Origin of the sequence: Serratia sp. ME47, from assembly GCF_903970925.1 — a bacterium.
GTDB lineage: Bacteria > Pseudomonadota > Gammaproteobacteria > Enterobacterales > Enterobacteriaceae > Serratia > Serratia ureilytica.
Window position 1 is genome coordinate 1 of sequence record NZ_CAJCKE010000025.1, and the last position, 56,248, is coordinate 56,248.

A 56,248-nucleotide genomic window follows, 5' to 3' on the forward strand; every position below is an offset into this window, starting at 1 on the left:
CCCTTCTCCATCTCGCACTTGTTCACTCCTTTCACTTTATGTTACCGCCGTCCACCCTCACACACACTCTCCCCCCCTCTCTTCCCCTACACGACCCTCTCCCGATCTCTATGGAGCGGGCGGGTGTGGCCTTGCTGGCCGGTTCGCTGACCGCCGGTCTGTGGCACCAGCCGTTGCAGGATCGGGTGCAGTGGCAACCGCTGAGCGAACAGGCGATCGCCGAGGCGCTGGCGCAACATAAACGGGTGTTCGTCGACGTCACCGCCGACTGGTGCGTGACCTGTAAAGCCAACAAATTCAATGTGCTGCTGCGCGATGACGTACAGCGGGCGTTGAGCGCCGATGACGTGGTCGCGCTGCGCGGCGACTGGAGCCGCCCGTCGGCCGACATCAGCGCCTTCCTGCAAAAGCGCGGCAGCGTCGCCGTGCCTTTCAACCAAATCTATGGCCCCGGCAGCCCGGACGGCGTGGTGCTATCCCCGCTGTTGACCCGTGACGCCGTGCTGCAAACGCTTTCCTATGCCAAAGGAACCGAACAATGAAAAAGTTACTGATTTTACTGATGATCATCGCCGCCCCGGTGTGGGCCGCCGAGCCTTTCACCCCGGCGCAAGAGGCGCGTATCAAAGAGATGATCCGCGAAACGCTGGTGTCCAACCCGGACATTCTGGCGCAGGCGGTGGACGCCTGGCAGCAGCAAACCGCAAGCCAGCAAATCAGCCAGGCTATCAAGCAGAATGCCAAAACGCTGTATCAGGATCCGGCCAGCCCGCGCCTCGGCGCCGCCAACGCCAAGCTGACGCTGGTGACCTTTACCGACTATAACTGCCCGTACTGCAAGCGGTTTGATCCGATGCTGGAGAAAATCGTCAAACAATACCCGGATGTGGCGCTGGTGGTGAAGCTGTTGCCGTTCAAGGGCGAAAGTTCGGTCAGTTCGGCGCGCGTGGCGCTCACTACCTGGCAGCAGCACCCGGAGCAATTCTGGGCCTTGCATCAGCGGCTGATGGCGAAAAAGGGCTTCCACGACAAGGCCAGCATCGCCGCCGCGCAGGAGAAAACCGGCGTCAAGGCGGTGGCGCCGAGCGAACAGAGCATGACCACGCTGCGCACCAATATGGAATTGGCGGAACAACTGGGCGTACAAGGGACGCCGGCGACGCTGATCGGCGATCGGATGCTGCCGGGGGCGGTGTCCTATGAAGAGCTGGAAACGATGGTGAAGCAGCAGCTGGCGAAGGCCAACCATGGCTAAGCTCAAGCGCTGGGGGCGCGAGTTGCTGCTGCTGGCGCTGATCGCACTGGCGGTGATCACGGTGATGGATTGGCTGAACGCGCCGCAGGCGCCGCCGGCCTTCGATGCCCAGACGCTGACCACGTTGGATGACGAGCGCGTGTCGTTGGCGCAGCTCAGTCATGAGCGGCCGCTGCTGGTTTACTTCTGGGCCAGCTGGTGCGGCGTTTGTCGTTTCACTACGCCGGACGTCGCCCGTTTGCAGGCGGCGGGCGGCAACGTGCTGACCGTCGCGCTGCGATCGGGCGACGATACCCAGGTGAAACAGTGGCTGGCGCGCAAACGGCTGGCGCTGCCGGTGGTCAACGATCCGGCCGGTACGCTGTCGGCGCAGTGGCAGATTGGCGTGACGCCGACCTTCGTGGTGGTCTCGCAGGGCAAGGTGGTGCAGAGCACCACCGGCTGGACCAGCTACTGGGGGATGAAGCTGCGGCTGTGGTGGGCCGCCGTCTAACCGGCGTTTTTCTCTGCTATCACTTCCTCAATCGCCCGGCTAAGCCGGGCGATACCTTCTTCAATCTGCGGCGGCGAGTTGGCGGCGAAGTTTAGCCGCAGACTGTGCGCGCCCAGCTGTTCCTGGGCATAAAAGCATTCGCCGCGCGCGAAAGTGACGCCGTGCCGCCAGGCCACCGGCATCAGCTCGGTGGTGGTCACCGTCGCGGGCAGCGTCAGCCAGATAAACAAGCCGCCTTGCGGTGTTTCGAAACGGCACCCCGGCGGCAACCGTCGTTGCAACGCGTCGATCATCACTTCCAGATGCAGGCGATAGACGCGCCCGGCGCGGCGCAGCTGCTTGTCGTAACGGCCGACGGTGACGAACGCGTCCAGCGCCCGCTGGATCAGACTGGAGCTGGTGAAGCTGTCGACGTGTTTCAGCCTGGCGAAACGCTGATAGTGTTCGCTGTCCGCCACCAGATAGCCGATGCGCATGCTGGGCAGCAGCATCTTGGAGAAGGTGCTGACGTAGATCACCGCGCCCGGCTGCGCCAGCGCGCGCAGCGACGGCAGCTGCTTGCCCTGGTAACGCAGATCGCCGACGAAATCGTCCTCCAGGATCACCACGCCGGCCCGTTGGGCGATCGCCAGCAGGCGCCGCCGCCGCGCCTCGCTCAGGCAGCGGCCGGTCGGGTTGTGAAAGTTGGGGATGGTGTAGATCAATTTGGGGCGGTGGCGTTCCAGCAACTCGGGCAATCGTTCGACCAGCATGCCGTGGCGATCGCCCGGCACGGTGACGATATTGATGCGGTGCTGGCGCAGCAGGCCCAGCGCTTCGGCGTAGGTCGGTTCTTCGACGATCACCGTATCGCCCGGCGCCAGCAGGCTTTGCACCACCAGGCTGATGGCATGCTGCGAGCCGTTGGTGATCAGCACCTGTTCCGCCTGCGTGGGGATGCCCTGCGCGCTGAGAATGCGGCTCAGCGTATCGCGCAGCGGGTAGTAGCCGCAGTATTCCCCGTAGCTGAAGGCCTCTTCCGCGTGGCGGCTGAGCACCGACAGCAGCACTTTGCGAAACGCCTCCAGCGGAAACACCTTAGGGCTGCCGACGCCGGCGGCGAAGTTGATCAGCCCCTCCGGCAGCGGGGCGTCGGCGTAGCCGTCCAGCCGCGAGGTGAGGGGGGTGAAGCTCTCCAGCGGGAAGGGGGCATCGCTGCTCGGCCGGGCCGGGCGCGTTTGCGCCTGCGGGTGCGCAACGTAGGCGCCGCTGCCGCGCCGCTGATGCAAAAAGCCCTTGGCCGCCAGTTCGGCATAGGCGTTATCCACCGTCAAACGGCTGACCGCCAATTCGGCCGCCAGCGTGCGCGTTGAGGGCAGCTTGTCGCCATCCACGAACACGCCGGTAAGGATGGCGCGCCGCAGCGCTTCTTCGATCTGTAAATAGAGCGGAACGTCCTGCTCGCGATCTAACGGAATGTGCATGCGAAATTGGCCCGGTTAGGGAGAGAGCTTTTTACTATACCCTATGTCAACAGGGCTTCAAGCGCAGAAAAGTGGCCTGCATGACAAGGCCGAAAAGTGGCTATAGTGGGAAAATATGGCCGCGTTACACTGTGCGCCTGAGCATTTATGTCGCCATTTTCCCGAGGATCTCATGTCATTACCGTCAGGCGTTTCCGCCCGGCCTTTGCTGCCCGGCGCGCGTCTCTTTCAGGGCAGCCGCCAGGGTTACGTCATCGCCATTATCAGCGCCATGCTGCTGGCCTTTACCGCCATCATCATCCGCGCGCTGACCGAATACTATCACCTGCCGACCTTTGTTCTGGCGTTCTGGCGCGCGGCGCTGGTGGCGCTGGTGCTGTTGCCGCTGCTGTTGATGGTGAAACCGCAGTGGGCGCGCCTGCGGCGTGAACAGGTATTGTTCTATGCGCTTTACGGGCTGCTGCTGGCGTTGTTTAACAGCCTGTGGACGCTGTCGGTGGCGCTGAACGGCGCATCGGTGGCGACCATTCTGACCTACTGTTCGGTGGGCTTTACCGTGTTCCTCGGCTGGGTGATGTACAGCGAACGCCTGACGCTGCGCCAACTGCTGGTGATCGCCATCAGCCTGGGCGGTTGTTTCCTGGTCAGCAACGGCGACAGCATGGGCAACCAGCACTTCGATTTGTTGGGGCTGCTGGTGGGGATGCTGTCGGGCATCGGCTATACCCTGTATACCCTCGGCGGGCGGGTGGCCAGCGAACGGGGCTATCCGGTGTGGAACACCATTTTGTACGTTTTCGGTTTTTCGGCGCTGTATCAGCTGGTGTTCAACGCGGCGCTGACGGCGTTCCCGCTGGCAGCGTTCCACGGCATGGCCGGCTCTCTGTGGTTCCTGTCGCATGGCGCGCAGGGCATTCAGTGGAGCGGCTGGCTGTTGCTGCTGGCGCTGGCCGCCGGGCCGACGCTGTTGGGCTTCGGGTTGTATAACATCAGCCTGAAAACGCTGCCGCTGGCCGTAGCCAACCTGATCCTGTCGTTGGAGCTGGTTTTCACCGCGGTGATCGCCTATTTCCTGCTGGGGGAAAACATGAATCAGCTGCAGCTGCTGGGCAGCGCGTTGGTCATGGGTGGGGTGTTGCTGTTGAAAAGCAAGACCGCTGAGGCGTGATCGGTTACCATTTCGCCTCGCAAGAGAGGCGGTAATCATGAATAACCCGAGATTGAAACGAGCGCTTATCGCTTGAAGGGCCGTGTTGAGTGAACGACAACACGGCCACAGACATTCCGTTCCGTGGCTTTTATTCCCGTAACAAGAGAATACGCCATGTCCGAAAAACACTGGTCCAACACCGAGCTGCTGCATCAGACGGTGACCAACCCGAATATTATCGTCAAGGGCACCCACAGCTACTACAGCGACTGCTGGGATAATGGTTTCGAACGCTCGGTGGTGCGCTATCTGCACGGCGACGCGGTCAGCCGGCAATGGCAGCCGCTGGGCGAAATAGATCGCCTGCTGATCGGCGATTACGTGTGCATCGCGGCCGAAGCGGTGATCCTGATGGGGGGCAATCACACCCATCGCATCGACTGGTTGAGCCTGTACCCGTTTATGGCAACCATCAAACAGGCGTACCGCCCCAAAGGCGATACCCGGCTGGGCGACGGTTGTTGGATTGGCATGCGGGCGATGTTGATGCCAGGGGTCTCGATAGGCGAAGGGGCGATCGTCGCCGCCGGCAGCGTGGTGACCGGCGACGTTGAACCTTATGCCATCGTCGGCGGCAATCCCGCGAGGTTTATCCGTTGGCGATTCGCGCCGGAAGTTATCGCGCGCTTGCTCGCCTTGCGCCTCTATGAGTTGCCTGAGGCGGACTTTGCGGTGATTCAGCCCCTGCTCGTCGATGACGATATCGGGGCGCTGGAAAGGGGAATTGCGGCCTTGCGCCGTTAAACACAACGGGCGGGAAATTCCCGCCCGTTACGCGTTATTCGGCCTTGGCCTTGGCCTCGGCCGCCGGATGGCGGCGTTTGCGCATCAGGCGCAGCAGCGGTGGCAGCGCCAGCACCGCGACCGCCAGCACCAGCAGCGTTTGCGCGATGCTGCTGCTCCACAGGATGCCGAATTCACCGTTGCTGATCGACAGCGCGCGACGCAGATTCTGCTCCAGCATCTCACCCAGCACGAAGCCCAGAATCAGCGGCGACATCGGGAAGTGCATTTTCCGCAGGATATAGCCGAACACCCCCAACCCGACCATCAGCAGCAGGTCGAAGGTGGTGCTGTGCACCGCATAAACCCCCACCGCGGAAACCGCGGCGATTGCCGGCACCAGGAACCACAGCGGGATGGTCAGCATGCGGGTGAACAGGCCGACCAGCGGCAGGTTCATGATCAGCAAAATGACGTTGGCGATCAGCAGCGCGGCGATCAGCCCCCAGACGATATCCGGTTGTTCGGTAAACATTGCCGGACCGGGGGTGATGTTGTACAGCGTCAGCGCGCCCATCATCACCGCCGTGGTGCCGGATCCCGGCACCCCCAGCGTCAGCATCGGAATGAACGAACCGCAGGCCGAGGCGTTGTTGGCCGCTTCCGGCGCCGCTACGCCGCGGATGTCGCCTTTGCCGAAGGTGTCGCTGTTGTCGCTGATTTTCTTCTCGGTCATGTAGGTCAGCGCGCTGGCGATGGTAGCGCCGGCGCCCGGCAGAATGCCGACGAAGAAGCCGATCACCGATGAACGCAGGGTCGGGCCGGCGCACTGCGCCGCCTCTTTGCGGTTGAACAGCAACCGGCCGGTTTTACGCACCAGCTTTTGCCCGGCGCTGGTGCTTTCCAGCATCAGCAGAATTTCACTGACCGAGAACAGGCCGATCACCACCACGATAAACTGCACGCCGTCGGAGAGGTGCACGCTGTCGAAGGTAAAGCGGTAAACGCCGGTGTTGGCGTCGACGCCCACCGTCGCCAGCCCCAGGCCGATCAGCGCCGCCAGCAGCGATTTCAGCGGGTTTTGGCTCATCATGCTGCCGAGGCAGGCGATGGCGAACACCATCAGGGCGAAATACTCCGCCGGGCCGAAGGCCAGTGACCAGCGGGCCAGCAGCGGCGCGAACAGAATAATGCCGCCGATGGCGATCATCGAGCCGACGAACGAGCTGACCGCCGAGATGGACAGCGCCACGCCGGCGCGCCCCTGCTGCGCCATCGGGTAGCCGTCCAGCGCGGTCATGATCGCCGCCGCATCACCCGGCACGTTGAGCAGAATCGACGAGATGCGCCCGCCGTATTCGCAGCCGATATACACCGTCGCCAGCAGGATCAGCGCCGATTCGGCCGGCAGTTTGAGGGCGAACGCCAGCGGCAGCAGGATCGCCACGCCGTTGATCGGCCCCAACCCTGGCAACAGGCCGACGATGGTGCCGACGAAGCAGCCGATCAGGGCGATAATCAGGTTTTGCGGCACCAGCGCCACTTCAAACCCTTGGGTCAAATACATCCAGGTATCCATCATCGCTCCCGTTAGCTCAGCCAGGCGCCGAGCGGCAGTGTGACATCGAGAAGTTGGTCAAAGGCGTAGTACAACGCTGCGCCCATGATGACGCCGGAGATGGCCGCTGCCGGCAGGCTGGCCTGAAACAGCAGGCCGATGCTGAACGTCAGCAGCGCGGTCGCCAGCGGAAAGCCGAGCCATTCAAACCCCCAGGCATACAGCACCAGGGTGATCACCAGCACCAGCAGCCGCTGCATCACCTTGTGGTGCGGCCATTCCACCGCCTGCGGGCGGCGCAGCAACAGCAGCGCCGCGCACAGCGCCATCAGGCTGAGGATCGCCAGCGGGAAAGGGCGCGGCCCCAGCGGTTCATAGCTGTATTCGCTCTGGATGCCCCAGCCGATGAACAGCCCGCCGATACACAGCAGCAGCCAAAAGCCGGCAAAAATACGATCGCTCATGGTTTTCCCCTGCGGTTATTTGGCCAGGCCGAACACTTTCGCCTGCTCACGGTATTGGGCAACCTGATTCTTCACGTAGGCGTCCAGCTCTTTGCCGGTCAGGTTGAATTCGAACAGGCCGCGCAGATCGCGCTGCTGCTTGAATTCGTCGGTCGCCATCATTTTCTGGAAGGTGTCGATCCACCACTGATACTCTTCATCGCTGACTTTCGGCCCGACGTAGAAGCCGCGAATGATCGGCCACACCAGGCTGTATCCCTGCTCTTTGGCGGTGGGAATATCGGCCAACTGGCCCGGCAGACGTTGCTCGGCATACACCGCCAGCACGCGGATCTTGTCGCCCTGCAGGTAAGGCACCATTTCGCTCAGATCGCCGGATACCGCCTGGATGTGGTTGCCCAGCAGCGCGGTGACCGGTTCCCCGCCGCCCTCGAACGCCACGTAGCGCATCTTGCGCGGATCCACGCCGACTTCGCGCGCCAGCAGCGCGGTTTTCATCCAGTCCTGGCTGCCGATCGAGGCGCCGGCGCCGAACACCACGCTGTTGGGATCTTTTTGGAAAGCGTCCATCAAGTCTTTCAAGGTTTTGTAAGGCGAGTCGGCGCGCACCGCGATCATGCCGTAGTCGGTACCGACCGCCGCCAGCCATTTCACGTCGTCCACGTTGTAGCGGCCGAACTTGCCCTGAGCCAGGTTGAGCAGCGAACCGCCGGAGAAGGCCACCACGGTGCCGAACTCCGCCGGGCGCTGCGCGACGATGGCGTTGTAGGCCACCGCGCCGACGCCGCCGGGCATATAGGTGACGCGCATCGGTTTATCAATGGCCTTGGTGTCCTGCAGCGATACCTGAATCAGTTTGCAGGTCAGATCGAAGCCGCCGCCGGGTTTGGCCGGCGCAATGCATTCGGTGCGTTTGGGCGCTTCCACGGCAAAGGCCTGAGAGACCGCCAGCAACAGGGCGGCGGCGGTAAAGGTGCGGGTCATTATTTTTTTCATTGTGACTTACCCTCGGTATTGTCTGATGGTGAATCCCCGCTGAATGCGGTTGCGGAATTGTTAAAACAACAACCTTTCATTTACCTTTCAGTGGCCGGAAAAGTTTCCAGTCTGTGATTAGGATCTCTTGTCGCGAGCGAACGGCGGCTGCGCTAACATAGAATGGGCGCAGAGAACAGCGCGCAAAACCGGCCAAAACCCTGCGTAATGTCAGGATTGCCGATAGTCGTTCGCGTTAAAATCATCTGTAATAAAATGAATAGAGATGCAGTGATATGTTTTCGTTAGGGAAATTGTTTGGCGGCAGGGACAGCGCCAAGGTATGTGCGATTAAACGGCTGCCAGAGGTCTACGCCGAGATGGCGGGAGAAGCCGGGCAGTGTCGTGTGAAGCGCTTGCGCCCTGAGATTGGCGTATTTGAGCTGCATTTCGTCAACGCCGACGGTGAAAAGTATGTTTGCCCGATGACCGCCTGCGTGACCGGCATCGATCTGGTGTTTGCCGCCAACAACCGCTCCGTGCTGGTTTCTTCGCCGTTTACCGCCGACAAGCTGCGTCCGGTGTTGGATCTTGCTCTCGCCGATAGCCCCATCACGCTGATCTGAGGCGTCACACGAGCGCGCCCCAGTACGCATAATTGTGTGCCAGCTCCCAAAACTGGCGGCGCGGCGCTCTTTTATCCCCTTATTTTCCATGCCATTCTCTGTTATCGACCTGTTAACAGACGCCGCATCGGTGTCTGGTTGTTCAGGTAAATCAATGGAATGGGAACATGCGACTGTTATTGGTTGAAGATCACCCCGAGCTGTCTCACTGGTTGCAAAAGGCGCTGACCGGCGCCGGATTTGCCGTCGACGTCGCGCCGGACGGCGTGGCCGCCGACCACCTGTTGCTTAATGAACGCTATGCGCTGGCGGTGCTGGATGTGGCGTTGCCGCGTCTGAACGGTCTCGATTTGTTGGCGCGCCTGCGCAAGCGCGGGCAGGATCTGCCGGTGCTGTTGCTGACGGCGCGCACCGACGTGACCGACCGGGTGAAAGGCCTGAATCTGGGGGCGGACGACTACCTGACCAAACCGTTCGAACTGGACGAGCTGGAGGCGCGCATTCGGGCGTTGCTGCGCCGCAGCGTCGGCGCCGCGCAGCCGGCGTTGCAATACGGCGCGTTGACCTATCATGACGAAGGTTATTTCCTGCTGGAGAGCAAACCGCTGGCGCTGACGCCGCGCGAGCTGGCGGTGCTGACCGCGCTGATGCACCGGCGCGGCCGCCCGGTGGCCAAGCAGCAGCTGTTTGAGCAGGTGTTTACGCTGTCTGACGAGGCCAATCCGGAGAGCATTGAGCTTTACGTACACCGTTTGCGAAAAAAGCTGCAGGGCAGCGACGTGGCGATCGTCACGCTGCGCGGTCTGGGCTACAGCCTGGAACTGTGCAATGCGGTGGTTTAACGCGCCGCGTTCGCTGTTTTATCAACTGCTGCTGTTTTTTGGCCTGCCGCTGCTGGCGCTGGGCGGCATCTCTATCTACACCCACTACTTCAGCGCCATGAGCGCCGCCACCCTGGCCTACGACCGCACGCTGCTGGCGTCGGCGCGCACCGTGGCGGAGCGGCTGGTGGTGCGCGAAGGCAAGCTGGCGGTCGATGTGCCTTATGTGGTGCTCGACAGCTTCGAGCGCAACATGAACGATCAGCTCTATTACGAGGTGATCTCGCCGCAGGGGAAAAGCATCTCGGGCTATGACGATTTGCCGTCGTTGCCGCCCCACATTCCACGCTCCACCCTCTATCCGGCATTGGTGCATTTCTACGATGCGGAATACCTCGGCCGGCCGATCCGCGTGGCGGCGCTGTTTCAACCGGTCAACGAGTCGGGCGTGAGCGGCATGGCGACCATTCTGGTGGCGGAAACCCTGGAATCGCGTCGTTACCTGGCGCGGCAGATGATGATCGCGGCGCTGTTGAGCCAGGGCACGGTGGTGGTGTTGACCCTGATCCTGGCGTTCGCGCTGCTCAAGCGGGTGTTGAAGCCGATGCGTAAACTCTCCGGCATCATGCTGCGGCGCGATCCGGGCGAACTGACGCCTTTGCCGCGGGTTCTTCCCTGGTCGGAGATGCAGCCGCTGCTGGTGGCCTTTAATCGTTACATCGAACGGCTGCGGCTGATGGTGGCGCGTCAGGAACGCTTCAGCGCCGACGCCTCTCACCAGCTGCGCACCCCGCTGGCGGTGCTGAAGACCCAGGTCGGGGTGGCGCTGGCCAGCGATCGGCCGCAGCAGTGGCGCGAAAGTCTGCAGGCGATGACCGCGACGCTGGATAACACCGTGGCGCTCACCGACCGTCTGCTGCACCTCTCGCGCCTGAAAGCCAGCGAGCACAGCGCCGATCGCAAGCTGCAGCCGGTCAATTTGGCGCAGGTGCTGCGCGACGCCTGTTTCTCTCGCTTGCCGCAGGCGCGCAGCAAACAGATCGATCTCGGTTTCGAGGGTGAAGCGGCGTGTCAGGTCGCGGGGGAGCCGCTGCTGTTGGCCGAGCTGTGTGCCAATCTGCTGGACAACGCGCTGAAATACACGCCGCGCCAGGGCGTGGTGACCGCCCGCCTTACGCGGGACAAGACTACGGGGGAAGGGGTGCTGGAGATTGAAGACAGCGGCCCGGGCATCGCCTTGCAGGACAAGGCGTTGGCGCTGCAGCCGTTTCATCGTTTGGACAACGTGGGCGATCAGCCGGGCGCCGGTTTGGGATTGGCGTTGGTGAAGGACATCACCGCGTATCACGGCACCCGCCCGGAGCTGTTGAGCTCCGCCGCGCTGGGCGGCCTGTTGGTGCGGGTGCGTTTCAGGTTGCTGGCTTAGGCCTGTTCTTTGCAGGAATCTGCGCCTGCCGCCGGGGCTTTGGCTTTACGCGTCAGCGGCGTGCGCAGCCGCTGCGACAGGATCACGCCCAGCAGGGTGATGCCGCCGCCGATCAGGTGGTAACCGTGCAATTGTTCATGCAGGAACAGCACCGCGATAGCGGCGGTAAACACCGGTGCCAGGTTCATGAAGATCGAGGTGGTGTTGGCGCCCAGGCGCAGGACGCCCTGGATCCACAGGTACGGCGCGATGATCGAGGCCGGAATGCCGGCGAACAGCACCAGCGGCAGGTTATGGCCGTTCAAGCCGACATCCTTCGCCATCAGGAAATTCGGCAGCAGCAACAGCACGCCGAACAGGATCTGCACGTAGAGCGATTGCCAGTTCGGCAGCGCGATGGCCCAGCGTTTGGTCAACACGCCATACAGCGCGTAAGAGGCGGTGGCGAGCAGCATCATCAATTCCCCTTTTCCGATACCGTGCTGCAACAGCGCGACGGGCTGACCGCCGCTGACCAGCCAGATCAAACCGCAGAAGGAGAGAATGCTGCCGAGCAGCACGCCGACGGTCGGCGCAATGCGCAGCAGTACGATGCTGATCAGGATGGTCAGCAGTGGGATCAGCGACACGATGATGCCCATAAACAGCGCGCTGACGCTGTGCGCCGCGTAATAGGCCAGGCTTTGATACAGCACCATGCCGAGCAAGCCGAGGATCATCAGCTTCCACCAGTTGGCGCGCACCTGCGCCCAGTTGCGAAGCACGCCCGGCAGCACAAACGGCGTCAGGGCGATCAGCGCCAGCAGCCAGCGGTAGAGCGAGATGGCCGCCGGATCGATGGCGGTGGCGGAGAGTTTGCTGACGACGGCGTTAATCGACCAAATCAGCACGGCCAGCAGGGGGAAAAGCATATTCATGACAATTATTCTCAATAGCGTCCAACATGCTGGCTAGTCTACGCGTGTCCGGTTTATCATATATAACGATATTCAGACAAAAATCGGCGTAAATAAGACAAATCACGAGACGAAACCATGCCAGAAATCCGCCATTTCCCCGAGTCGCTGATCCCGGCGCCAAACCCGGTGCAGTTTCGTTGCGAGGAGTTCAACGTCCGCACCGAATTCCAGCCGCACAGCCATACCTGGGGCCAATTGATGTGGGTCAAAGCCGGGGTGATGGTGCTGCGCATCGGCGGGCAGCGCTTTCTGGCGCCGCCGGAGTACGTGCTGTGGACGCCGGCGGGCATCGAACACTCCTGTTACAACCAGCGGCTGGCGCAGTGCCGCATGGTGGACATCGCGCCGGCGCTGTGCGCCGGCATGCCGGCCGATCCTTGCCTGGTCAATGTGACGCCGATCTTTCGCGCCATCGCCGAGGATTTCTATGCGCGCAAACAGTACATTCCGCAGGCGGAGGCGGATTTGCGCCTCTGCCAGGTGCTGATCGACCAGCTGCATCTGTCGCCGCGCCAGCAAACCTATCTGCCGTCGTCGGACGACAAGTTTTTGGCGCCGGTGCTGGAAGCGCTGGAACATTGCCCGGCGGACAACACTTCGCTGGCGACGTGGGCGAAGCGGGTATACACCACCGAGCGCACGCTGTCTCGCCGCTGCCAGCAGGATTTGGGCATGCCGTTCAGCGAATGGCGCCAGCGCCTGCGGTTCCTGCACGCCGTGTCGCTGCTCGAACAGGGCAAAACCGTGCAGGACGTGGCGCTGGAGGTCGGCTACAGCTCCGCGTCGGCCTTTATCGTCATGTTCCAGCAGATCGCCGGCACCACCCCTGAGCGCTTTCGCCGTGCCTGATTCAGTGGCACACTATTTCGCAGACAAATAGCCGTAAACCGTCGGAGAACGCAGTGAAAATTCTGGTTGATGAAAATATGCCGTATGCGGCCGAGCTGTTCAGCCGCCTGGGCGACGTGCGGGCGGTGCCGGGGCGTCCGATCCCGCTTGAGGCGCTGGCGGATGCCGACGCGCTGATGGTGCGTTCGGTCACCAAGGTCAATGAAGCCTTGTTGGCCGGCAGCCGCATCGGCTTTGTCGGCACCGCTACCGCCGGCACCGATCACGTCGATGACGCCTGGCTGCAACGGCAGGGCATCGGGTTTTCCGCCGCGCCGGGCTGCAACGCCATCGCGGTGGTCGAGTATGTGTTCTCCGCATTGATGCTGCTGGCCGAGCGCGACGGCTTCCAGCTGCGGGATAAAACCGTCGGCATCGTCGGCGTGGGCAACGTCGGTTCGCGTCTGGACGCGCGTCTCAAAGCGCTGGGCGTGCGCACGCTGCTGTGCGATCCGCCGCGCGCCGATCGCGGCGACGCCGGGGAATTCTGGCCACTGGAGAAGTTGGTGGCCGAGGCCGACGTGCTGACCTTCCATACGCCGCTGAATAAATCCGGCCCGTATCATTCATTGCATCTGGCGGACGCCGATCTGCTGGCAGCGTTGCCGGACAACCGCATTCTGATCAACGCCTGCCGTGGGCCGGTGGTGGATAACGCCGCGTTGCTGCAGGCGCTGGAAAAAGGCAAAAAGCTGAGCACGGTGCTGGACGTGTGGGAACCGGAGCCGGATCTCGCCTTGCCGCTGTTGGCGCGGGTGGATATCGGCACTGCGCACATCGCCGGGTATACGCTGGAAGGCAAGGCGCGCGGCACCACCCAGGTGTTCGAAGCGTTCAGCCGCCATCTGGGGCAGCCGCAACAGGTGGCGCTGGCCTCGCTGCTGCCGGTGCCGGAGTTCAGCCAGATCCGTCTCAACGGCCCGCTGGATGAAGCGCGGTTAAAACGATTGATGCACTTGGTGTATGATGTGCGCCGCGATGATGCGCCGCTGCGCAAAGTCGCCGGGCAACCGGGCGAGTTCGATCGCCTGCGCAAGCACTACCAGGAACGCCGCGAGTGGTCTTCGCTGGCCGTGCAATGCGATGACAGCGCCAGCGCCGAGCTGCTCGGCAAGTTGGGCTTCAGCATCGCGTAGCGCGTAAGGTTGTCTTAAGCCAACGCCGCTACAGTGAGCGGCAAAGATTATCGGGCGGTGGCTGCACTGCCCGTCTGCTTTTATGAATGAAATACTCTGGAGAAAACCCAATGTCTGACGGCTGGAATATCGCGCTGCTCGGCGCCACTGGCGCGGTAGGTGAAGCGTTGCTGGAATTGTTGCAGGAACGCCAGTTCCCGGTGGGTGAGCTCTATCCTCTGGCAAGCGAACGCAGCGCGGGCGCCAATGTGCGCTTCAACGGCAAGTCTCTTCTGGTGCAAAACGCCGAAGAGTTCGATTGGTCGCAGGCGCAGCTGGCCTTCTTCGTCGCCGGCAGCGACGCTTCCGCGCGCTATGCCGAAGAGGCTGGCAATATGGGCTGTCTGGTGATCGACACCAGCGGCCTGTTCGCCATGGAACCGGATGTGCCGCTGGTGGTGCCGGGCGTGAACCCGCAGGTGCTGGCGGATTACCGTAACCGCAACATCGTCGCGGTGGCCGACAGCATGGTCAGCCAACTGCTGACGGCGATCAAACCGCTGACCGAACAGGCGGGGCTGTCGCGCCTGCACGTCACGACGCTGATGTCGGTATCCTCGCGTGGCAAGGCGGCGGTGGACGATCTGGCCGGCCAGAGCGCGCGGCTGTTGAACGGCATCCCGGCCGAAGAAGGCGTTTTCACAAAACAGCTGGCGTTTAATATGCTGCCGCTTGTCGCCGACGAGCAGGGCAGCGTGCGCGAAGAACGCCTGATCGTCGATCAGGTGCGCAAGGTGCTGCAGGACGAAGGGTTGCCGATTTCGGTGAGCTGCATCCAGTCGCCGGTGTTTTATGGCCACGCCCAGGTCGTGCATCTGGAAGCGCTGCGTCCGCTGTCCGCCGAAGAGGCGCGCAGCGAGCTTGAAGAGGTCGAAGACGTTCAACTGAGTGAAGAGGATGATTACCCGACTCAGGTCACCGAAGCTTCCGGCAGCGATGCGCTCAGCATCGGGTGTCTGCGCAACGATTACGGCATCCCCGAGCTGTTGCAGTTCTGGACGGTGGCGGACAACGTCCGCTTCGGCGGCGCGTTGATGGCGATCGAAACCGCCGAGCGTCTGGTGCAGGAGCAGATGTACTGATGTCTGAGGTGGTCTCGCCCGTTAAGCCGACGCTGAAGGTAGCGCTGGGCATCGAATATGACGGCAGCCGTTACTACGGCTGGCAGCGGCAGCAAGAAGTGGCCAGCGTGCAGGAACGGCTAGAGCAGGCGTTGAGCAAGGTGGCGGATGCGCCGATCAACGTGCTGTGCGCCGGGCGCACTGACGCCGGGGTGCACGCCACCGGGCAGGTGGTGCACTTCGAAACCACCGCGCGCCGCAAGGACGCCGCCTGGACGATGGGCGTCAACACCCATTTGCCGCCGGACATCGCGGTGCGCTGGGTGAGCCCCGTCGCCGATGATTTTCACGCGCGTTTCAGCGCCACCGCGCGCCGTTACCGCTATATTATTTTCAACCATCGCTACCGGCCGGCGGTGTTGCAACAGGGGGTGACGCATTTTTATCACCCGCTGGACGCGGACCGCATGCATCGGGCGGCGCAGGCATTGCTGGGCGAGAACGACTTTACCTCGTTTCGCGCGGTGCAATGCCAGTCGCGCACCCCGTGGCGCTGCGTAAAACACGTTAAGGTTACGCGCTACGGCGAATATATTGTGGTAGATATCAAGGCGAATGCCTTCGTGCATCACATGGTTCGCAACATCGTCGGCAGCCTGATGGAGATCGGCTGCGGCAATCAGGATGAGAACTGGATGGCCGAGTTGCTGGCGCTGAAGGATCGCAATCTGGCGGCGGCGACGGCGCGAGCCGAGGGGCTGTATCTGGTTTCCGTGGACTATCCCGACCACTTTGGCATCCCGCGGCCGCCGATGGGGCCGCTGTTTTTACCCGACGATTAAACGCCGGCACGCCTGAAAGCGTCGCTCCCTTGTGCTTCTGCCGGGTGATTGAAACGCCCGGTATCAATGAGAGAATTTATGGACATCATCAAGTTTATTATTGATTTCATTCTGCATATTGATGTGCACCTGGCCGAACTGGTCGCACAATACGGCATGTGGGTCTACGCTATTCTGTTCCTGATCCTGTTTTGCGAGACCGGTTTGGTGGTGACGCCGTTCCTGCCGGGGGATTCTTTGCTGTTCGTCGCCGGCGCGCTGGCGGCTTTGCCGACCAACGATCTGAACGTGCACACCATGGTGGCGTTGATGGCCGTGGCGGCGATCATCGGCGATGCGGTGAACTACACTATCGGGCGGTTGTTCGGCGAGAAGCTGTTCAGTAACCCGAATTCGAAAATCTTCCGCCGCAGCTACCTGGATAAAACGCATCAGTTTTATGAGAAGCACGGCGGGAAAACGATTATTCTGGCGCGATTCGTGCCGATCGTGCGTACTTTTGCGCCGTTCGTCGCCGGCATGGGACATATGTCCTATCGCCACTTCGCCGCCTACAACGTGATTGGCGCACTGGTTTGGGTGCTGCTCTTCACTTATGCTGGCTACCTGTTCGGCGATCTGCCGGTGGTGCAGGAGAACCTGAAACTGCTGATCGTCGGGATCATCATCGTTTCGATTCTGCCGGGCGTGATTGAAATTTGGCGCCACAAGCGCGCCGCCGCCCGCCAGCAAAAACAATAAAAACATCGCTCAACCTGTCGGTTCGACCAGTTTTTTGTCCACAGCGTCGGGCCGATATGGTTTAATGAGCGACATTATGGTCTGTTCCTGCGAACAACCCTGAAGCCGATGCCTCGGTCGCGCGCTTGCCGCGCGGCGAACGGGCATTTTTTCATTGGGGGTGTTTTCGGGGGGATTGTTAAAGCATGAACAGCGGACTGGCGTGTGCCAGGTTCAAACAGAAAGGTCATCGATGAGCTGGATTGAACGAATTCTTAACAAGAGCAATATCACACAAACCCGTAAGGCGAGCATTCCTGAAGGGGTCTGGACCAAATGCGACAGCTGCGGCCAGGTTCTCTACCGCGCCGAGCTGGAGCGGAATCTGGAAGTGTGTCCGAAGTGCGACCACCATATGCGTATGAGCGCGCGCGCGCGTCTGCATACCCTGCTGGATGAAGGCAGCGAAGTGGAGCTGGGCAGCGATCTGGAGCCGAAAGACGTTCTGAAATTCAAGGATTCCAAGCGCTATAAAGATCGTCTGGTCGCCGCACAGAAAGCGACCGGCGAGAAAGATGCGCTGGTGGTGATGAAGGGCACGCTGTACGGCATGCCGATCGTCGCGGCGTCCTTTGAATTCGCCTTCATCGGCGGTTCGATGTCTTCCGTGGTTGGCGCGCGTTTCGTGCGTGCGGTTGAGCAGGCGTTGGAGGACAACTGTCCGCTGGTGTGCTTCTCCGCCAGCGGCGGCGCGCGCATGCAGGAAGCGCTGATGTCGCTGATGCAGATGGCGAAAACCAGCGCGGCGTTGGCCAAAATGCAGGAGCGCGGCTTGCCGTACATCTCCGTGCTGACCGACCCGACCATGGGCGGCGTCTCCGCCAGCCTGGCGATGCTGGGCGACATCAACATCGCCGAGCCGAAAGCGCTGATCGGCTTTGCCGGCCCGCGCGTGATCGAGCAGACCGTGCGCGAGAAACTGCCGCCGGGTTTCCAGCGCAGCGAGTTCCTGATCGAAAAAGGCGCGATCGATATGATCGTTCGCCGCCCGGAAATGCGCCAAACGCTGGCGAGCATTCTGTCCAAGCTGACCAACCAGCCGCAGCCGCATTTCGATGAGGCCGCGCAGGTCATTGAGCCGGAGCAGCAGGCCGACGCCTGAGGCAAAGACGGATCCCGCCCGGGTTCAGCCGCCACTTTGTGGCTAAGTGACGGCTGATGCCCGTTCCCTGCCGGCCGCGGCCTATGACGTTGCGGTTTGCAGGTGGGCGGCAGTGACGAAGCGCATCGCCTTTACCGCGGTGAGGGTGGTGCCCTGATGGATTAATGAACCCAAGTTCAGTGATGGGACTCATGCAAAACCACCAAATTCCCCAAGCCACGTCGCCATTGAGCTCGTGGCTTTACTATCTGGAACGTCTGCACAGCCAGGCGATCGAACTCGGCCTCGAGCGCGTACAGCGCGTCGCGGCGCATCTGGACTTACTGACCCCCGCTCCCACGGTGTTCACCGTTGCCGGCACTAACGGCAAAGGCACGACCTGTCGCACCCTTGAAGCTATTCTGCTGGCCGCCGGCCTGCGCGTCGGCGTTTACAGCTCACCGCATCTGGTGCGCTACACCGAACGTGTGCGCATTCAGGGGGAAGAGCTGAGCGAAGCGGAGCACAGCCGCTCGTTTGCCGCCATTGAAGCCGGCCGCGGCGAAACGTCGCTGACCTATTTCGAATTCGGCACCCTGTCGGCGCTGCAGCTGTTCAAACAGGCGCGGCTGGACGTGGTGATCCTGGAAGTCGGCCTGGGCGGGCGTCTCGACGCCACCAACATCGTCGATCCGAGCGTGGCGGTGATCACCAGCATCGCGCTCGATCACACCGACTGGCTGGGCAACGATCGCGAAAGCATCGGCCGTGAAAAGGCCGGCATTTTCCGCAGCGGCAAGCCGGCGGTAGTGGGCGAACCCGACATGCCGGACAGCATTCGCCAGGTCGCCGAAACGCTGGGCGCGCCGCTGTATCGCCGCGGTGAAGCCTGGAGCTTCAGCGAGCAGGGCGATCGCTGGCAGTGGCAGGGCGGCGACACGCAGCTGACCGATCTGCCGACGCCGAACGTGCCGCTGGCCAACGCCGCTACCGCGCTGGCGGCGCTGAACTGTTCCCCGCTGGAAATCGACGAGCGCGCGATCTTCACCGGGCTGCAGCAGGCGACGCTGCCGGGGCGTTTCCAGATCGTGCGGCGGGAGCCGATGCTGATCCTCGATGTGGCGCACAATCCGCACGCCGCCGGCTATCTCGCTGGGCGTCTGGCCAAGCTGCCGCGCGACGGCGGCAAGGTGCGTGCGGTGGTGGGCATGCTGTCGGACAAGGACATCGCCGGTACGCTGGCCTGCCTGAGCGAGCAGGTGGATGAATGGTACTGCGCACCGCTCGACGGCCCGCGCGGCGCCAGCGTCGAACTGCTGGCGCAACATCTGGCGGAACCGCGACGCTTTAATGATGTCGAAACTGCCTGGCGGCAGGCTATGCAGGATGCTGATAAACAGGATATTGTGATCGTCTGTGGATCGTTCCACACCGTTGCGCAGGTGATGGCAGCGTCAGACGAGATGCGGGGAGTGTGAGTGGCGAGTAAATTTCAGAACCGACTGGTCGGAACCGTGATTCTGGTGGCGCTGGGGGTGATCATCCTGCCAGGGTTGCTGGACGGCAAAAAGAAGCATTACGAGGATGAATTCGCGGCCATTCCTTTGGTGCCGAAGGCGGGCGACGTCGAAGAGAACGACGTGTTGCCGCCGGTGACGCAGCCGTTGCCGGCGCAGCCGCCGGAAGGGGCGGGCGCGCTGGTCGAGCAGCAGGCGGCCAACGAAGCGGCGGCGCAACAGGCGGTGCGACAGAATGCTCAGCAACTGACGCAGGTGGCGCCGCCGCCGGTCGAGACGCGTCCTCAGCCGGTGCAGCAGCAGCCTAAGCCGAAACCGGTGGAAACCAAACCGGTAGAGGTGAAACCGAAACCGGCGCCGCAGCCGAAGCCGGTGGAAGTGAAACCGACGCCTAAGCCGGAGCCGAAACCTGAACCGACGCCGAAGCCTGAGCCGGCACCGCAGCCGAAACCGGCGGAAGAAAAAGCGCCGGCCGGGCAAGCCTATGTCGTGCAGCTCGGGGCGTTGAAGAATGCCGCCAAGGCGAACGAGATTGTCGCTTCGCTGCGTCTTTCGGGCTATCGCGCCTTCACCGTGCCGTCAACGCCGGTGCAAGGGCAGATCACCCGCATCTACGTCGGCCCGGATGCTTCCAAGCAGAAGCTGCAGGCGGCATTGCCGTCGCTGAACTCGATCAGCGGGCTGAGCGGACAGGTGAAGCCGTACGGTCGTTAAACCCCGCAGGGGCGCAGCAGGATACGCCCCTGAATTAAGGAGTGGTGGAGAGATCTCGAGAGAAACCGCGCCTTTTACAGGCGAAATCACCTATGTAGGCGCGGCGATTGGGAATTTTTTAATCGCCGCTTTTTATTTGTAACGTGGTAGGAAATCCCCTACGCAAACGTTTTCTTTTTCTGTTAGAATTCGCCGCGAATTGGATGCAGGGGCGATTCATCATTGGAATAGTTCATGGTCTGGATTGATTACGTCATTATAGCGGTGATTGGATTTTCGGCTCTGGTGAGCCTGATCCGAGGGTTTGTTCGCGAAGCATTGTCACTTGTGACATGGGGATGTGCGTTTTTTGTTGCCAGCCATTTCTACTCTTACCTTGCGGTCTATTTCACTCGTTTTGAAGATGAACTGGTGCGAAACGGCATCGCGATCGCGATTTTGTTCATCGCGACCCTGATCGTAGGGGCTATTGTTAACTATGTGATTAGCTCACTGGTAGAGAAAACCGGGCTGTCGGGCACCGACAGGGTGCTGGGCATCTGCTTCGGCGCATTGCGCGGCGTGTTGATCGTTGCGGCGATCCTGTTCTTCCTGGATACCTTTACCGGCTTTTCACAAAGTGCCGACTGGAAACAGTCGCAGCTGATTCCCCAGTTCAGTTACGTCATCAGGTGGTTCTTTGACTACCTGCAGAGCACGTCGAGTTTCTTGCCGACCCAATTGCCGGGGCGGTAGCGCTGATGAGGAAAAGACAACATGTGCGGTATTGTCGGTATCGCCGGTTTTATGCCGGTAAACCAGTCGATTTATGATGCGCTGACGGTGCTTCAGCACCGTGGCCAGGATGCCGCAGGCATCGTCACCATTGACGCCCACAACGGGTTCCGTTTGCGCAAAGCCAACGGCCTGGTGAAGGATGTGTTTGAGGCGCGCCATATGCAACGCTTGCAGGGCAACATGGGCATTGGCCATGTGCGTTACCCGACGGCCGGCAGCTCGAGCGCCTCTGAGGCCCAGCCTTTCTACGTCAACTCGCCGTTCGGCATTACGCTGGCCCACAACGGCAACCTGACCAACGCCCATGAGCTGCGCCAAAAGCTGTTCGAAAGCGGCCGCCGCCATGTCAACACCACCTCCGACTCGGAAATCTTGCTGAACGTGCTGGCCAGCGAGCTGGATCGCTTCCCGCATTATCCGCTGGAGGCCGACAACATCTTTACCGCGGTTGCCGCCATGCATCAGCAACTGCGCGGCGCTTACGCCTGCGTGGCGATGATTATCGGCCACGGCCTGCTGGCGTTCCGCGACCCGTACGGCATTCGTCCGCTGGTGATCGGCAAACGCACGCTGGAAGATGGCCGCAGCGAGTATATGGTGGCTTCCGAGAGCGTGGCGCTGGATACCCTGGGCTTTGAATTCCTGCGCGACGTGGCGCCGGGCGAAGCGGTGTACATCACTACCAAGGGCCAGTTGTTCACCCGCCAGTGCGCAGAGAATCCGAAAACCAATCCGTGCCTGTTCGAATACGTCTATTTCGCGCGCCCGGACTCCTTTATGGACAAGATCTCGGTCTACAGCGCCCGCGTGCGCATGGGCCAGAAGCTGGGCGAGAAGATTGCCCGCGAATGGGAAGATCTGGACATCGACGTGGTGATCCCGATTCCGGAAACCTCCTGCGACATCGCGCTGGAGATCGCGCGCATTCTCGACAAACCCTACCGCCAGGGCTTTGTGAAGAACCGCTACGTCGGCCGCACCTTCATCATGCCGGGCCAGCAGGCGCGTCGTCAGTCGGTGCGCCGCAAGCTGAACGCCAACCGCGCCGAGTTCCGCGACAAGAACGTGCTGCTGGTGGATGATTCCATCGTGCGCGGCACGACCTCAGAGCAGATCGTCGAGATGGCGCGCGAAGCGGGCGCCAAGCGCGTGTACCTGGCTTCCGCGGCGCCGGAAGTGCGTTTCCCTAACGTCTACGGCATCGACATGCCGAGCGCCAACGAACTGATCGCCCACGGGCGCGAAGTGGATGAAATCCGCCAAATCATCGGCGCCGATGGGCTGATCTTCCAGGACCTCGACGACCTGATCGAAGCGGTGCGTGAAGAAAACCCGGACATCACCCAGTTCGAATGCTCGGTATTCAACGGCATCTACGTGACCAAAGACGTCGATCAAAGCTATCTGGAATACCTGGAGTCGCTGCGCAACGACGACGCCAAGGCGCTGCGGGGACAAACCGAAGCGGAAAATCTGGAACTGCATAACGAAGGCTAACCGCCTGCGTTGATCCATCAGGGGGCATCGTCGCGTCTGCGGCGGTGCGCCTTGCTCCTGTGAACTTGCTTATCCCTCGCCATTGCGGCAAAGTCTGCCTGATCTTATTTTTTACTTTTTACGGCAGAGGCCATTCTTCATGAAACGACTCATCATCGGCATTTCCGGCGCCAGCGGCGCGATCTACGGCGTGCGCCTGTTGCAGGTCTTGCGCGACGTCGCAGAGGTGGAAACCCATTTGGTGATGAGCAACGCTGCAAGGCAGACGCTGGCGCTGGAAACGCCGTACAGTCTGCGTGAAGTGCAGGCGCTGGCCGATGTGGTTCACGATGCGCGCGATATCGCCGCCGCCATCTCTTCCGGTTCCTTCAAAACCCTGGGCATGGCGATTTTGCCTTGTTCAGTCAAAACGCTGTCCGGCATCGTCAACAGCTACAGCGACGGACTGCTGACCCGCGCCGCCGACGTGGTGCTGAAAGAACGCCGCCGCCTGGTATTGTGCGTGCGTGAAACGCCGTTGCACCTTGGGCACCTGCGGCTGATGACGCAGGCGGTGGAAATGGGCGCGGTGATCATGCCCCCGGTGCCGGCGTTTTATCACCAGCCGAAAAGCGTGGAAGACATCATCGATCAGACCGTCAATCGGGTGATCGATCAGTTTGATATCGAATTGCCGGCCGATCTGTTCACCCGTTGGCAGGGTGTTGATTAACATTTTCATCCCCAAATTGGTACATTTGTGCAACACCGCACTGAATTAGGGCGGCGCATGCACCATAATGATCCCACTTCATCACGTTCACTGTTTCATGGCGCCGTCCTGTCGCGGCTGCCAGTGGCGCGGCCCCGAGCGGCCGATTTAATTTTGCGGTTATCGTCCCAGGAAACAGTATTGTGAAGGCCGGAGCCGTTCCCTCCGCCCGTAGCACCTAATGTGGCACGATTACTGCAAATTGATTTGGTGGGGAAAAGTAATGCCCGTAGTGGCATCAAAAAAATCAATTTGAGGGTAATTTATGAAAAAGCTGGTTAAGGTTCTTCCTTTAGTCTTGGCTTTGGCGGCCGCAAACAGCGCATTCGCCGCTATCCCATCGACATTGAAGATTGGCACCGATCCGACTTATGCGCCGTTTGAATCCAAAAACGCCAAAGGCGAGCTGGTCGGCTTCGATATCGATTTGGCCAAAGAGCTGTGCAAACGCATAAATACCCAATGCACCTTCGTGGAGAGCGACTTTGACGCGCTGATCCCATCCCTCAAGGCGAAAAAGATCGACGCTATCATCTCTTCGCTGTCCATCACCGAAAAACGCCAGCAGGAAATCGCCTTTACCGACAAGCTGTATGCCGCCAACGCCCGCCTGATCGCGCCGAAGGGGTCTAAGCTGTTGCCTACCGTGGATGCGTTGAAAGGCAAGAGCGTGGGCGTGCTGCAGGGCACGACCCAGGAAGCCTACGCCAACGCCATGTGGCAGCCGAAGGGCGTCACCGTAGTGCCTTATCAGAACCAGGATCTGGTCTACGCCGATCTGGCCTCCGGGCGTATCGACGCCGCCTTCCAGGATGAAGTGGCGGGCAGCGATGGCTTCCTGAAACAGCCGCCGGGCAAAGACTATGCGTTCGCCGGCGAATCGGTGAAGGATGACAAATTCTTTGGCGTCGGCACCGGCATGGGGCTGCGCAAAACCGATACCGAGCTGAAAGCGGCGCTGGACAAAGCCTTCGCCGAGATGCGCAAAGACGGCACCTACGATAAATACGCGAAAAAGTACTTCGACTTCGACGTCTACGGCGGCTAATTCGCTAACCGTTCCATGCTGTGACTGCGGGGCCGGTGCGCCGGCTCCGATGGTTCGGATCCTAGACGACAGGGTGAAGTAGATGCTGCAAGGCTATTCCCAACTGATTTTCGAGGGGGCTCTGGTGACGCTGGAGTTGGCCCTCAGTTCCGTATTGTTGGCGGTGGTGATCGGGTTGATCGGCGCCGGCGGCAAACTCTCCCACAACCCCCTTATTTCCGGCCTGTTCGGCGCTTACACCACGCTGATCCGCGGCGTGCCCGATCTGGTGCTGATGCTGCTGATTTTTTATGGCCTGCAAATCGCCTTGAACAACATCACCACGCTGCTCGGTTTCTCGCAGATCGATATCGACCCGCTCGGCGCCGGCATCATTACCCTCGGTTTTATTTACGGCGCGTACTTTACCGAAACCTTCCGCGGCGCCTACTTGGCGGTGCCGAAAGGGCAGATTGAGGCGGCGACGGCCTACGGCTTCAGCGGCGCGCAGATCTTTCGGCGCATTTTGTTCCCGGCGATGATGCGCTTCGCCTTGCCGGGCATCGGCAACAACTGGCAGGTGATCCTGAAGGCGACGGCGCTGGTGTCTATCCTTGGCCTGAACGACGTGGTGAAAGCCACGCAGTTGGCGGGGAAAGGCACCTATCAGCCGTTCTTCTTCGCCATCGTAGCCGGCGTGGTTTACCTGATTTTCACTACCGTTTCCAACGGCGTGCTGTTGTGGCTTGAACGGCGTTACTCACTGGGCGTCAAGAGGGCCGAGCTATGATCGAGATTTTGCAACAGTATTGGCAGTCGCTGCTGTGGAGCGATGGCTACCGTTTCACCGGCGTGGCGGTCACGCTGTGGCTGCTTATCGCCTCCGTGGTGATGGGCGGGCTGCTGGCGATCCCGATGGCGGTGGCGCGCGTATCTTCCCTGCGCTGGGTGCGTTTCCCGGTGTGGCTCTACACCTACGTGTTCCGCGGCACGCCGCTGTACGTGCAGTTGCTGGTGTTCTACTCCGGCATGTACAGCCTGGAAATCGTGCGCGGCAGCGAGTTTCTCAACGCGTTTTTCCGCAGCGGGCTCAACTGCACCATCCTGGCGCTGACGCTCAACACCTGCGCGTATACCACCGAGATCTTCGCCGGGGCGATCCGCTCGGTGCCGCACGGTGAAATCGAGGCCGCCAACGCCTACGGTTTCTCGCGCTTCAAGATGTATCGCTGCATCATTTTGCCTTCGGCGCTGCGCACCGCGCTGCCGGCCTACAGCAACGAAGTGATCCTGATGCTGCACTCCACCGCGCTGGCGTTTACCGCCACCGTGCCGGATCTGCTGAAGATTGCGCGCGACATCAATGCCGCGACCTATCAGCCGTTTTACGCTTTCGGCATTGCGGCGGTGTTGTACCTGATCATCTCCTACGTGTTAATCAGCCTGTTCCGCAAAGCTGAAAAACGCTGGATGGCACACGTTAGTCACTGATAAATGACGGGAAGAAAAACCATGTCTGAGAATAAATTAGCCGTCACGGAACTGCACAAACGCTATGGCGATCACGAGGTGCTGAAGGGCGTCTCGCTGGCGGCCAACGCCGGGGATGTGATCAGCATCATCGGCTCCTCCGGCTCCGGCAAAAGCACCTTTCTGCGCTGCATCAACTTCCTCGAGAAGCCGAGCGAAGGCTCGATCAGCCTGAACAACGAAGATATTCGCATGGTGCGCGACAAGGACGGCCAGCTGAAGGTATTCGACAAGAAGCAGCTGCAGCTGCTGCGTACCCGCCTGACCATGGTGTTCCAGCATTTTAACCTGTGGAGCCATATGACGGTGCTGGAGAACGTGATGGAGGCGCCGGTGCAGGTGCTGGGGCTGAGCAAGGCCGACGCGCACGAGCGCGCGGTGCGCTACCTGGATAAAGTGGGCATCGACGAGCGGGCGCGCGGCAAGTACCCGGTGCATCTGTCGGGCGGCCAGCAGCAGCGCGTCTCCATTGCCCGCGCATTGGCGATGGAGCCGGAGGTGCTGCTGTTTGACGAACCGACGTCGGCGCTGGATCCCGAGTTGGTGGGCGAGGTGCTGCGCATCATGCAGAAGCTGGCGGAGGAGGGAAAAACCATGGTGGTGGTGACGCACGAAATGGAATTTGCGCGCCACGTTTCGAACCACGTGATCTTCCTGCACAAAGGGTTGATCGAAGAGCAGGGCCCGCCGGCCGAGCTGTTCGGCAATCCCAAAAGCCCGCGCCTGCAGCAGTTCCTGTCCGGCGCGTTGAAGTAACCTCAGATCAGCGGGCTTCGGCCCGCTGATTGACAACGTCATCCAATGCCTGTTCCAGCTCCAGATAACGGAAGTGGAAACCGGCCTCTTCCAGGCGCTTCGGCACCGCCCGCTGGCCGCCGAGTACCAGCACCGCCGCTTCCCCCATCAACAGCCGCATGACGAACGCCGGCACCCGCAAAAACGCCGGGCGATCGAGCACGTTGGCCAATTGGGCGGCGAATTGCTCGTTGTGCACCGGATAGGGAGCGACCATGTTGAACGGGCCGGTCAGGGTGGCGTGATCCAGCAGATAAATAATGCCGTTGACCATGTCTTCGAGGTGGATCCACGGCAGGTATTGGCGACCGTCGCCGATCGGGCCGCCGAGCCCGAAGCGGAACGGCGGCAGCATTTTGGCCAGCGCGCCGCCCTGTGGCGCCAGCACCACACCGGTGCGCAGCAGGCAGACGCGGGTGGCGTCGCTTTGCGCCTGCAGCGCCAGCGCTTCCCAGCGTTGACACAGCTGGTGGGTGAATTCGTCGTGCGGCGGCTCCTCTTCGGTCACCACCGCCTGCCCCTGATCGCCGTAGTAGCCAACGGCGGAACCGGAAATCAGCACGCCGGGGGGCGTGCTGCCGGCCTTGATCAGCTTCGCCAAGCGTTCGGTCAGATCCCAGCGGCTGCGGCACAGCCGCTCTTTCTGCTGCGCGCTCCAGCGCTTGTCGGCGATAGGTTCGCCGGCCAGGTTGATCACCGCGTCGAATTCATCCAGCGATTGCCGGTCGTCCAGCGTTCGCCAATAGCTCGGCCGGTCGCCCAGCCGGGCTCGGGCTCGCCGTTCGTCTCGGGTCAGCACCGTAATGTGGTGAGAAAGCGCCAGCAGTCTTGCCGTCAGGCTGCTGCCTATCAATCCCGTTGCGCCGGTGATCAGGATCCGCATGGTCGACCTCCCTGAATTAGTCCCGGCGGTAGCTCATGGTCATGGAAACCGAGTCGGCGTAGCGCAGGGCCAGAAGTTTATCTATCTCCACTTCAGCATAGGTCACCCAGGCGTGTTCTTTTACGATATCGAGCACATCCTGCGTTAATTTTTCCAGCAACGCGAAACGGTTATCTTCCACATGGCGGATGATCGCTTTGGTGATGGTGCGGTAGTTGAGCGCATCGGCGATATCTTCGCTGTTGCGCGCCTTGTCCGCCGGGTAGTGGATCACCACGTTGATCAGGACGTCCTGTCGGTTGTTGATTTCCTCTTCCTTGATACCGATGAACGTGCGCAGCCGCAGATTTTTAATGCGAATAACGGCGTCGGGTTGACTGAAAGACATCAGAGATTCTCCATAGGTCTGATTATTAGCGTTCAGAATACACGGAAAGTAGGGAAATGATAACGCAGGGACAATGTGACTCCCCGGCCGACGGGGAGTCGGGGGGGCACTTAGGCTTGTTCGGCCAGTTTGTAGGCGCGCTCGGTCGCCGGGCGATTGCTGATGCGCTCGAACCAGTTGCGCACCGCCGGGTAATCCGCCAGATCGATGCGCTGGCGCGGATGCGACACGACCCACGGGTAGGTGGCGATATCGGCGATGCTGTAGTTATCGCCGCCCAGGTACGGGTGTTTTTGCAGTTCAGCTTCCAGCACGCCGTACAGCCGCTTGGTCTCCAGATGGTAACGCTCAATGGCGTAAGGCACCGGCTGCGGCGCGTAGTGGTTAAAGTGGTGATTCTGCCCGAGCATCGGCCCGAATCCGGCCACCTGCCAGAACAGCCACTGCAGGGTAGCGGCGCGTTCGCGCAGGCCCTTGCTCAGCAGCTTGCCGGTCTTCTCCGCCAGATACAGCAGGATTTCCCCGGATTCGAACAGGCTGATCGGCGCGCCGCCGTCCACCGGTTGCTGATCGACGATCGCCGGGATTTTGTTGTTGGGAGAAATGCTCAGAAAGTCCGGTTTGAACTGCTCGCCGGCGCTGATGTTTACGCGATGGATACGGTAGGGTAAGCCGACCTCTTCCAAAAACAAGGTGATCTTGTGACCATTGGGAGTAGGCGCGTAATACAGGTCAATCATGTTGCCTCCTGCGGTAAGGTGATCTGTAATTCATTACACGTTGCTGCGGTCTTCGCCGCGCACAAAGGTATATCAGAGATCCAACAATAGCAGCTAAGGATAGCAGGCTATGTGGGATTCGTCCGATGCTATCTGCGCAGTTGGATCACAATTCTCCACCGGGGCGGGCGGCGGTTTGCCGCACGGCGCCGGCGCGGTAAAATGGCGCTTATTTCCCTCTATAGGACAAGGTTATGAAGCTGATGTTCGCCTCGGATATCCACGGTTCGCTGCCGGCGACCGAACGCGTGCTGGAATTGTTCGCACAACACGGCGCCGACTGGTTGATTCTTCTGGGTGATTTGCTGAATCACGGCCCGCGCAACGCGCTGCCCGCCGGGTATCAGCCCGCTCAGGTTGCCGAACGATTGAATCGCTATAGCGACAAGATCATCGCCGTTCGCGGCAATTGCGACAGCGAGGTCGATCAGATGCTGCTGACGTTTCCCATCGAGGCGCCCTGGCAACAGGTTTTACTGCAAAAAAGACGATTGTTTTTGACCCACGGTCACCTTTATCATCCCTCGGCACTGCCGCCGTTATCCTGCGGTGACGTCTTGGCCTATGGCCATACGCATCTGCCGCAGGCGGAGCGGCAGGGTGAGATCTATTGCTTCAATCCGGGCTCGGTCAGCATCCCGAAAGGGGGCTTTCCCGCCAGCTACGGCATGTTGGAAAGCGGCACTTTGCGCGTGCTGACGCTCGACGACGGCAAGGTCGTCGCGGAGGTGGCGTTAACACGCTAAACGCACTAATTTATACACACACAATAAAAATCTTTGAAAAACACTCATTGATTAACCAGCGCGCGGGATTGCATCGCGCCAAAATAGAAGGTTTTAGAGGATGGCGGAACAGGGTCAGGCTGCAGATACCGAGTGGGTTGATATCGTCGACGAGCAAAACGAGGTGATTGCTCAATCCAGTCGTCAACAGATGCGGGCGGAGCGGCTGCGTCATCGTGCTACCTATATTGTGGTGCATGATGGGATGGGAAAAATTCTGGTGCAGCGTCGCACCGAGATCAAGGACTTCTACCCGGGCTGGCTGGACGCGACGGCGGGCGGCGTAGTGCAAAGCGGTGAAAACGTGCTGGATTCGGCGCGCCGCGAGGCGGAAGAGGAGCTGGGCATCGCCGGCGTGCCTTTCGCCGAGCACGGTCTGTTCTACTTCGAGGAAGAGCAGTGCCGGGTGTGGGGGGCGCTGTTCAGCTGCGTATCGCACGGGCCGTTCGCGCTGCAGGAAGAAGAAGTGGCCGAGGTGTGCTGGCTGACGCCGGAAGAGATCACCGCCCGCTGCGACGAGTTTACCCCGGATTCGCTGAAGGCGCTGTCGCTGTGGCTGACGCGCAACAATGAACAGGATTACGGCAAGCCGCTCGACAATCACTGAGCCGCCTGCGCATGGAAAAGCCGGTCATCGACCGGCTTTTTTTACGGGCGGATTCAGCAGCTGTCGCGGCGGCACAGCGTGGCGGGCAGGGAGCCTGGCGGCTGCCAGGGATGCTCGTTCAGCCGCGCCAGCAGCGCCTGGCCGGCCTGAATGCCGATGTCGCGATGCGGAATGGTCATGGTGGTCAGCGGCGGCTGGCACACCCGGCTGAACTCGCTGTTGCCTAAGCCCACCACCGCCAGATTATCCGGCACCTTGATGCGCCGCCGCTGGCATTCATACAGTACGCCGCCCGCCAGTTCGTCCGACGCGCACACCAGCGCGTCCAGCTCCGGCCAGGCCAGCAAGAATTCCGGCAGCTGCTGCGCGCCGGTGCTGAAGCTGGCGGGCTGCGCGGCGTTGATGACCCGATGCGGCGACATATGGTTGCGCAGCAGCGCCTTGTGCCAGCCCTGCAGGTGCTGCTGGAAAATCCACTGCTCCTGATTGGCGCACAGCAGCCCGACATTCTGGTAACCGCTGGCGATCACCGTTTGCGTCAGCTGATACATGGCCGCCACGTAATCGATGCCGATGCTCATGTCGATCGGATCGGCGCGTACGGCGCCGATCTCCACCACCGGAATGTTGGCGGCGATCAACGCGTTGCGGGCATTTTGCGAATGCTCGACGCTGAGCAGCACCGCCGCCGCCAGGTTGTAAGAGAGCAGCGTCTCCAGCAGTTTCTCCTCGCGTTCCAGGTGGTGCTGCGACTCCGCCAGCATGATGTGATAGCCGGCGGGCTGCAGCACTTTCTGCAGGCCGGCGAACATCTCGGCGCAGCCGGATTCGGACAGGCTGGGCACCACCATGGCGATGGTGTAGGACGAGGCCGAGGCCAGCGAGCTGGCGGCCAGGTTGGGCAGATAGCCCAGCTCGTTTACCGCCGCGTCTATCTTCTCGCGCAGTTTGTCCGAAACCTGTTCCGGCGTGCGCAGCGCGCGCGACACCGTCATGGTGCCGACGCCCGCCAGCTGCGCTACGTCAGCCAACGTCACCCTGCCTGTGCTGCGGCGTTTTTTACCGATCGACATGCCTAATCCCGACTGAAATGCGCGCGCGGCGCATAAAGATTGTGATGGTGGGAAGCCGACGGCGCGGCTTCGACGATCCCAGTATGCGGCACATTCTACCCCGTAACCCGGAAGAGCGAGAAAAAATTGTGGTTAACGCCGCGCCGCGGCATGGCGTTTTGATAGCGCTATCACAGTTCTGCATGATAGCGCTTTGGTAGCGCTATCTTTGTGATGCTAATCACTGTGCAGCCGAGAGGGGTTGATTAAAGTTTTACCGTCGTCGGTGAATTAATCACCGGCCGAAACCATCAACGCTTGGGAGGGTAACGTGCTGAAAGAATGGCTGACCGCCGATCATATACAGCTGTGCGAACGGGTGGAGGACTGGCGCCAGGCGGTAACGCTGAGCGCGCAACCGCTGCTGCAACGCGGCGTGATTACGCCGAATTACCTGACGGCCATCTTTCATCAGCAGGAGCAGCTTGGCCCCTACTTCGTCCTGGCGCCGGGCATCGCCATGCCGCACGCGCGGCCGGAGCAGGGCGCCAACGCGCTGGGGCTGTCGCTGTTGAAGATCCACCAGGGCGTGAATTTTCATTCTGCGGATAACGATCCGGTTCAGGTGGTGGTGATGCTTTCCGCACCCGACGGCAACAGTCATATTGAAATGATTTCGCAGTTGGCGGAATTATTTTCCGATAACACGGCGATGGAGGCGTTATTTCACGCCACAGATAAACGGCAAATTGAGGATATTATCGCCCGCTATTAACGTTTAATCACCAGGAACATTATTAATGCCCATAACGTCGGGAATATTCCCGGCGGCGCTACCCTACACGCTAAATTCAACAGGTGGATATCATGAAAATCATGGCGATTTGCGGTTCAGGTCTCGGCAGCAGCTTTATGGTGGAAATGAACATTAAAAAGGTGCTGAAAAAGATGGGGGTGGAGGCCGAGGTCGAACACTCCGATCTGTCGTCCGCCACTCCCGGCGCCGCCGACGTGTTCGTGATGGCGAAAGACATCGCCGACAGCGCCAGCGTACCGGCCGAGCAGCTGGTGGTGATCAGCAACATCATCGACATTAATGAGCTGGAAGCCAAGCTGCGCGCTTACTTCGAAGCCCACTCAATCATCTGAATAAAACGATTGGCGAGGTGGATATGTTTATCCAGGAAACGCTTAAGTTTGTGGTGGATATATTAAAGGTGCCTTCGGTACTGGTCGGGCTTATTGCTCTGATCGGTTTGCTGGCGCAAAAGAAATCGTTTTCCGACGTGGTGAAAGGCACGGTAAAAACCATTCTTGGCTTTATCGTTTTGGGCGGCGGCGCCACGGTATTGGTCGGGTCGCTCAATCCGCTGGGCGGCATGTTCGAACACGCGTTTAATATTCAGGGCATCATTCCGAATAACGAAGCCATCGTCTCCATCGCGCTGGAGAAATACGGCGCTTCCACCGCGCTGATCATGGCGTTCGGCATGGTGGCGAATATCGTGGTGGCGCGCTTTACCCGATTGAAATACATCTTCCTCACCGGCCACCACACCTTCTACATGGCCTGCATGATCGGCATCATCCTGACGGTGGCGGGCTTCGAGGGCGTACAGTTGGTGTTCACCGGCGCGCTGACCCTGGGGCTGGTGATGGCGTTCTTCCCGGCGATCGCCCAGCGCTATATGCGCCGCATCACCGGCAACGACGATATCGCCTTCGGCCACTTCGGCACCCTGGGCTATGTGCTGTCCGGTTGGATCGGCTCGAAAGTGGGGAAAAACTCGCGCTCGACCGAAGAGATGAACCTGCCGAAAAACCTCAGTTTCCTGCGCGACAGCTCCATTTCGATCTCGATGACCATGATCGTCATCTACCTGATCCTGGCGATCTGCGCCGGGCGGGCCTATGTGGAAAGCGAGCTCAGCGGCGGCCAGAACTACCTGGTGTACTCGATTATCCAGGCCATCACCTTCGCCGCCGGGGTATTCATTATCCTGCAGGGCGTGCGCTTGATTCTGGCGGAGATCGTGCCGGCGTTCACCGGCTTCTCGGAAAAACTGGTGCCTAACGCGCGGCCGGCGCTGGATTGCCCGGTGGTTTACCCCTATGCCCCCAACGCGGTGCTGATCGGCTTCCTGTTCAGCTTCCTCGGCGGGTTGGCCGGGCTGTTCCTGCTGGGGCAACTGAAGATGGTGCTGATCCTGCCCGGCGTAGTGCCGCATTTCTTCACCGGCGCTACCGCCGGGGTGTTCGGCAACGCCACCGGCGGGCGGCGCGGCGCGATGCTGGGCGCTTTCGCCAACGGTCTGCTGATCACCTTCCTGCCGGTGCTGCTGCTGCCGGTGCTGGGGGCGCTGGGCTTTGCCAACACCACCTTCTCCGACGCCGACTTCGGCGCGATCGGCATCCTGCTGGGCAACATGGCGCGCTTTATGTCGAAAGAGATGATCATGCTGGCGATTGTCGCCGTGTTTGCGCTGCTGGTGGCGCATAACTTCCTGGGAAAACGCAAAGGCGCGCCGGCCGCTGACCGCGTCGAGAAATAACGAGGGCAGAGTGATGAACGACACAACGAGCGAAACGGAAATTGAAGAGCTGCGCGCCCTGGCGCGCGCCATCCGCCTGGAAACATTGAAGGCGTTGACCGGGCTGGGGTTTGGCCACTACGGCGGCTGTATGTCGGTGGTCGAGACGTTGGCGGTATTGTACGGCGGCGTGATGCGCATCGATCCAGCGGATCCGGACTGGCCGGAGCGCGATGACTTCGTGCTGTCGAAGGGGCACGCCGGCCCGGCGCTGTACAGCACGCTGGCGATCAAGGGCTACTTCCCGCTGGCGGAGTTGCAAACCCTCAATCAGAACGGCACGCGCCTGCCGAGCCATCCGGACCGGCTGCGCACGCGCGGCGTGGACGCCACTACCGGCTCGCTGGGGCAGGGTGTGTCGATCGCCGCCGGCATGGCGCTGTCCCATCGGCTGGCGGGGCGCCGCAATCGGGTGTTCAGCATCCTCGGCGACGGTGAACTGAACGAAGGGCAGTGCTGGGAGGCGTTCCAGTTTATCGCCCACCACAATCTGAACAACCTGACGCTGTTTATCGATTACAACAAACAGCAGCTGGACGGCGCGCTGGACGAGGTGATCCAACCGTTCGATCTGGCCGCCAAGTTCCGCGTTTTCGGCTTTGAGGTGCAGACCATCAAGGGCGACGACATTGCGGCGCTGCTGGCGGCGGTGAGGCCGGCGCGCGGCGGAGAACAGCGGCCGCTGGCGATCGTGCTCGACAGCATCAAGGGACAGGGGGTGACCTATCTGGAAAACCTGTCGAACTCACACCACCTGCGCCTGACGCCGGACGTGCAGCAGGAGATTGAAAAAGCCATCGCCGAACTGGAGGCCGCCCATGTTTAACGTAGTGACGCAGTTGGAAAACGACGCCGTCGAAATGCGCAAAGTCTATGCCGGCGCGGTCCGGCGGCAGATTGAAGCGGGCGCGCCGATCATCGCGCTGGAGGCGGATCTGATGAGCTCCATGGCGATGGACGGCGTGCATAAGGATCACCCGCAGCACGTGATTAACTGCGGCATCATGGAGGCTAACGTGATCGGCGTCGCCGCCGGACTGTCGCTGACCGGCCGGGTGCCGTTCGTGCACACCTTTACCGCCTTCGCCAGCCGCCGCTGTTTCGATCAGCTGTTCATGTCGCTGGATTATCAGCGTAACAACGTCAAGGTGATCGCTTCCGACGCCGGGGTGAGCGCCTGCCACAACGGCGGCACCCACATGTCGTTCGAGGATATGGGCATCGTGCGCGGGCTGGCGCACTCGGTGGTGCTGGAAGTGACCGACGCCACCATGTTCGCCGACATTCTGCGCCAGCTGATGGATCTGCGCGGCTTCTACTGGGTGCGCACCATCCGCAAGCAGGCGACGCGCATCTACCAGGACGGCTCGCGCTTTACCATCGGCAAGGGCAACCTGCTGCGCGACGGCGACGATATCACGCTGATCGCCAACGGCATCATGGTGGCGGAGGCGCTGAAGGCGGCGGAGATGCTGGCGCGGCAGGGCGTCAGCGCGGCGGTGATCGATATGTTCACCCTCAAGCCTATTGACCGTGAACTGATCAAAACCTACGCGGCCAAGACCGGACGCATCGTCACCTGTGAAAACCACAGCATTCATAACGGGCTGGGGTCGGCGGTGGCGGAGGTATTGGCGGAGGAATGCCCGACGCCGATGCGGCGCGTGGGGGTGAAGGAGCGTTACGGCCAGGTGGGCACCCAGGCGTTTTTACAGCAGGAGTACGGCCTGACCGCCGAGCATATTCTGGAGGCTGCCGGGCAGTTATTGTAAAGCAGAATAGGAATTACCGGCATACTTAATCGGTAATCGAATTGGTTATTACCCGCGAGTTGTTCTGCCCTGAGACGTTTATCAACATGCTATCCATTATAAAGTCCCTTAGGGGACTTTTTTTTCATTGATAATAACTGGTCAATACAGGGATAAAATATGATAATGAGGGAATAAATCAAATAAATACAATGTGTTAAATTTATTTGGTGAATGATTTTCGTCATGCTGTCTTATTCATACGTGCAGTGAATAAGACACTGTGTGAATTTTTTATAAACCCTATGATTAAATGACATCCGGCTCTCAAGGAGGAGATTATGGCCGTGGTTCCATTACTGCCGCCAGGCGGTTTTACTGTTCTTGCCAGAAACTTGCGCGAGGCGCGCAGGCAGGGGCAACCACGCAACATGGCGTTGCCTGGTACTTACTATTGGTTCTACCATCAGGTAAAAAATCGGGGCCCCTGGGATTACAAACAGCAAAATCGCGCCTTGGCTAACTTTGGTAATTTCAATTATGGTGCAACCGGTACCGCGGCTGGAATTCCCGCAGATATTTTGTTGATGGGCGCTGGATTTGCTCAGTCACGTGCAGGAACATCGCGGTTAGAATGGAGTCATTGGTATCAACGCCCGCCGTATGGTGATGACCCTCGGGATCAATATTGGATCAAACAAGGAATTGATTATGCAACTCGGCATGGTTACTAAATGGGCTCATCGGCTATTGACGACGGTTTTGTTGGTTATTGTCGTTGGCTTTGCGGGGTATTGGTATGCCACCCGCGAGACTTATGACGATAAGCTCTACAGCAAAAAGCAGTTGACCGACGAGATTTGGCTCTATGTCACCGAGTACCAGAATGCGGGGGCCACCGACACGGATGTGTATCGTTACTATTTGAACGGAAGCCTGGATGGCGACCCTATAAACGTGCTGAGTCAAAGCGCGCCAATTTTGACGGCGGATCGGGCTGATGCAACTATCCGCGGCGAGGGCAACCGCGTCACCATCAATTTTTCCGGGAAGGTGTATTCCTTTACGAATTCGGCATTTTTCTATGCCACGAACAGCCAAACCCCCATCATGCCTACCATTGATTTTTCTGCACGGGGCGTCAGCGCTTGGCGATGATGGTGGGTGCTGCGGATTTGGCGGGTATTGTCTAAAACAGCATCATCACCAAGAGTATCAGGCATAAAAAAGCCAGTCAGGATTACCTGACTGGCTTTTTTTAACGGTTTATTACGCCTTGGCGGCGGCAGCGTCAGCCTGGGAAGACTGGATCGCCGTCAGCGCGACGGTGTAGACGATATCGTCAACCAGTGCGCCGCGCGACAGGTCGTTCACCGGCTTGCGCATGCCTTGCAGCATCGGCCCGATGGAGACCAGGTCAGCGGAACGCTGTACCGCTTTGTAGGTGGTGTTGCCGGTGTTCAGATCCGGGAAGATGAACACGGTCGCCTGGCCGGCCACCGGCGAGTTCGGCGCCTTGGACTTGGCGACGTCGGCCATGATGGCGGCGTCGTACTGCAGCGGGCCGTCGATGATCAAATCCGGGCGTTTTTCCTGCGCCAGACGGGTCGCTTCGCGCACTTTCTCTACGTCGCTGCCCGCACCGGAGTTGCCGGTGGAGTAGGAGATCATCGCCACGCGTGGCTCGATGCCGAAGGCCGCGGCGGAATCCGCAGACTGGATGGCGATTTCAGACAGCTGCTCGGCGGTCGGATCCGGGTTGATCGCGCAGTCGCCGTAGACCAGTACCTGGTCAGGCAGCAGCATGAAGAACACGGAGGACACCAGCGAGCTGCCCGGTGCGGTTTTGATCAGCTGCAACGGCGGACGGATGGTGTTGGCGGTGGTGTGAACCGCGCCGGAGACCAGGCCGTCGACTTCGCCTTGTTCCAGCATCAGGGTGCCGAGCACCACGTTGTCTTCCAGCTGCTCGCGCGCGACCACTTCGGTCATGCCCTTGCTCTTACGCAGCTCAACCAGACGCGGCACGTAGTTTTCACGCACGGCGACCGGATCGACGATTTCGATGCCTTTGCCCAGCTCAACGCCTTGCGCTGCCGCGACGCGCTGGATCTCGTCCGGGTTGCCGAGCAGCACGCATTCCGCGATGCCGCGTTCGGCGCAGATGGCCGCCGCTTTCACGGTGCGCGGCTCGTCGCCTTCCGGCAGCACGATGCGCTTGCCGGCTTTACGCGCCAGCTCGGTCAGTTCGTAACGGAACGCCGGTGGAGACAGGCGGCGTGAACGCTCAGAGGTAGCGGTCAGCGAGTCGATCCACTCGGTGCTGATGTGGCTGGCCACGTAGTTCTGCACTTTCTCGATGCGCTGGTGGTCGTCCGCCGGCACTTCGAGGTTGAAGCTCTGCAGGCTCAGCGAGGTTTGCCAGGTGTTGGTGTCAACCATGAACACCGGCAGGCCGGTTTGGAAGGCGCGTTCGCACAGCTTCTTGATCGGCTCGTCGATGGCGTAGCCGCCGGTCAGCAGGATGGCGCCGATTTCCACGCCGTTCATCGCGGCCAGGCAGGCGGAGACCAGCACGTCAGGGCGGTCTGCGGAGGTCACCAGCAGGGAGCCTGGGCGGAAGTGTTCCAGCATGTGTGGGATGCTGCGCGCACAGAAAGTCACGGACTTCACGCGGCGGGTCATGATGTCGCCTTCGTTGACCACGCGGGCCTTCAGGTGGCGAGCCATGTCGATGGCGCGGGTGGCGATCAGATCGAAACTCCACGGCACGCAGCCCAGAACCGGCAGTGGGCTGTTGGCGAACAGCTGTGCAGGATCGACGTGGGCGATGCTGGCCTTGGTGGAGTCGTCGAAGATTTCGGACAGGTCAGGACGGGTGCGGCCCTGATCGTCGACCGGCGCGTTCAGCTTGTTGATGATAACGCCGGTGATGTTTTTGTTCTTGCTGCCGCCGAAGCTGGTGCGCGCCAGTTCGATGCGCTCTTTCAGCTGCGCCGGGGAGTCGTTGCCCAGCGCCAGCACGAAGACGATCTCGGCGTTCAGGGTTTTGGCGATCTCGTAGTTCAGCGCGTTGGCGAACTGATGCTTGCGGGTCGGCACCAGGCCTTCGATCAGCACCACTTCCGCGTCTTTGGTGTTCTCGTGGTAACGCGCCACGATCTCTTCCATCAGCACGTCTTGCTGGTTGGAGCTCAGCAGGCCCTCAACGTAGTCCATGCGCAGCGGTTCGGCCGCCGGAATGGTGGAGTTGCTGCGGATGATGGTGGTGGTCTGGTCGAGTGCGTTGTCGCCGGTGCGCGGTTGAGCGATAGGTTTGAACACGCTCAGACGAACGCCTTTTTGCTCCATGGAGCGGATGACACCCAGGCTGACGCTGGTCAGGCCGACGCTGGTGCCGGTGGGGATCAACATAATAGTACGTGACACAGAATAGTCCTCTTCACGATTAACATGAGGCTAAAACAACACCGTCAGCCTGGGCTGACGGTGTTTTGAGAGCATTACGCGGTCAGGCGGGATGCGTCCTGCGCGATGACCAACTCTTCGTTGGTCGGGATCACCAGCGCCAGGCGGCTGCCGTCTTTGGTGATGGCGCCGGATTTGCCGAAGCGAGCGGCCATGTTGCGGTCGTGGTCGATTTCGAAGCCCAGCAGGCCCAGTTTGTTCAGGGTCAGCTCACGCACCATGCCGGCGTTCTCGCCGATGCCGCCGGTGAAGATCACCGCGTCCAGACGGCCTTCCATCAGCGCGCTGTAGGCGCCGACGTATTTGGCCAGACGGTGGCAGAACACGTCCATGGCGCGTTTGGCGTCGGCTTTGCTGTCGTAGTTGTCTTCAACGTAACGGCAGTCGCTGGTGACTTCGGTCAGGCCCAGCAGGCCGGATTCTTTGGTCAGCATCTTGTTGATCTGGTCAACGCTCATGCCCAGAGAATCGTGCAGGTGGAAGATGATAGCCGGATCGATGTCACCGCTGCGGGTGCCCATCACCAGGCCTTCCAGCGGGGTCAGACCCATGGAGGTGTCAACGCACTGGCCGTTGCGCACTGCGGTGACGGAGCCGCCGTTGCCCAGGTGGCAAGTGATCACGTTCACTTCTTCTACCGGCTTGTTCAGCATCTTCGCGGCTTCTTGAGTCACGTAGAAGTGGCTGGTGCCGTGTGCGCCGTAGCGGCGAACGCCGTGGTCGCGGTACAGGCTGTACGGCAGGGCGTACAGGTAAGATTCTTCCGGCATGGTCTGGTGGAACGCGGTGTCGAACACGGCAACGTTCTTGTCAGCCAGGTGAGGGAAGGATTTCAGCGCTTCCGCGATGCCGATCAGGTGAGCTGGGTTGTGCAGTGGTGCAAACGGCACGGAATCTTTGATACCCTGCAGAACTTCGTCGTTGATCACGGCGGAAGCGGTGAACTTCTCGCCGCCGTGCACGATGCGGTGGCCGATAGCGGTCAGCTGCGCAGAAAGCTCTGGTTTTTGTGCCAGAATAGTATTAACAATGAAGTTCAGCGCTTCGCTGTGTGCAGCGCCGGCCCCCAGGGCAGCTTCGTGTTTGGCGCCGTCCATTTTCCACTTGATGCGAGCTTCAGGCAGGTGGAAACACTCGGCCAAACCGGAGAGGAATTCGTCGCCGTTAACGGCATCGATGATGGCGAATTTCAGAGAAGAACTGCCGCAGTTAAGAACCAGTACTAGCTTACTCGACATGGAAGTACCTACTTAAATAGTCGTGTTGTTAAAAGAAAATCGAACACACGTGGTGAATTAATCGTCAATCAGACAACAAGCGTAGCGCATAGTGCCGATGACATTTATGATTAACATCATGTGAAGTGCACAAATCACAGGATGATGGAAAAACCGATGATTTCTCTGCGGTTTAAATAATCTTGATTTTTATAGGGCTAAAAGTTGACAAAATTTACGTCATCTTCTACCGGCCACAAGGCCGGCTTAGGATACCGATAGCCCGGTGCAAACACAAAATAAATTTAAAGCTTCAAATTTTTTAGTATGGGCTCTGGCAGCACGCTTTTAGTTTCTTTACGTGACGTTGAGGTACGCAATGACGAGCAAACCGTCCGGTTCCGTAAGCTGGTTTCAGGTCTTCCAGCGCGGGCAGCATTATATGAAAACCTGGCCGTCAGACAAACGTCTGGCACCGGTCTTTCCGGAGAACCGCGTTGCGCGTGCCACCCGTTTCGCTATCCGTTTCATGCCGCCGTTGGCGATTTTCACGCTGACCTGGCAGATCGCGCTGGGCGGCCAGCTCGGCCCGGCGATCGCCACCGCGCTGTTTGCCTGCAGCCTGCCGATGCAGGGCTTGTGGTGGCTGGGGCGCCGTTCTGTTACGCCGCTGCCGCCGACGCTGCTGCAATGGTTCCATGAGGTGCGCAACAAGCTGACGGAAGCCGGGCAGGCGGTGGCGCCGCTCGAGGGCACGCCCACCTATCAGACGCTGGCCGATCTGCTTAAGCGCGCCTTCAAGCAGTTGGATAAAACCTTCCTCGACGATCTGTAATGAAAAGGCCGCGCTGATGCGGCCTTTCTCGTGAAAGCGCCAATAACCCCGGTTTAAATCAAAGAACGGTCGAGTTGTGATTTCCTGCGTTCTTGCGCTGTGCGATGCTCCCGCCATCATACAGAAATGAGGAAATCCTGATGGAAATGACCCATGCCCAGCGCCTGATCCTGTCGAATCAGTACAAGATGATGACGCTACTCGATCCGGACAACAGCGATCGTTATCGCCGGTTGCAAACCATCGTCGAACGCGGCTTCGGCTTGCAAATGCGCGAGCTGGATCGTGACTTTGGCGAACTGAGCGAAGAGGTGTGCCGCACCATCATCAACGTGATGGAGATGCACCATGCGCTGCAGGTTTCCTGGGGCAATCTGAAAGAGAAACAGGGGCTGGACGAGCGCCGCCTGGCGTTTCTCGGCTTCGACGCCGCCACCGAGGCGCGCTACCTGAGCTATGTGCGTTTCCTGGTCAACACCGAGGGGCGCTATACTCACTTCGATTCCGGCAGCCACGGTTTCAACGCCCAGACCAAAATGTGGGAAAAATACCAGCGTATGCTGGCGATCTGGCTGGCCTGCCCGCGCCAGTATCACTTGAGCGCCGTTGAGATAGCGCAAATCATCAATGCTTGATTAAAAAGAGGTTTTCTGTGGAGTGTAAGGGTTTTCTGTTCGATCTTGATGGCACCCTGGTGGATTCGCTGCCGGCGGTAGAGCGCGCCTGGACGCACTGGGCCGAGCGTCGTGGCGTCGATCCGCAAGCGGTGCTGGACTTCATTCACGGTAAACAGGCCATTACTTCTCTGCGCCACTTTATGCCGGGTGAAAGCGAAGCGGAAATTCAGCGCGAGTTCCAACTGCTGGAGCAGGTGGAAGCGCAGGATACCGAAGGCGTTCGCGCGCTGCCGGGCGCCATCGCGTTGTTGGAGCGCCTGAACGCGCTCGGCATTCCTTGGGCGATCGTCACCTCCGGTTCGGTGCCGGTGGCCGGCGCTCGCCGCCAGGCCGGCGGTTTGCCGCAGCCGGCGGTGTTCATCACCGCCGAGCAGGTTAAACACGGCAAGCCTCAGCCCGATGCCTACCTGCTGGGCGCCGAACGTCTGGGGCTGGCACCGCACGAGTGCGTGGTGGTCGAAGACGCGCCGGCCGGCATTCTTTCGGGGCTGGCGGCGGGCTGCCAGGTGATTGCGGTCAACGCCCCGGCCGACGCGCCGAAGCTGGAGCAGGTTGACCTGCGGCTGGATTCGCTGGCGCAGATCGCCGTTGATAAAACGGCGCAGGGCGTGATCGTTCGCCTACTGGCCTGAGTGGTATTATCTTCACCCTAATTGATTAGACCCCGCCTTTGCGGGGTTTTTTTATGCTATTTTTTAGACCCTTGGACATTTGCCGGATGAGGCCGTTTTGAACAGCGAATTACTGTGGGTGCTGAGTTTACTGCTGATTGCCATCGTGCTGTTTACCACCAACAAGCTGCGGATGGACGTGGTGGCGCTGTTGGTGATCATCGCTTTCGTGCTGAGCGGCACGCTCAGCTTGCAGGAGGCGACGGTCGGTTTCAGCGATCCCAATGTGATTTTGATCGCCGCGCTGTTCGTGATCGGCGAAGGGCTGGTGCGCACCGGCGTGGCTTATCAGGTGGGCGACTGGCTGGTGAAAGTGGCCGGCAGCAGCGAAACCAAAATGTTGATGCTGCTGATGGTGACGGTCGCCGGACTGGGGGCATTTATGAGCTCGACCGGCGTGGTAGCGATCTTTATCCCGGTGGTGCTCAGCGTGACGGCCAGAATGAAGATCGCGCCGGGGCGGCTGATGATGCCGCTCAGCTTCGCCGGGCTTATCAGCGGCATGATGACGTTGGTGGCCACGCCGCCCAATATGGTGGTCAACAGCGAGCTGGTGCGCGAAGGCATCCATGGTTTCGGTTTCTTCAGCGTGACGCCGATCGGCCTGGTGGTGCTGGCGCTGGGCGTCGGCTACATGCTGATCGCCCGGCGTTGGCTGGGCAGCGGTGACACGGGCAAAGCCGGCGACGGCTGGCAGCGCCGCACCTTCCGCGATCTGATCCGCGACTACAAGCTGACCGGCCGCGCGCGGCGGCTGGCTGTCCGCAGCGCTTCGCCGCTGATCGGACGTTCGTTGGATGAACTGCACCTGCGTGCGCGCTACGGCGCCAACGTGGTGGGCATCGAGCGCTGGAAACGCTTCCGGCGGGTGATGGTCAGCGCCTCCGGCAGCACCGAGCTGCGCGAGGGCGACGTCCTCTTGATCGACATGTCGGACAGCCAGATCGATCTGCGCGAATTCTGCGGCGAACAGCGGCTGGAGCCGATGGTGCTGCGCGGCGATTACTTCTCGGAACAGTCGCGCAACGTCGGCATGGCGGAGGTCTCGCTGATCCCTGACTCGGCGCTGCTGGGCAAAAGCCTGCGCGAAGCGGCGTTCCGCAGCTGCTACGATCTGAACGTGGTGGGCATCCGCCGCCACGGCGAGACGCTCGGCGGCAAACTGGTGAACGAGCCGCTGGAGCTGGGCGACATTTTGCTGGTGATCGGCGACTGGAAGGCGATCCGTCAACTGCAGGCTAAAACCCATGACTTTATCGTGCTCAACTTGCCGGCCGAAGTGGACGAAGTGGCGCCGGCCATCACGCAGGCGCCGCACGCGCTGTTTTGCCTGGCGTTGATGGTGGCGATGATGCTGACCGACGAAATCCCCAACCCGATTGCGGCGCTGATCGCCTGTTTGCTGATGGGCAAATTCCGCTGTATCGACATGGAGAGCGCTTATAAATCGATCCATTGGCCGAGCATCATTTTGATCGTCGGCATGATGCCGTTCGCGCAGGCGCTGCAAAAGACCGGCGGGGTCAGTCTGATCGTCAGCGGGCTGATGGATGTCGCCGGCGGTGCGGGGCCGCGCGTGATGCTGCTGTGCCTGTTCGTCTTGTGCGCGACTATCGGGCTGTTTATTTCCAACACCGCGACGGCGGTGCTGATGGCGCCGATCGCCATCGCCGCCGCGCGCGAAATGGGCGTCTCGCCATACCCGTTCGCGATGATTATCGCCATCGCCGCGTCCGCCGCCTTTATGACGCCGGTCTCTTCACCGGTCAACACGCTGGTGCTGGGGCCGGGCAATTACAAGTTCGGCGATTTCGTGCGTCTCGGCGTGCCGTTCACCCTGCTGGTGATGGCGGTCAGCGTGATTGTGGTGCCGTGGCTCTATGGTTTTTAACGGCGCAGCGAGGCTGCGCCGGCGGGGTTACAGCGAACTGTCGAGGCTGATTTCGTCCAGCGACAGGCTGAAGCTGGGAATGAAAACTTCCATGAAGTAGTCCATCTCCGGGCTGCGGCGCTGTTCCAGGGTTTTATCCAGCCGCGCCTTGGCCAGGGTGAATTCGTTGTTGCCGGCAGACAGCTCTTCCAGGCATTTCAGGTAGGCGCACAGCGCGTCAGCCTGCTTCACCACCTGCTTTTCATCTTCGCTGTAATAATGCTCATCGAGAATGGTGCGAAAATCGTTGCGCAGCTCCGCCGGGATCATGTCCAGCAGCTTTTGCTGGGCGATCTTTTCGATCTTCTTGTACTCATGGGCGATCTGCGGATTGTAGTATTTGATCGGCGTCGGCATGTCGCCGGTGATCACTTCGCTGGCGTCATGGTACATCGCCAACAGCGCAACGCGGTCGGCGTTGAGGTTGCCGTTGAATTTGCGGTTCTTGATCACCGCCAACGCGTGGGCGACAAAGGCCACCTGCAGACTGTGTTCGGAGACGTTCTCGGTGCGCACGTTGCGCATCAGCGGCCAGCGGTTGATCAGTTTCAGGCGGGACAGATGGGCGAAGAAATGGCTCTGACTCATGGTGCTCTCTTTAACGGCAAGTGAGGGCCCCATTGTGAAGCAGTGTCGGCGAATTTTGCAACCGGGCTGTGAGGGAAGGGCGCAGCGAGGCGCTGCACCCCTGATGATTATTGGTGATAGCCTTCCAGGAAGCGGCCCAGCTTGCCGACCGCCATTTCCAGTTCGTCTACGCGCGGCAGGGTGACGATACGCACGTGATCCGGGTAAGGCCAGTTGAACGCGGAGCCCTGCACCAGCAGCACTTTTTCCTGCAGCAGCAGATCCAGCACCAGTTTCTGGTCGTCGTGGATGTTGAAGCGTTTGGCATCGATGCGCGGGAACATGTACAACGCGCCCTGCGGCTTCACGCAAGAGACGCCCGGGATGTCGTTGAGCAATTCCCAGGTGCGGTTGCGCTGTTCGTACAGGCGGCCGCCGGGCTGAATGAATTCGCTGATGCTCTGATAACCGCCCAGCGCGGTCTGAATCGCGTGCTGCATCGGCACGTTGGCGCACAGGCGCATCGAAGCCAGCATCTCCAGCCCTTCGATATAGCCTTTGGCGTGCTTTTTCGGCCCGTTCAGCACCATCCAGCCCTGACGGAAACCCGCCACGCGGTAGGTCTTCGACAGGCCGTTGAAGGTCACGGTCAGCAGATCCGGCGCCAGCGCGGCGATAGAGTGGTGCTCTGCTTCGTCGTACAGGATCTTGTCGTAGATCTCGTCGGCGAAGATGATCAGGTTGTGTTGACGGGCGATCTCGACGATCTGCTCAAGCAGCGCTTTGCTGTAGACCGCACCGGTCGGGTTGTTCGGGTTGATGATCACGATGCCGCGGGTGCGCGGGGTGATCTTGCTGATGATGTCGTCCAGATCCGGGAACCAGCCGGCCTGCTCATCGCACAGGTAATGTACGGCCTTGCCGCCGGACAGCGACACTGCGGCGGTCCACAGCGGATAGTCCGGCGCCGGCACCAGCATTTCGTCGCCGCTGTTGAGCAGCGCCTGCATGGACTGAACGATCAGCTCGGAGACGCCGTTGCCAATGTAGATATCCTCAACGGTCACGTCACGCATGTTGCGCGCCTGATAGTGCTGCATGATCGCTTTACGCGCCGAGAAGAGGCCTTTGGAATCGGAGTAGCCTTGCGCCGTGGGCAGATTGCGGATCACGTCGACCAGGATTTCGTCCGGGGCGTCGAAGCCGAATGGGGCAGGGTTGCCGATGTTCAGTTTCAGGACTTTATTGCCTTCTTCTTCAAGACGTTTAGCTTCTTTAAGCACCGGGCCGCGAATGTCATAGCAGACGTTGTCCAGTTTGCTGGATTTCTCAATGGGGGACATAAAAAGTTGAGCCTTTTGCTGGGATAGGGGCGCTCCTACCGTGGGACGCCGCAACCCGCCCAATGTACTCCTGGCGTAGTTGCTTTTGAAGGGTTTTGCACGCCTTTGGTGCAAATGCATGTCGTAACGGGGGATTTTAGTTATGATAAGCAAAGGTAAAGTTATTTTGTGGTTCATAATTTCATGAACTATAATTTTACTAGGGTTTTGTTCTGTGAAATCGAGCGTCGTTCAACGCGACGCGCTGGCGTCAGCGCCTGGGTGTGGAGAACTGATAAGCCATAAGGGAGAATGGTTTTCAGTAACTGTAAAGGAACGATAATACCGGAGTTGTCTGATAGCGGGTTGTCAGATGACACACCACACTAAGAAAAATGGCATATTTACATAAGCTTTACTTTATATTTTATCTTAAGCATTGTTTATGTGGTTATGAGAATATTATTTAAAGTAAAAATCTTACTGATTGAATTTATTAAATTCATTGCGTGGTGATACGAAGTCGGTGCCGTTAATTATTTATATTTCTTGCTCGTAAATGCAGTCTGAACGCCAGTTGATAAGGGTTATCAGTAGCACGAATGGAGTGGAAATTAGGCAGTATGAATGAGTAAAATCTCAGGCCCGGTGGGGGTTTTCCCCGTATGCCGGCATTTAGTCCCCCGCGTTCTATAAGCAGCATCGATAGATCGCATTTCAAAAAGCGATAGAGGTAACGAATCATAAGTAATTTTTTTGCCCTCCACTTATGAGTGGGGTACTGTCATAACAGGCTCCGTCCTTTTTCAACGGCGTCTGAGAAACACACCAGGGTAGTAGTTCGTAAATTAGAATTTAAAAAAGTGAAGAATACACTATGACAACTGCAAATCGTCCGATACTTAATCTCGACCTCGATCTGCTAAGAACCTTTGTTGCGGTTGCTGATTTGAATACTTTCGCAGCGGCGGCTGTCGCCGTTTGCCGTACTCAATCAGCCGTCAGCCAACAAATGCAGCGATTAGAGCAACTGGTCGGCAAAGAACTGTTTGCCCGCCATGGGCGCAACAAACTTCTGACTGAGCATGGTATTCAGCTTCTCGGTTATGCCAGAAAAATTCTGCGCTTTAACGATGAAGCCTGTACCTCTCTGATGTACAACAATATTAAAGGTGTTCTGACCATCGGCGCTTCCGACGACACCGCCGATACCATTCTGCCTTTCCTGCTGAACCGCGTAACCGCCATCTATCCGAAGCTGGCTATTGACGTGCGCGTGAAGCGCAGCACGACGATGGTCGATCTGCTGGAAGAGGGCGAGATCGATCTGGCGGTGACCACGGCCGATCCCGAAGGGCATCCGCACATCGTGCTGCGCACGTCGCCGACGTTGTGGTACTGCGCCGCCGATTACCATTACCAGGCCGGCGAGCCGATCCCGCTGGTGGTGATGGACGAGCCAAGCCCGTTCCGTTCGCTGGCGATCAAGCAGTTGGACGAAGCCGGCATCCCGTGGCGCATCGCCTACGTCGCTTCCACGCTGTCCGCAGTGCGGGCGGCTTGCAAGGCCGGCCTGGGCGTGACCGCGCGGCCGATCGAGATGATGAGCCCTGACCTGCGGGTGCTGGGCGCGGCGGAAGGTTTGCCGCCGTTGCCGGATACCCAGTATGCGCTGTGCAAAAACGCGCAGTGCAGCAACGAGCTGGCGATGGCCATCTTCAGCGCGATGCAGGGCGGCAATGACGGCTATGGCTTCAACGGCGCGGAAGGCGGTCTCCAGAGCGATCAGGATGACGCCAGCCTGGTGGACGAAGAAGAATAACGCTGCGGCGCGATTTCTGATGAAAACCTCTGCTTCGGCGGAGGTTTTTTTTGTCCTTTTTTTACCTAAAATTGTATTTATATGTGTTTGGTTTGTTTTTTTAATTGAGTTGGCTGTTTTGTTAACTTTTAAGCGTTACTGAAAAGAGAGTTTGGCCGGGTTTAATACGCCAAGTTCGTTTTTTGAGCAATAAGATTGAATGGGTTAAAGGCATGGTAATAGCAGGGGTATTTTGTTAGCTTATAGCGGCCGTTTTTGCGGCTCAATTTGAGGAAAATTGTTAAAGGGCCACACTTTTTTTGAGGATTTATGCTGAAAACGTGTCCTGGATCAAAAAAATACCCCTAGGTAGTGAGTGGAAGAACAGGGAATTCCTGAGACAATGGTATAGTAAAACTGAAATGTGCATGTTGGTTTATATCTATCTGTTTCTACACAAAAATTAACTGACACGATTTAGCCTGTCCCTGGCGCATCAAATGTTAATCAAATGATACGTATGTAAACTAGTGTGTAGATACTTTTGTCAAAGTTGACAAAAGGTTATAGAAAGGAGTAAAAAGCCCACAGAAAAACGCTGCCTAACTCGCTGTAAAAGCAGTTTGTTTGTGTGGTTATTTATCCTTCCCTTAAATCGATGTGGCGCACTAACTGCCGGTGACAAGAGCAGTGCGATCGACGCCACTTTTGATGAGTAAGCATAGAGTATGTCAACAACCACTGAAGTTATCGCTCATCACTGGGCGCTCGCCGTATTTCTCGTTGTGGCTATCGGGCTCTGCGGCTTAATGCTGCTGGGCGCGTTCTTCTTGGGCGGGAGAGCCCGGGCGCGCGCCAAACACACCCCGTTTGAATCAGGCATCGACTCGGTCGGCACGGCGCGCATGCGTTTGTCCGCCAAGTTCTACCTGGTGGCCATGTTCTTCGTTATTTTCGACGTTGAAGCCTTATACCTGTATGCCTGGTCGGTCTCGATTCGCGAGAGCGGCTGGGTAGGCTTTATCGAAGCCGCCATTTTCATTTTGGTGCTATTGGCCGGTCTGGTTTATCTGGTGCGCATCGGCGCGTTGGATTGGACTCCGGCGCGTTCCCAACGCCGCAGCAAACCGAGCACGATCACTAACACCAACAGTCATCCGCAGTAACAGCGAGGCATTAAGATGGACTATACGCTCACCCGCATAGACCCGAACGGTGAGAACGACCGTTATCCCCTGCAAAAACAGGAGATCGTCGCCGATCCCCTGGAACAACAGGTCCACCGCACGGTTTACATGGGTAAACTCGAGCATGCGCTGCATGACATGGTGAACTGGGGGCGTAAAAACTCTATTTGGCCGTATAACTTCGGCCTTTCGTGCTGTTACGTGGAGATGGTGACGTCGTTTACCGCCGTTCACGACGTGGCGCGTTTCGGTGCGGAAGTGTTGCGCGCCTCCCCGCGTCAGGCTGACCTGATGGTGGTGGCCGGCACCTGCTTCACCAAGATGGCCCCGGTTATCCAACGCCTGTACGAGCAGATGCTGGAGCCCAAGTGGGTGATCTCGATGGGCGCTTGCGCCAACTCCGGCGGCATGTACGACATCTATTCCGTGGTGCAGGGCGTGGACAAGTTCCTGCCGGTCGACGTGTACATTCCCGGCTGCCCACCGCGTCCGGAAGCCTACATGCAAGCGCTGATGCTGCTGCAGGAATCCATCGGCAAAGAACGTCGCCCACTGTCGTGGGTTGTCGGCGATCAGGGCGTTTACCGCGCCAATATGCAGTCTGAAAGAGAGCGTAAACACGGCGAGCGCATCGCGGTGACCAACCTCCGGACGCCTGACGAGATTTAAGACGTTCATTTAACGTCCATCTTAGTGCGCTATTGGTTAACACAGCGAAAAGTGAAACTTGCGGCGAATAACCCTTTAGTGTGGTGAAAAAAAATTATGACAGATTTGACGACGCACGACGCCTTGCCTGCCTGGCAGACCCGAGATCACCTTGACGACCCGGTGATCGGCGAACTGCGCAACCGTTTTGGGCCGGAAGCCTTTACTGTTCAGGCCACCCGCACCGGCATGCCCGTGGTATGGGTTAAACCTGACCAGTTACTGGAAGTAATGACGTTCCTGAGAAAACAGCCGAAGCCGTATGTCATGCTGTTCGATCTGCATGGCGTAGACGAACGTCTTCGCACCCACCGCGACGGCCTGCCCGCTGCGGATTTCTCCGTTTTCTACCATCTGATTTCCATCGAGCGCAACCGCGACATCATGCTGAAGGTGGCGCTGTCTGAAAAAGACCTGCACGTGCCGACGGCCACCAAGGTGTTCCCAAACGCCAACTGGTATGAGCGCGAGACCTGGGAAATGTTCGGCATCACCTTCGACGGCCACCCGCACCTGTCGCGCATCATGATGCCGCAGACCTGGGAAGGGCACCCGCTGCGCAAGGACTACCCGGCGCGCGCCACCGAATTCGATCCTTTCGTGTTGACCAAGCAGAAAGAAGATCTGGAGATGGAAGCGCTGACCTTCAAGCCGGAAGACTGGGGCATGAAGCGCGGCACCGAGAACGAAGACTTCATGTTCCTCAACCTCGGCCCGAACCACCCGTCTGCGCACGGTGCGTTCCGCATCATTCTGCAGCTGGACGGCGAAGAGATCGTCGACTGCGTGCCGGATATCGGCTATCACCACCGCGGCGCCGAGAAGATGGGCGAGCGTCAATCCTGGCACAGCTACATTCCGTACACCGACCGCATCGAATACCTCGGCGGCTGCGTGAACGAAATGCCTTACGTGCTGGCGGTTGAAAAGCTGGCCGGCATCAAGGTGCCGGAGCGCGTTGACACCATTCGCGTGATGCTGTCCGAACTGTTCCGTATCAACAGCCACCTGCTGTACATCTCCACCTTCATTCAGGACGTCGGCGCGATGACCCCGGTGTTCTTCGCCTTTACCGACCGCCAGAAGATCTACGATCTGGTGGAAGCGATCACCGGCTTCCGTATGCACCCGGCCTGGTTCCGCATCGGCGGCGTCGCGCACGATCTGCCGCGCGGCTGGGATCGCCTGCTGCGTGAATTCCTCGAATGGATGCCGAAGCGTCTGGATTCCTACGTGAAAGCGGCGCTGAAGAACAGCATTCTGAAAGGCCGTTCCATCGGCGTCGCGTCTTACAACGCCAAAGAAGCGCTGGAATGGGGCGTGACCGGTGCCGGTCTGCGCGCCACCGGCGTCGAGTTCGACGTGCGTAAATGGCGCCCGTACTCCGGCTACGAGAACTTCGACTTCGAAGTGCCGGTCGGCGACGGCAACAGCGACTGCTACACCCGCGTGATGCTGAAGGTGGAAGAGCTGCGCCAGAGCCTGCGCATCCTCGAACAGTGCCTGAACAATATGCCGGAAGGCCCGTTCAAGGCCGATCACCCGCTGACCACGCCGCCGCCGAAAGAGCGCACGCTGCAGCACATTGAAACGCTGATCACCCACTTCCTGCAGGTTTCCTGGGGCCCGGTGATGCCAGCCAACGAATCATTCCAGATGATTGAAGCCACCAAAGGGATCAACAGCTACTACCTGACCAGCGACGGCAGCACCATGAGCTACCGCACCCGGGTACGTACGCCGAGCTTTGCGCACCTGCAGCAGATCCCATCGGTCATCCGAGGCAGCCTGGTTTCCGACCTGATCGTCTATCTGGGTAGTATCGATTTTGTAATGTCAGATGTGGACCGCTAACTATGGACTCTCAAAAAGACAATCACGCAGTCAACGATGCGCTCGAGCCCATCAATGCAGCCGCTCCTCAGAGCGGCGTTGATGCATTTGTACTGAGCGCGGAAGAACGTGATGCGATCGAGCACGAAAAGCACCATTACGAGGATCCGCGCGCCGCTTCCATCGAAGCACTGAAAATTGTGCAGAAGCAGCGCGGCTGGGTTCCGGACGGTGCGATTTACGCCATCGCGGAAGTGCTGGGCATCCCCGCCAGCGACGTAGAAGGCGTGGCCACGTTCTACAGCCAGATTTTCCGTCAGCCAGTAGGACGTCACGTGATCCGTTATTGTGACAGCGTTGTTTGTCACATCACCGGTTACCAGGGCATTCAGGCCGCTATCGAGAAGAAGCTGAACATCAAACCGGGTCAAACCACCTTTGATGGCCGCTTCACGCTGCTGCCGACCTGCTGTCTGGGCAACTGCGATAAAGGGCCGACCATGATGATTGATGACGACACGCACAGTCAGCTGAAGCCTGAAGATATCGAGACGCTACTGGAGCAGTATCAATGACCAAGCACATTGTACGCACTCCCGAAACGCATCCGCTGACCTGGCGTCTGCGCGATGACAAGCAGCCGCTGTGGCTGGACGAATATCGCAGCAAAAACGGCTATGCCGGCGCAGAGAAGGCCCTCAAAGGCCTGGCCCCGGACGAGATCGTCGGCCTGGTGAAAGATTCCGGGCTGAAGGGCCGCGGCGGCGCGGGCTTCTCCACCGGTTTGAAGTGGAGCCTGATGCCGAAGGACGAATCCATGAACATCCGTTACCTGCTGTGTAACGCCGATGAGATGGAGCCGGGCACCTATAAAGACCGCCTGCTGATGGAGCAGCTGCCGCACCTGCTGGTGGAAGGCATGCTGATCTCCGCGTTCGCGCTGAAAGCCTATCGCGGGTACATCTTCCTGCGCGGCGAGTACATCGAAGCGGCGGCGCACCTGCGTCGCGCCATCGCGGAAGCCACCGAAGCCGGCTATCTGGGCAAGAACATTCTCGGCACCGGGTTTGATTTCGAGCTGATCGTGCACACCGGCGCCGGCCGTTACATCTGCGGCGAAGAAACCGCGCTGATCAACTCGCTGGAAGGCCGCCGCGCCAACCCGCGTTCCAAGCCGCCATTCCCGGCCAGCGCCGGCGTCTGGGGCAAGCCGACCTGCGTCAACAACGTCGAAACGCTGTGCAACGTGCCGGCCATTTTGGCGAATGGCGTGGAGTGGTACACCGGCATCTCCGGCAGTGAAGACAAAGGCACCAAGCTGATGGGCTTCTCCGGCCGGGTGAAAAATCCGGGCGTCTGGGAGCTGCCGTTCGGCACCACCGCGCGCGAGATCCTGGAAGACTACGCCGGCGGCATGCGCGACGGTCTGCGTTTCAAAGCCTGGCAGCCGGGCGGCGCGGGGACCGACTTCCTGACCGCCGATCACCTCGATCTGCCGATGGAATACGGCGCGATCGGCAAAGCCGGCAGCCGTCTCGGCACCGCGTTGGCGATGGCGGTAGACCACGAGATCGGCATGGTGCCGCTGGTGCGCAACCTGGAAGAGTTCTTTGCCCGCGAGTCCTGCGGCTGGTGTACGCCATGCCGCGACGGCCTGCCGTGGAGCGTGAAGATCCTGCGTGCGTTGGAAAACGGCGAAGGGCAGCCGGGGGATATCGAAACCCTCGAACAGCTGTGCCGTTCCCTCGGCCCGGGCAAAACCTTCTGCGCCCACGCGCCAGGTGCCGTAGAGCCACTGCAAAGCGCGATTAAATATTTCCGTGAAGAGTTCGAGGCGGGTATCGCCGTGCAGCACTTCGGCAACGCGCATGCGATTGGCGGCATTCAGCCGAACAATCTGCTGAAGCAACGCTGGTAAGCCGACTCGCCCGAACACGGCCAGAATTTTTGATTAACGCCTGCCGCAAGGCAGGCCACTTGGAAGCATGCTGACTATGGCTACGATTCATGTAGACGGCAAAGAGTATGAGGTAGACGGAGCGGACAACCTGCTGCAGGCTTGTCTCTCCCTCGGCCTTGATATTCCTTACTTTTGCTGGCATCCGGCGCTGGGAAGCGTCGGCGCTTGCCGCCAATGTGCGGTAAAGCAATACCAAAACGCGGAAGATACGCGCGGCCGTTTGGTGATGTCCTGTATGACCCCGGCATCCGATGGCACCTTCATCTCCATCGATGACGGCGAAGCGAAGCAGTTCCGTGAAAGCGTGGTCGAGTGGTTGATGACCAACCACCCGCACGATTGCCCGGTCTGTGAGGAAGGCGGTAACTGTCACCTGCAGGATATGACGGTAATGACCGGCCACAGCTTCCGTCGCTACCGCTTCACCAAGCGCACCCACAACAACCAGGAGCTGGGGCCGTTTATCTCGCACGAGATGAACCGCTGCATCGCCTGCTACCGCTGCGTGCGTTACTACAAAGACTATGCGGACGGCACCGACTTCGGCGTGTACGGCGCGCACGACAACGTCTACTTCGGTCGCCCGGAAAGCGGCACGCTGGAAAGCGAGTTCTCCGGCAACCTGGTGGAAGTGTGCCCGACCGGCGTCTTCACCGACAAAACGCATTCCGAACGCTACAACCGTAAATGGGACATGCAGTTCGCGCCGAGCATTTGCCAGCAGTGCAGCATCGGCTGTAACACCAGCCCGGGCGAGCGCTATGGCGAGCTGCGCCGTATCGAAAACCGTTACAACGGCAGCGTGAACCACTACTTCCTGTGCGACCGCGGCCGTTTCGGTTACGGCTACGTCAACCAGAAAGATCGTCCGCGTCAACCGCAGCAGCTGCGCGGCGACGACTGGATCACCCTGAACGCCGAGCAGGCGATGCAGGGCGCGGCGGACATCCTGCGCCAGGCGAAGAAAACCATCGGCATCGGCTCCCCGCGCGCCAGCCTGGAAAGCAACTTCGCGCTGCGCGAGCTGGTCGGCGCCGAGAACTACTACACCGGTATCGCTCAGGCGGAGCAATCACGCCTGGCGCTGATGCTGAACGTGCTGAAGAACGGCGGCGTTCATACGCCGGCGCTGCGTGAGATCGAAGATTACGACGCGGTGCTGGTGCTGGGCGAAGACCTGACGCAAACCGGCGCGCGCATCGCGCTGTCCGTGCGTCAGGCCGTCAAGGGTAAAGCCCGCGCGATGGCGGCGGCGCAGCGCGTTGCCGACTGGCAGATCGCGGCGGTGCAGAACATCGGCCAGCACGCCAAGTACCCGCTGTTCACCACCAACGTCGACAACACCCGCCTGGACGACATCGCCGCCTGGAACTACCGCGCGCCGGTAGACGAGCAGGCGCGCTTCGGCTTCGCCATCGCGCACGCGCTGGATAGCGCAGCGCCGGCGGTGAACGATCTGGCCGAAGGCCTGAACAAGAAAGTCGACATCATCGTGCAGGCGCTGACCGGCGCACGCAAACCGCTGATCATTACCGGCAGCAACGCCGGCAGCGAAGCCATCATCGAAGCGGCGGCCAACATCGCCAAAGCGTTGAAGGGCCGCGGTTCCGACGTCGGCATCACCTTCGTGGCGGGCGCCGCCAACAGCATGGGCCTGGCGATGATCGGCGGCGGTTCGCTCGATCAGGCGCTGGAACAGCTGGCGAGCGGCGCAGCCGATACCGCCATCGTGATGGAAAACGATCTCTATCGTCATGCGCCGGCGGCGCAGGTGGACGCAGCGTTGGCCAAGGTCAGCAACCTGATCGTCGCCGATCACCAGCGCACCGCGATCATGGACAAAGCCAACCTGATCCTCTCCTCGGCCAGCTTTGCCGAGAGCGACGGTACGCTGATCAACCAGGAAGGCCGCGCGCAGCGCTTCTTCCAGGTATACGATCCGGCTTACTACGACGACGCCAAGAAGAATCAGTTCACCGTGATGCTGGAAAGCTGGCGCTGGATGCACTCGCTGCACTCCACCTACACCAGCCGCCACGTGGACTGGACTCAGCTCGATGACGTGATCGCCGCTTGCGTCGCCGCGTTGCCGCAGCTGCAGGGCATCGTCGATGCCGCGCCGGACGCGACTTTCCGCATTCGCGGTCAGAAGCTGGCGCGTTCGCCGCACCGTTCCAGCGGCCGTACCGCCATGCGCGCCAACATCAGCGTGCACGAGCCGCGTCAGCCGCAGGATAAAGACACCATGTTCGCCTTCTCGATGGAAGGGAACAACAGCCCGCTGGCCGATCGTCAGCAGATCCCGTTCGCCTGGGCGCCAGGCTGGAACTCACCGCAGGCATGGAACAAGTTCCAGGCCGAAGTGGGCGGCAAACTGCGCCACGGCGATCCGGGCGTGCGCCTGATCGAAGCGGGGGAGGGCAGCCTCGGTTACTTCGACCGCGTGCCAGCCGCCTTCAATCCGAACGACGGTTGGCGTGTCGCGCCTTACTACCACCTGTTCGGCAGCGATGAAATGTCGCAGCGCTCTCACGTGATCCAGCAGCGCATGCCGGAAGCCTACGTGATGGTCAACCCGGCCGACGCGGCGACGCTTGGCGTCAACGCGGGCAGCCTGGTGGAGTTCAGCTGTGCGGGCCAGACCTTGCGTCTGCCGGTGCGTCTGAGTGAAACCCTGACCCAGGGCCAGGTTGGTTTGCCGCTCGGCTTGCCAGGGATCCCGCCGATTTTGGTGGGTGCTAAGGTAGACAATCTGCGGGAGGCGGCACGATGAGCTGGTTTACCCCTGAGGTGATCGACATTCTGATCGCCGTTCTTAAAGCGGTCGT

General features: G+C 59.9%; 56 protein-coding genes and 1 pseudogene (1 of these 57 cut by a window edge). 44 read left to right on the plus strand and 13 right to left on the minus strand.

Going from position 1 to position 56,248, the window contains the following annotated elements:
- Positions 1 to 122: 122 nt before the first annotated feature.
- From H7A77_RS20230 to H7A77_RS20240, 3 genes and pseudogenes are all read left to right on the plus strand, one after another.
- Positions 123 to 542: pseudogene (locus H7A77_RS20230) on the plus strand (thioredoxin family protein); the annotation flags it as partial.
- Positions 539 to 1,255 (plus strand): DsbA family protein, encoded by a 717-nt coding sequence (locus H7A77_RS20235; RefSeq protein WP_099782568.1) that lies wholly within the window; start codon positions 539 to 541, stop codon positions 1,253 to 1,255. The pseudogene H7A77_RS20230 and the gene H7A77_RS20235, both read left to right, overlap by 4 nt.
- Complete coding sequence (locus H7A77_RS20240; protein WP_042785112.1) at positions 1,248 to 1,748, plus strand: protein disulfide oxidoreductase; 501 nt, start codon at positions 1,248 to 1,250, stop codon at positions 1,746 to 1,748. The genes H7A77_RS20235 and H7A77_RS20240 overlap by 8 nt, the downstream gene beginning before the upstream one ends.
- Here H7A77_RS20240 and H7A77_RS20245 read toward each other — a convergent pair.
- Positions 1,745 to 3,211 (minus strand): PLP-dependent aminotransferase family protein, encoded by a 1,467-nt coding sequence (locus H7A77_RS20245; RefSeq protein WP_182074574.1) that lies wholly within the window; start codon positions 3,209 to 3,211, stop codon positions 1,745 to 1,747. The genes H7A77_RS20240 and H7A77_RS20245 overlap by 4 nt on opposite strands.
- A 172-nt stretch (positions 3,212 to 3,383) precedes the next feature.
- Here H7A77_RS20245 and H7A77_RS20250 point away from each other — a divergent pair, with 172 nt between their 5' ends.
- Together H7A77_RS20250 and H7A77_RS20255 are read left to right on the plus strand one after the other, a co-directional pair.
- Entirely contained in the window at positions 3,384 to 4,379 is a 996-nt protein-coding gene (locus tag H7A77_RS20250) for a DMT family transporter (protein WP_123061856.1), read from the plus strand.
- A 156-nt stretch (positions 4,380 to 4,535) separates the two neighbouring features.
- Positions 4,536 to 5,165 carry a CatB-related O-acetyltransferase gene (locus tag H7A77_RS20255; RefSeq protein ID WP_042785110.1) on the plus strand — a complete coding sequence of 210 codons (630 nt, stop codon included), beginning with the start codon at positions 4,536 to 4,538 and terminating at the stop codon, positions 5,163 to 5,165.
- Positions 5,166 to 5,199: 34 nt separating this feature from the next.
- On the opposite strand, the gene H7A77_RS20260 is transcribed toward H7A77_RS20255, so the two are convergent.
- From H7A77_RS20260 to H7A77_RS20270, 3 genes are read right to left on the minus strand one after another with little or no spacing between them, the layout of a single operon-like run.
- On the minus strand, positions 5,200 to 6,723 hold the full coding sequence (locus H7A77_RS20260; RefSeq protein WP_182074575.1) for a tripartite tricarboxylate transporter permease: 1,524 nt from the start codon (positions 6,721 to 6,723) through the stop codon (positions 5,200 to 5,202).
- An 11-nt stretch (positions 6,724 to 6,734) separates the two neighbouring features.
- Positions 6,735 to 7,166: a tripartite tricarboxylate transporter TctB family protein gene (locus H7A77_RS20265; RefSeq protein WP_033643891.1), complete on the minus strand. Its 432-nt coding sequence runs from the start codon at positions 7,164 to 7,166 to the stop codon at positions 6,735 to 6,737.
- A gap of 15 nt (positions 7,167 to 7,181) precedes the next feature.
- Entirely contained in the window at positions 7,182 to 8,162 is a 981-nt protein-coding gene (locus H7A77_RS20270) for a tripartite tricarboxylate transporter substrate binding protein (protein WP_033643890.1), read from the minus strand.
- Between the two features lie 275 nt (positions 8,163 to 8,437).
- Between H7A77_RS20270 and H7A77_RS20275 the strand changes: the two genes are divergently transcribed.
- From H7A77_RS20275 to H7A77_RS20285, 3 genes are all read left to right on the plus strand, one after another.
- Positions 8,438 to 8,767, plus strand: a complete 330-nt coding sequence (locus H7A77_RS20275) for a hypothetical protein (RefSeq protein WP_047025296.1) — start codon at positions 8,438 to 8,440, stop codon at positions 8,765 to 8,767.
- Positions 8,768 to 8,934: 167 nt separating this feature from the next.
- Entirely contained in the window at positions 8,935 to 9,609 is a 675-nt protein-coding gene (gene tctD / locus H7A77_RS20280) for a transcriptional regulator TctD (protein WP_033643888.1), read from the plus strand.
- Complete coding sequence (locus tag H7A77_RS20285; protein ID WP_182074576.1) at positions 9,596 to 11,014, plus strand: sensor histidine kinase; 1,419 nt, start codon at positions 9,596 to 9,598, stop codon at positions 11,012 to 11,014. The genes tctD and H7A77_RS20285 overlap by 14 nt, the downstream gene beginning before the upstream one ends.
- Here H7A77_RS20285 and H7A77_RS20290 read toward each other — a convergent pair.
- On the minus strand, positions 11,011 to 11,931 hold the full coding sequence (locus H7A77_RS20290; RefSeq protein WP_182074577.1) for a DMT family transporter: 921 nt from the start codon (positions 11,929 to 11,931) through the stop codon (positions 11,011 to 11,013). The two genes, H7A77_RS20285 and H7A77_RS20290, sit on opposite strands and share 4 nt — an antisense overlap.
- 117 nt (positions 11,932 to 12,048) lie before the next feature.
- Between H7A77_RS20290 and H7A77_RS20295 the strand changes: the two genes are divergently transcribed.
- The 15 genes from H7A77_RS20295 (at position 12,049) to hisP (ending at position 26,369) form a co-directional block, all read left to right on the plus strand.
- On the plus strand, positions 12,049 to 12,822 hold the full coding sequence (locus H7A77_RS20295; protein ID WP_033643885.1) for a helix-turn-helix domain-containing protein: 774 nt from the start codon (positions 12,049 to 12,051) through the stop codon (positions 12,820 to 12,822).
- A gap of 53 nt (positions 12,823 to 12,875) precedes the next feature.
- Positions 12,876 to 13,997: a 4-phosphoerythronate dehydrogenase PdxB gene (pdxB, locus tag H7A77_RS20300; RefSeq protein ID WP_033643884.1), complete on the plus strand. Its 1,122-nt coding sequence runs from the start codon at positions 12,876 to 12,878 to the stop codon at positions 13,995 to 13,997.
- Positions 13,998 to 14,107: 110 nt separating this feature from the next.
- A complete protein-coding gene (locus tag H7A77_RS20305; RefSeq protein ID WP_033643883.1) occupies positions 14,108 to 15,118 on the plus strand; it encodes an aspartate-semialdehyde dehydrogenase in 1,011 nt (336 codons plus the stop codon).
- A complete protein-coding gene (gene truA / locus H7A77_RS20310; RefSeq protein ID WP_033643882.1) occupies positions 15,118 to 15,939 on the plus strand; it encodes a tRNA pseudouridine(38-40) synthase TruA in 822 nt (273 codons plus the stop codon). Before H7A77_RS20305 ends, truA begins: the two co-directional genes overlap by 1 nt.
- A 78-nt stretch (positions 15,940 to 16,017) precedes the next feature.
- The gene (locus H7A77_RS20315; protein WP_004936130.1) at positions 16,018 to 16,680 is read left to right on the plus strand and encodes a DedA family protein; all 663 of its coding nucleotides are present in this window, start codon (positions 16,018 to 16,020) and stop codon (positions 16,678 to 16,680) included.
- A 232-nt stretch (positions 16,681 to 16,912) separates the two neighbouring features.
- Positions 16,913 to 17,821, plus strand: coding sequence for an acetyl-CoA carboxylase, carboxyltransferase subunit beta (accD, locus tag H7A77_RS20320; RefSeq protein WP_182074578.1), 909 nt, complete (start codon positions 16,913 to 16,915; stop codon positions 17,819 to 17,821).
- A gap of 191 nt (positions 17,822 to 18,012) precedes the next feature.
- On the plus strand, positions 18,013 to 19,278 hold the full coding sequence (gene folC / locus H7A77_RS20325; RefSeq protein WP_182074579.1) for a bifunctional tetrahydrofolate synthase/dihydrofolate synthase: 1,266 nt from the start codon (positions 18,013 to 18,015) through the stop codon (positions 19,276 to 19,278).
- Complete coding sequence (gene dedD / locus H7A77_RS20330; protein ID WP_089192065.1) at positions 19,279 to 20,031, plus strand: cell division protein DedD; 753 nt, start codon at positions 19,279 to 19,281, stop codon at positions 20,029 to 20,031.
- Between the two features lie 234 nt (positions 20,032 to 20,265).
- On the plus strand, positions 20,266 to 20,766 hold the full coding sequence (gene cvpA / locus H7A77_RS20335) for a colicin V production protein (RefSeq protein ID WP_004936119.1): 501 nt from the start codon (positions 20,266 to 20,268) through the stop codon (positions 20,764 to 20,766).
- A gap of 21 nt (positions 20,767 to 20,787) precedes the next feature.
- The gene (purF, locus tag H7A77_RS20340; RefSeq protein WP_033632500.1) at positions 20,788 to 22,305 is read left to right on the plus strand and encodes an amidophosphoribosyltransferase; all 1,518 of its coding nucleotides are present in this window, start codon (positions 20,788 to 20,790) and stop codon (positions 22,303 to 22,305) included.
- 139 nt (positions 22,306 to 22,444) lie between these two features.
- Positions 22,445 to 23,017, plus strand: coding sequence for a UbiX family flavin prenyltransferase (locus H7A77_RS20345; protein WP_089192064.1), 573 nt, complete (start codon positions 22,445 to 22,447; stop codon positions 23,015 to 23,017).
- Positions 23,018 to 23,321: 304 nt separating this feature from the next.
- Positions 23,322 to 24,104, plus strand: coding sequence for a histidine ABC transporter substrate-binding protein HisJ (hisJ, locus tag H7A77_RS20350; protein ID WP_033643876.1), 783 nt, complete (start codon positions 23,322 to 23,324; stop codon positions 24,102 to 24,104).
- Between the two features lie 82 nt (positions 24,105 to 24,186).
- Entirely contained in the window at positions 24,187 to 24,873 is a 687-nt protein-coding gene (locus H7A77_RS20355; RefSeq protein ID WP_033635345.1) for a histidine ABC transporter permease HisQ, read from the plus strand.
- Positions 24,870 to 25,574, plus strand: coding sequence for an ABC transporter permease (locus tag H7A77_RS20360; protein ID WP_033643875.1), 705 nt, complete (start codon positions 24,870 to 24,872; stop codon positions 25,572 to 25,574). Before H7A77_RS20355 ends, H7A77_RS20360 begins: the two co-directional genes overlap by 4 nt.
- A 21-nt stretch (positions 25,575 to 25,595) precedes the next feature.
- A complete protein-coding gene (hisP, locus tag H7A77_RS20365) occupies positions 25,596 to 26,369 on the plus strand; it encodes a histidine ABC transporter ATP-binding protein HisP (protein WP_004936098.1) in 774 nt (257 codons plus the stop codon).
- Between the two features lie 7 nt (positions 26,370 to 26,376).
- Here hisP and H7A77_RS20370 read toward each other — a convergent pair whose 3' ends face one another.
- From H7A77_RS20370 to yfcG, 3 genes are all read right to left on the minus strand, one after another.
- Entirely contained in the window at positions 26,377 to 27,291 is a 915-nt protein-coding gene (locus H7A77_RS20370) for a TIGR01777 family oxidoreductase (RefSeq protein ID WP_033651948.1), read from the minus strand.
- Between the two features lie 16 nt (positions 27,292 to 27,307).
- A complete protein-coding gene (gene folX / locus H7A77_RS20375; RefSeq protein ID WP_025303682.1) occupies positions 27,308 to 27,679 on the minus strand; it encodes a dihydroneopterin triphosphate 2'-epimerase in 372 nt (123 codons plus the stop codon).
- Between the two features lie 110 nt (positions 27,680 to 27,789).
- Entirely contained in the window at positions 27,790 to 28,419 is a 630-nt protein-coding gene (gene yfcG, locus H7A77_RS20380) for a GSH-dependent disulfide bond oxidoreductase (RefSeq protein ID WP_016926886.1), read from the minus strand.
- 233 nt (positions 28,420 to 28,652) lie between these two features.
- Here yfcG and yfcE point away from each other — a divergent pair, with 233 nt between their 5' ends.
- Positions 28,653 to 29,204, plus strand: coding sequence for a phosphodiesterase (gene yfcE, locus H7A77_RS20385; protein WP_033643871.1), 552 nt, complete (start codon positions 28,653 to 28,655; stop codon positions 29,202 to 29,204).
- A gap of 100 nt (positions 29,205 to 29,304) precedes the next feature.
- The gene (gene yfcD, locus H7A77_RS20390) at positions 29,305 to 29,850 is read left to right on the plus strand and encodes an NUDIX hydrolase YfcD (RefSeq protein ID WP_004936086.1); all 546 of its coding nucleotides are present in this window, start codon (positions 29,305 to 29,307) and stop codon (positions 29,848 to 29,850) included.
- Between the two features lie 53 nt (positions 29,851 to 29,903).
- On the opposite strand, the gene H7A77_RS20395 is transcribed toward yfcD, so the two are convergent.
- Complete coding sequence (locus H7A77_RS20395; RefSeq protein WP_182074580.1) at positions 29,904 to 30,923, minus strand: LacI family DNA-binding transcriptional regulator; 1,020 nt, start codon at positions 30,921 to 30,923, stop codon at positions 29,904 to 29,906.
- A gap of 310 nt (positions 30,924 to 31,233) precedes the next feature.
- Here H7A77_RS20395 and H7A77_RS20400 point away from each other — a divergent pair, with 310 nt between their 5' ends.
- The 7 genes from H7A77_RS20400 (at position 31,234) to H7A77_RS20430 (ending at position 36,402) form a co-directional block, all read left to right on the plus strand.
- Positions 31,234 to 31,677, plus strand: coding sequence for a PTS sugar transporter subunit IIA (locus tag H7A77_RS20400; protein ID WP_033643869.1), 444 nt, complete (start codon positions 31,234 to 31,236; stop codon positions 31,675 to 31,677).
- A 92-nt stretch (positions 31,678 to 31,769) separates the two neighbouring features.
- Positions 31,770 to 32,051, plus strand: a complete 282-nt coding sequence (locus H7A77_RS20405) for a PTS sugar transporter subunit IIB (RefSeq protein WP_025303676.1) — start codon at positions 31,770 to 31,772, stop codon at positions 32,049 to 32,051.
- 23 nt (positions 32,052 to 32,074) lie between these two features.
- Complete coding sequence (locus tag H7A77_RS20410) at positions 32,075 to 33,454, plus strand: PTS ascorbate transporter subunit IIC (RefSeq protein WP_004936074.1); 1,380 nt, start codon at positions 32,075 to 32,077, stop codon at positions 33,452 to 33,454.
- A 13-nt stretch (positions 33,455 to 33,467) separates the two neighbouring features.
- Positions 33,468 to 34,319 carry a transketolase gene (locus H7A77_RS20415; protein ID WP_182074581.1) on the plus strand — a complete coding sequence of 284 codons (852 nt, stop codon included), beginning with the start codon at positions 33,468 to 33,470 and terminating at the stop codon, positions 34,317 to 34,319.
- Positions 34,312 to 35,265 carry a transketolase family protein gene (locus tag H7A77_RS20420; RefSeq protein ID WP_099782591.1) on the plus strand — a complete coding sequence of 318 codons (954 nt, stop codon included), beginning with the start codon at positions 34,312 to 34,314 and terminating at the stop codon, positions 35,263 to 35,265. Before H7A77_RS20415 ends, H7A77_RS20420 begins: the two co-directional genes overlap by 8 nt.
- Positions 35,266 to 35,585: 320 nt before the next feature.
- On the plus strand, positions 35,586 to 35,978 hold the full coding sequence (locus tag H7A77_RS20425) for a polymorphic toxin type 44 domain-containing protein (RefSeq protein WP_071997811.1): 393 nt from the start codon (positions 35,586 to 35,588) through the stop codon (positions 35,976 to 35,978).
- Entirely contained in the window at positions 35,956 to 36,402 is a 447-nt protein-coding gene (locus H7A77_RS20430) for a hypothetical protein (RefSeq protein ID WP_033652000.1), read from the plus strand. Before H7A77_RS20425 ends, H7A77_RS20430 begins: the two co-directional genes overlap by 23 nt.
- Positions 36,403 to 36,513: 111 nt before the next feature.
- Here the strand turns inward: H7A77_RS20430 and pta are convergent, their stop codons facing one another.
- The gene (pta, locus tag H7A77_RS20435) at positions 36,514 to 38,673 is read right to left on the minus strand and encodes a phosphate acetyltransferase (protein ID WP_004936066.1); all 2,160 of its coding nucleotides are present in this window, start codon (positions 38,671 to 38,673) and stop codon (positions 36,514 to 36,516) included.
- A 74-nt stretch (positions 38,674 to 38,747) separates the two neighbouring features.
- The gene (ackA, locus tag H7A77_RS20440; RefSeq protein ID WP_004936063.1) at positions 38,748 to 39,950 is read right to left on the minus strand and encodes an acetate kinase; all 1,203 of its coding nucleotides are present in this window, start codon (positions 39,948 to 39,950) and stop codon (positions 38,748 to 38,750) included.
- A 358-nt stretch (positions 39,951 to 40,308) separates the two neighbouring features.
- On the opposite strand from ackA, the gene yfbV reads away from it, so the two are divergent.
- The 4 genes from yfbV (at position 40,309) to H7A77_RS20460 (ending at position 44,003) form a co-directional block, all read left to right on the plus strand.
- A complete protein-coding gene (yfbV, locus tag H7A77_RS20445; RefSeq protein ID WP_004936061.1) occupies positions 40,309 to 40,764 on the plus strand; it encodes a terminus macrodomain insulation protein YfbV in 456 nt (151 codons plus the stop codon).
- A gap of 140 nt (positions 40,765 to 40,904) precedes the next feature.
- Complete coding sequence (locus tag H7A77_RS20450) at positions 40,905 to 41,399, plus strand: YfbU family protein (protein ID WP_033643864.1); 495 nt, start codon at positions 40,905 to 40,907, stop codon at positions 41,397 to 41,399.
- A 17-nt stretch (positions 41,400 to 41,416) separates the two neighbouring features.
- The gene (locus H7A77_RS20455) at positions 41,417 to 42,073 is read left to right on the plus strand and encodes a sugar phosphatase (protein ID WP_072627274.1); all 657 of its coding nucleotides are present in this window, start codon (positions 41,417 to 41,419) and stop codon (positions 42,071 to 42,073) included.
- A gap of 79 nt (positions 42,074 to 42,152) precedes the next feature.
- On the plus strand, positions 42,153 to 44,003 hold the full coding sequence (locus H7A77_RS20460; RefSeq protein WP_182074582.1) for an SLC13 family permease: 1,851 nt from the start codon (positions 42,153 to 42,155) through the stop codon (positions 44,001 to 44,003).
- Between the two features lie 27 nt (positions 44,004 to 44,030).
- On the opposite strand, the gene yfbR is transcribed toward H7A77_RS20460, so the two are convergent.
- Both yfbR and H7A77_RS20470 read right to left on the minus strand, forming a co-directional pair.
- The gene (gene yfbR / locus H7A77_RS20465) at positions 44,031 to 44,630 is read right to left on the minus strand and encodes a 5'-deoxynucleotidase (RefSeq protein ID WP_015378582.1); all 600 of its coding nucleotides are present in this window, start codon (positions 44,628 to 44,630) and stop codon (positions 44,031 to 44,033) included.
- A gap of 107 nt (positions 44,631 to 44,737) precedes the next feature.
- Positions 44,738 to 45,952: a pyridoxal phosphate-dependent aminotransferase gene (locus H7A77_RS20470; protein ID WP_019453720.1), complete on the minus strand. Its 1,215-nt coding sequence runs from the start codon at positions 45,950 to 45,952 to the stop codon at positions 44,738 to 44,740.
- Positions 45,953 to 46,808: 856 nt separating this feature from the next.
- On the opposite strand from H7A77_RS20470, the gene lrhA reads away from it, so the two are divergent.
- From lrhA to nuoH, 8 genes are all read left to right on the plus strand, one after another.
- Positions 46,809 to 47,753, plus strand: a complete 945-nt coding sequence (gene lrhA / locus H7A77_RS20475) for a transcriptional regulator LrhA (protein WP_033643860.1) — start codon at positions 46,809 to 46,811, stop codon at positions 47,751 to 47,753.
- 707 nt (positions 47,754 to 48,460) lie between these two features.
- Complete coding sequence (nuoA, locus tag H7A77_RS20480; protein WP_004936040.1) at positions 48,461 to 48,898, plus strand: NADH-quinone oxidoreductase subunit NuoA; 438 nt, start codon at positions 48,461 to 48,463, stop codon at positions 48,896 to 48,898.
- Between the two features lie 15 nt (positions 48,899 to 48,913).
- Complete coding sequence (locus H7A77_RS20485) at positions 48,914 to 49,588, plus strand: NADH-quinone oxidoreductase subunit B family protein (protein WP_004936039.1); 675 nt, start codon at positions 48,914 to 48,916, stop codon at positions 49,586 to 49,588.
- 96 nt (positions 49,589 to 49,684) lie between these two features.
- Complete coding sequence (gene nuoC / locus H7A77_RS20490; RefSeq protein ID WP_033651942.1) at positions 49,685 to 51,481, plus strand: NADH-quinone oxidoreductase subunit C/D; 1,797 nt, start codon at positions 49,685 to 49,687, stop codon at positions 51,479 to 51,481.
- Between the two features lie 2 nt (positions 51,482 to 51,483).
- Positions 51,484 to 52,035 (plus strand): NADH-quinone oxidoreductase subunit NuoE, encoded by a 552-nt coding sequence (gene nuoE, locus H7A77_RS20495; RefSeq protein WP_033651941.1) that lies wholly within the window; start codon positions 51,484 to 51,486, stop codon positions 52,033 to 52,035.
- A complete protein-coding gene (gene nuoF / locus H7A77_RS20500; RefSeq protein ID WP_015378579.1) occupies positions 52,032 to 53,378 on the plus strand; it encodes an NADH-quinone oxidoreductase subunit NuoF in 1,347 nt (448 codons plus the stop codon). Before nuoE ends, nuoF begins: the two co-directional genes overlap by 4 nt.
- A 76-nt stretch (positions 53,379 to 53,454) precedes the next feature.
- Positions 53,455 to 56,193, plus strand: a complete 2,739-nt coding sequence (nuoG, locus tag H7A77_RS20505) for an NADH-quinone oxidoreductase subunit NuoG (protein WP_080301931.1) — start codon at positions 53,455 to 53,457, stop codon at positions 56,191 to 56,193.
- Positions 56,190 to 56,248 carry the beginning of an NADH-quinone oxidoreductase subunit NuoH gene (nuoH, locus tag H7A77_RS20510; RefSeq protein WP_033643858.1) on the plus strand. 919 nt of this gene lie beyond the right edge of the window, so 59 of the gene's 978 nt are visible here — the first part of the coding sequence; the start codon lies at positions 56,190 to 56,192; the stop codon falls past the right edge of the window. Before nuoG ends, nuoH begins: the two co-directional genes overlap by 4 nt.

Bases quoted from the DNA above. Each gene is read 5' to 3' on its own strand.
- H7A77_RS20235 (WP_099782568.1), top strand. From the start codon at position 539: ATGAAAAAGTTACTGATTTTACTGATGATCATCGCCGCCCCGGTGTGG.
- H7A77_RS20240 (WP_042785112.1), top strand. From the start codon at position 1,248: ATGGCTAAGCTCAAGCGCTGGGGGCGCGAGTTGCTGCTGCTGGCGCTG.
- H7A77_RS20245 (WP_182074574.1), bottom strand. From the start codon at position 3,211: ATGCACATTCCGTTAGATCGCGAGCAGGACGTTCCGCTCTATTTACAG.
- H7A77_RS20250 (WP_123061856.1), top strand. From the start codon at position 3,384: ATGTCATTACCGTCAGGCGTTTCCGCCCGGCCTTTGCTGCCCGGCGCG.
- H7A77_RS20255 (WP_042785110.1), top strand. From the start codon at position 4,536: ATGTCCGAAAAACACTGGTCCAACACCGAGCTGCTGCATCAGACGGTG.
- H7A77_RS20260 (WP_182074575.1), bottom strand. From the start codon at position 6,723: ATGGATACCTGGATGTATTTGACCCAAGGGTTTGAAGTGGCGCTGGTG.
- H7A77_RS20265 (WP_033643891.1), bottom strand. From the start codon at position 7,166: ATGAGCGATCGTATTTTTGCCGGCTTTTGGCTGCTGCTGTGTATCGGC.
- H7A77_RS20270 (WP_033643890.1), bottom strand. From the start codon at position 8,162: ATGAAAAAAATAATGACCCGCACCTTTACCGCCGCCGCCCTGTTGCTG.
- H7A77_RS20275 (WP_047025296.1), top strand. From the start codon at position 8,438: ATGTTTTCGTTAGGGAAATTGTTTGGCGGCAGGGACAGCGCCAAGGTA.
- tctD (WP_033643888.1), top strand. From the start codon at position 8,935: ATGCGACTGTTATTGGTTGAAGATCACCCCGAGCTGTCTCACTGGTTG.
- H7A77_RS20285 (WP_182074576.1), top strand. From the start codon at position 9,596: ATGCGGTGGTTTAACGCGCCGCGTTCGCTGTTTTATCAACTGCTGCTG.
- H7A77_RS20290 (WP_182074577.1), bottom strand. From the start codon at position 11,931: ATGAATATGCTTTTCCCCCTGCTGGCCGTGCTGATTTGGTCGATTAAC.
- H7A77_RS20295 (WP_033643885.1), top strand. From the start codon at position 12,049: ATGCCAGAAATCCGCCATTTCCCCGAGTCGCTGATCCCGGCGCCAAAC.
- H7A77_RS20305 (WP_033643883.1), top strand. From the start codon at position 14,108: ATGTCTGACGGCTGGAATATCGCGCTGCTCGGCGCCACTGGCGCGGTA.
- truA (WP_033643882.1), top strand. From the start codon at position 15,118: ATGTCTGAGGTGGTCTCGCCCGTTAAGCCGACGCTGAAGGTAGCGCTG.
- H7A77_RS20315 (WP_004936130.1), top strand. From the start codon at position 16,018: ATGGACATCATCAAGTTTATTATTGATTTCATTCTGCATATTGATGTG.
- accD (WP_182074578.1), top strand. From the start codon at position 16,913: ATGAGCTGGATTGAACGAATTCTTAACAAGAGCAATATCACACAAACC.
- folC (WP_182074579.1), top strand. From the start codon at position 18,013: ATGCAAAACCACCAAATTCCCCAAGCCACGTCGCCATTGAGCTCGTGG.
- cvpA (WP_004936119.1), top strand. From the start codon at position 20,266: ATGGTCTGGATTGATTACGTCATTATAGCGGTGATTGGATTTTCGGCT.
- purF (WP_033632500.1), top strand. From the start codon at position 20,788: ATGTGCGGTATTGTCGGTATCGCCGGTTTTATGCCGGTAAACCAGTCG.
- H7A77_RS20345 (WP_089192064.1), top strand. From the start codon at position 22,445: ATGAAACGACTCATCATCGGCATTTCCGGCGCCAGCGGCGCGATCTAC.
- hisJ (WP_033643876.1), top strand. From the start codon at position 23,322: ATGAAAAAGCTGGTTAAGGTTCTTCCTTTAGTCTTGGCTTTGGCGGCC.
- H7A77_RS20355 (WP_033635345.1), top strand. From the start codon at position 24,187: ATGCTGCAAGGCTATTCCCAACTGATTTTCGAGGGGGCTCTGGTGACG.
- H7A77_RS20360 (WP_033643875.1), top strand. From the start codon at position 24,870: ATGATCGAGATTTTGCAACAGTATTGGCAGTCGCTGCTGTGGAGCGAT.
- hisP (WP_004936098.1), top strand. From the start codon at position 25,596: ATGTCTGAGAATAAATTAGCCGTCACGGAACTGCACAAACGCTATGGC.
- H7A77_RS20370 (WP_033651948.1), bottom strand. From the start codon at position 27,291: ATGCGGATCCTGATCACCGGCGCAACGGGATTGATAGGCAGCAGCCTG.
- folX (WP_025303682.1), bottom strand. From the start codon at position 27,679: ATGTCTTTCAGTCAACCCGACGCCGTTATTCGCATTAAAAATCTGCGG.
- yfcG (WP_016926886.1), bottom strand. From the start codon at position 28,419: ATGATTGACCTGTATTACGCGCCTACTCCCAATGGTCACAAGATCACC.
- yfcE (WP_033643871.1), top strand. From the start codon at position 28,653: ATGAAGCTGATGTTCGCCTCGGATATCCACGGTTCGCTGCCGGCGACC.
- yfcD (WP_004936086.1), top strand. From the start codon at position 29,305: ATGGCGGAACAGGGTCAGGCTGCAGATACCGAGTGGGTTGATATCGTC.
- H7A77_RS20395 (WP_182074580.1), bottom strand. From the start codon at position 30,923: ATGTCGATCGGTAAAAAACGCCGCAGCACAGGCAGGGTGACGTTGGCT.
- H7A77_RS20405 (WP_025303676.1), top strand. From the start codon at position 31,770: ATGAAAATCATGGCGATTTGCGGTTCAGGTCTCGGCAGCAGCTTTATG.
- H7A77_RS20410 (WP_004936074.1), top strand. From the start codon at position 32,075: ATGTTTATCCAGGAAACGCTTAAGTTTGTGGTGGATATATTAAAGGTG.
- H7A77_RS20415 (WP_182074581.1), top strand. From the start codon at position 33,468: ATGAACGACACAACGAGCGAAACGGAAATTGAAGAGCTGCGCGCCCTG.
- H7A77_RS20420 (WP_099782591.1), top strand. From the start codon at position 34,312: ATGTTTAACGTAGTGACGCAGTTGGAAAACGACGCCGTCGAAATGCGC.
- H7A77_RS20425 (WP_071997811.1), top strand. From the start codon at position 35,586: ATGGCCGTGGTTCCATTACTGCCGCCAGGCGGTTTTACTGTTCTTGCC.
- H7A77_RS20430 (WP_033652000.1), top strand. From the start codon at position 35,956: ATGCAACTCGGCATGGTTACTAAATGGGCTCATCGGCTATTGACGACG.
- ackA (WP_004936063.1), bottom strand. From the start codon at position 39,950: ATGTCGAGTAAGCTAGTACTGGTTCTTAACTGCGGCAGTTCTTCTCTG.
- yfbV (WP_004936061.1), top strand. From the start codon at position 40,309: ATGACGAGCAAACCGTCCGGTTCCGTAAGCTGGTTTCAGGTCTTCCAG.
- H7A77_RS20450 (WP_033643864.1), top strand. From the start codon at position 40,905: ATGGAAATGACCCATGCCCAGCGCCTGATCCTGTCGAATCAGTACAAG.
- yfbR (WP_015378582.1), bottom strand. From the start codon at position 44,630: ATGAGTCAGAGCCATTTCTTCGCCCATCTGTCCCGCCTGAAACTGATC.
- H7A77_RS20470 (WP_019453720.1), bottom strand. From the start codon at position 45,952: ATGTCCCCCATTGAGAAATCCAGCAAACTGGACAACGTCTGCTATGAC.
- lrhA (WP_033643860.1), top strand. From the start codon at position 46,809: ATGACAACTGCAAATCGTCCGATACTTAATCTCGACCTCGATCTGCTA.
- nuoA (WP_004936040.1), top strand. From the start codon at position 48,461: ATGTCAACAACCACTGAAGTTATCGCTCATCACTGGGCGCTCGCCGTA.
- H7A77_RS20485 (WP_004936039.1), top strand. From the start codon at position 48,914: ATGGACTATACGCTCACCCGCATAGACCCGAACGGTGAGAACGACCGT.
- nuoC (WP_033651942.1), top strand. From the start codon at position 49,685: ATGACAGATTTGACGACGCACGACGCCTTGCCTGCCTGGCAGACCCGA.
- nuoE (WP_033651941.1), top strand. From the start codon at position 51,484: ATGGACTCTCAAAAAGACAATCACGCAGTCAACGATGCGCTCGAGCCC.
- nuoF (WP_015378579.1), top strand. From the start codon at position 52,032: ATGACCAAGCACATTGTACGCACTCCCGAAACGCATCCGCTGACCTGG.
- nuoG (WP_080301931.1), top strand. From the start codon at position 53,455: ATGGCTACGATTCATGTAGACGGCAAAGAGTATGAGGTAGACGGAGCG.